Source organism: Litorilinea aerophila (assembly GCF_006569185.2).
Classification (GTDB): domain Bacteria; phylum Chloroflexota; class Anaerolineae; order Caldilineales; family Caldilineaceae; genus Litorilinea; species Litorilinea aerophila.
Genome location: NZ_VIGC02000006.1, coordinates 57,672 through 115,342, shown reverse-complemented (window position 1 = coordinate 115,342; position 57,671 = coordinate 57,672). Strand labels below are relative to the sequence as shown.

Here is a 57,671-nt window from a genome sequence, read left to right as displayed (position 1 = left end):
TTGGGCGCCTTTGGACAGGAATATCCGTGCCGCCTCAAGTCCCGTACCGCTGGTAGCGCCGGTGATGACATAGGTTTTGCCTGTCAGAGAGCCCAGGCGTTCAGGTGTCCAGCCGTTTGGCCCAAATCTGTTGTTGTTGGTCATTGCTCAACTCCTTGATTCTCATTTGCTCACGTAGAACGACTCGAAAATAGGGGGCCTTGCCGCCCAACCAGGTGCTGCCCTGTTCAGGGCTGGCCGACAGGCGGCTGACCGTTGGCCGGAGGAGCGCCGGCGAGGATGCCCAGGGCGTCCAGCAGGGTTTCTTCGCTGACGCCCAGGGCCTGGGCCGCGGCCGCAAAGTCCGGCGGGCCTTGCTGCGGATCGCCCAAGGCCGCGCGCAGGGCGTCTTCCGTCACGCCCAGCTTCTCGGCTGCGGCGGCCAGGTCGATCTGCGGCGGCCGGCCACCCTGGCCAGGACCACCGGCAGGGCCACCGGTATCGCCTGTGGAGGCGTCCACCACGCCTTTGTAACAATCCACGGAGTACGGCGCCTCGTCCTCGGTCAGGTGATAGTGGTAGATGCCCTCGGGAAACTCGGGCGTGGCGCCGAAGTGACCGCTGCACGCGTCCAGGTCCGCGTTGGTCATGGGCACGCCATCCTCGCCTTGGGGTCCGTAGACCGGGAAGCCGTCCCGCAGCACGCCGAGCATGTGGGAATGTTCGCCCGCCACGTCTATTTCTGCCGTGATGCACTTGGGCACGCCGTGGTAGTGGTAGTTGGAGCCGTCCGCCAGGGGATGGCCGTTGCACTCGTCCACAAACGAGGCGTGGTCATGGCCCGTCTCGTCGAAGGTGAAGGTGATGTTGTCGTCCAGGGCCACCACCGAGCGCTCCATGTTCTCGTAGTCGTTGAAGAGCCGCGCGCCGCTGAGGATGTAGCCAATGGTCCCTAGGCTGGTCTGCGTCACCGTCTCCGCGTAGGTGGGGTGCAGGGTCAGGGTGACATCGATGGGACTCTCCTGCAGGTACTCGGTGGTGGTGACCACGTTGAAGTCGTCCAGGGTCTTGTTGCTAAAGGGCTGGTTGGCCGGGTTCTTGGGAATGAGGAACTTTTCGGGCAGGTCGTGGTTGGGCAGCCCATTGGATTGGTAGCGGAACGTGTCCTCGCCCAGGGTGATGGTCACGTTTTCCGCCCATTGTACGGCCTGGATGCCGGCAGTGGTGTCGAAGGTCGCCGACGCCGAAGAGGCCGAGATTGTGCTCGCGGTGTCTCCCGCGGGAGTGAGGGTGGCTGCTTCCTGGTCAGGGAGGAGCGTACCCTCCTGGTCCGTTGTCACGGGCCCTGCGCCGACGTTCGGGTCGCTCATAGGGACCATGGTGGTGTTGCTACATGCGGCCAAGACAACTACCAGGGCCAGAATCGCCCCGAGCAGGGTTGTTTTCTTCAATGTTTTCTCCAACATGGGTGTAACTCCTGAATCGTTTTGAGAAAATCCACAGTTATCAAAGATGCTCGACTGTCGCAGTTGCGGCCGGAAAGCATCTGCGCCCGTCACCAGGGCTGTCCACAGGATACAGCCTTCCAGGGCCGGTGACGAGTGCCCAGGATCATGCTTCCTCCATCCCGGCCGTGCAATCTGCAGGCCCGGCCATGACAAATATCATGGGTGCAGGGAGGCCAACATGATGATATGCAGACGGCAAGCAAGCCCGGTCTGTGCTAAGATGGAGCCATGAACACCTACGACCACGATCTCGACGACCCCCGCTCGCTCTTTCGTATTGCGGGCTGGATGTGGCTGATCTACCTGGTCCTGCTCCTGACTACAGATCTGATCCTGTCTGCAGCACCCCAGGCCTTGGGACGCTACTACCTGGTCAACGGCCTGGTGGCATGCATGTTTCTGGCCTGTGCCCATTGGTCGGGGCTTCAACGCCGGTTGCAGCGCCTCTACACGCCCCTCATGCTGGTGCTGATCGCGGCTGCGCCGATGGTGGCCAACCGGTTCTGGGTAGGCCCCTTACCCCCAGGCCCCATGTCCAATGTGGAGGGCCTGACCTTGCGCCTCTTGCCCGTGCTCTTCATCGGTCTGGCGATCACCGCCTGGCACTATCCCGAGTTTGTGGTGGCCTTTTATGCCGTGGCCACAGCCCTGTTGGAGATCGGGCTCCAATGGATGCTGCCTTCAGGCAACTCCGGCACCATGTATGTGGTCACCTTTGTGGCTGTGGTGCGCTCGGTCAGCTTTCTGGCAGTGGGCCATTTCATCAGCACCTTGATCCGGCATTTGCAGGAACAGCGCGAGCGGCTGACCCAGGCCAACGCCCGTCTGGTGGACTACGCCAACACCCTGGAACAGCTCACCCTGAGCCGAGAACGCAATCGCATGGCCCGGGAGCTGCACGATACCCTGGCCCACACCCTGAGCGCCCTGAGCGTACAGCTCGAGACGGTAAAGGCCTATTGGCATGTGGATTCCGCAGCCGCCCAGGAGATGCTGGACCAATCCATCCGCGCCACCCGGTCCGGCCTGCAGGAGACCCGCCGGGCCCTCAAGGCCTTGCGGGCCAGCCCCTTGGACGACCTGGGGTTGTCCGGCGCGCTGCGCCAGATAGCCACGGAGACCGCCGCGCGCGCCAACCTGCATCTGGAGCTGTCCCTGCCCGAACACCTGCCCATCCTGCCGGCGGCGGTGGAGCAGTGCATCTACCGGGTAGCCCAGGAAGCCATCGCCAATGTGGCCCATCACGCCCAGGCCCGCACCCTGCGCCTGCGGCTTCGGTGCAACCACGACATCGTGCTGGAAGTGGAGGACGACGGCCGGGGGTTCGACCCCCAACAGGTGGCCTCCGGCAATCACTTCGGCCTGGCGGGCATGCGGGAACGGGCGGAGCTGGTGGGGGGCACGCTCCAGATTGCCGGCCAACCGGGGCAGGGAACCACCGTGCGGCTCATCCTCAAGGATTGGAGACAGAAAGGATCGAAAGCATGAAGGTGCTGATCTGCGACGACCAGGCCCTGATCCGCGACGGGTTGGAGATGCTGTTGCGGCTGGAAAGGGACATCCAGGTGGTGGGAAAGGCGGAGGACGGCGCGGAGGCCGTGGAGCTGGCCGGGCAGCTCCGGCCCGACCTGGTGCTGATGGATCTGAAGATGCCGGGCATGAACGGCATCGAGGCGACGCGCCAGATCCGCGCCCGCTATCCCGCCGTCAAGGTGCTGGTGCTCACCACCTACGACGATGACGAGTGGGTCTTCGACGCGATCCGGGCCGGCGCGTCGGGCTACTTGCTCAAGGACACCCCCCGGGAGAAGGTGGTGGAGGCCATCCGGGGGACGGTGGAAGGGAAATCCTTTGTCGATCCAGCGGTGGCGGGCCGGTTGATGCAACAGGTGGCCGGCCGACAGGAAGCGCCTGCATCACAGCTTCTGGAGGAGCTGAGCGAGCGGGAAGTGGAGGTGCTACGGCTGATCGCTCGGGGGCTGAACAACGCCGAGATCGCAGCCCAACTTCACCTTTCCGAAGGAACCGTACGTAACCACGTCAGCGCCATCCTGGCCAAGCTGAATGTGCCCGACCGCACCAACGCGGCCATCCTGGCAATTCAGTCGGGATTGTAGGGCAGACCCCAAACAGGCTTCAAATTCTGGACCAAAAAGCGACATCCACAACCGGTGCTGGTTGTGGATGTCGCCTGTCATTTCAGCGAGCCGGTGCAGTCTGGGATCACAGTCGCCCTTACTGGGCTGTACAGTCCTCCACAGGATTGGGCACAGGGGCGAAAAGCTTGTAGTTGCAGGCATTCTTGGGAGTAATCAGCACCATGTCGATAGACTGCTTCTCAGGCTTGCCGGTGCTGCCCGTCTTGAGGTATTGGTCTGCCTGGATGACCGCCTGGGTTGCCATCTCGGCCACCGGCTGCAGGGCCGTGGCATCCAGTTCACCGGCCATGATGGATTGGATGGCATCGTCGCTGCCGTCGAAGCCAACCACGATCACATCATCCCGCCCGGCAGCCAGCAGAGCCGCTTGTGCCCCCAGGGCCATGGTGTCATTGCCGGAGATAACCCCTTTGATGTCGGGGTGCGCCTGGAGGATGTTCTCCATCACCCCAAAGGCTTCATCCTGGCTCCAGTTGGCCGTCTGCTGGGCTACCATCTCCATATCCGGGAACTCGTCCAACACGTCGTGGTAACCCTGGGAGCGGATGTGGGCATTGGTATCGGTGTCGCGCCCGGTCAGCTCGGCATATTTGCCCTCTTCGCCCATCAGCTCGGCAAAGTACTCGGCGACGAGTGTGGCCCCCTGGTAGTTGTTGGAGACAATTTGCGCAACAGCGACACCTTCCTGGGTGATCTCCCGGTCCACCAGGAAACTGGGGATGCCAGCATCCTTGGCCCGCTGAACGGCGGCCACGGTGGCGTCCGCGCCGGCATTGTCCAGGATGATGGCGGCAGCGCCGCGCGCAATGCAGGTTTCGATGAGTTCAAGCTGCTTGTTGGCGTCGTCATCGTGAACCAGCTTGAGGGTTTCATAGCCCAGTTCTTCGGCTTTGGCCGCGGCAATATCCTGCATGGCCCCAAAGAAGGGATTTTCCACCGGCGGAACAATGATACACATCAGATTGGACGTTGCTGCCGGTGCCGCTTCTTCCTGGCTTGCCGGCGCAGCTTCTTCTTGAGCGGGGGCAGCTTCTTGTTGGGCCGGCGCTGCGCCCCCTTCCTGGGTCGGGGCCATTTGGCCGCTACAGGCCGCCAGCAAGGCCAGCAACGCTACGGCGAGAACCAAAACAAGCCAACGCTGAATCCGCATGACATCCTCCTATGCAATGGTGGTTGAATCTCCGAGTGGATTGACTTTCCGCATGGATTGAATCGCAAAAATGGGACCTTTCTTTAGTAGGGGCTCTTTCACTCCTTTCTGATAGCTGAGTCCTGGATCGGTAAGCAGAAAATGGTGGATAGCTGACGAAAATACTCAGGAGGCATCCGCCAGTTGCTGCTGTTTTTGTAAGGCTACGCGCTCCTGCATGCGGGCCTGAAATTGATCGATGATGACGGCCAGTACGATCACCGAGCCGGTAATCACCTGCTGCCAGAAGGATGAAATCCCCACCATCACCATGCCCGCATTCAAAGCACCGATGACAAAAGCGCCGATAATGGTGCCACCGATGGTACCCCGGCCTCCCATGAGCGATGTGCCGCCCAACACCACCACGGCGATGGCGTTCAGTTCGAAAAAGACGCCGGTAGCTGGATGGGCGGCCACCAGCCTGGACGCGATGATCAGGCCGACCATGGCAGCGCAGAAGCCAGAGATCATATAGACGATGACTTTGATCCGCTTCACCCGTACACCCGAAAGTTGGGCGGCTCGTTCATTGCCACCGATGGCATACACCTGTCGCCCAAAGGGGGTTTTGGTGGCCACAAAAGCGGCAATCAGCGCAAAGACGATCATAATCCAGACTTCATAGGGGATCGCCAGGAAACGGAGTGCGGTGGTCACAAAGTTGGGCATATCCGAAAGCTGCTGTATCCAACCCTGGACCATAGCCCGGGGCAAGAATGTGCCCGATCCCAGTATGGGAAAGCCCTGGTTGCCGAATTCTGGCCGACCTACCAGATTGGGGTAGGTATCCCCACCAGAGCGGAGCAGCGCCAGCCCCCGGGCGATGTACAGTGTCCCCAGGGTGGCAATGAATGGGGGGACGTTAAATCGGGTGATGATCAGTCCGTTGAGGGCGCCCACCAGAGCGCCCACGGTCAGGGTGATGAGGATCACCATCCACACGTTGAAGTAGACGATAACGCCAAACATGGGCAGGATCAGCCCCTCGTTGATCAGCCCGCCGGCAATCATCGCCGCCAGCCCGGCCACAGATCCCACTGACAGATCGATGCCGCCGGTGAGAATCACGAACGTCATGCCGATACCCAGGATAGCGTTAATCGCCACCTGCTTCGCCACGATGATGATGTTGTCTGCTGTCATGAAGGTGGGAGACAGAAACGAAAACGTCGTCACCACCAGGATCAAGGCAATGAACGCCCGTGCCCGCAACAGAAATTCTTGCAGGCTGAGGCTGGCAAATCTGCCAGTTTTTTTAGGCGTGGCTATCGAGCTGACGTGATCCATTGGTTCGTGCCTCCAATTCTTTTTCTTTCATGCCATGTCCCACGGCCGAAGCAGCAACCAGCCCTTCCTCCGTGGCTGTTTCTCTGCTGAATTCGCCGGTGATGCGCCCTTTGGACATCACCAAAATACGATCGGACATTCCCAATATCTCTTTCAATTCCGATGAAACCAGGATGATGCCTAACCCCTGGGCTGCCAGACGGCTGATAATGTCAAACATTTCGGCCTTCGCGCCGACATCGATGCCCCGGGTAGGCTCATCCAGCAACAACACCTTGGGCGTGGTCAACAATCCTTTGGCCACGATCACCTTTTGTTGGTTTCCGCCGCTGAGCGATGTAATGATCTGACCGGGATCCGCCACCTTGAGCAACAGCTCCCGGATCATGGTGTTGACGGCATGCTCCTCTTTTTTACGCGAGAGGAAGAAGGCGGATACGTATCGCTTCAGGCTGGCCAGGAGCATGTTATCGGCCACGGACATGGTCTGCACCAGGCCTTCGCGCTGGCGATCTTCAGGGATCAATATCAGGCCCAGGCCGATACGGTCTGCCACCGTATTCTTTTTGATCTCCTGCCCGCCCAGCCAATAGCGGCCACTGGCCTCCGGGTGCAGGCCCATCAGGCATTCCAACAGCTCAGAACGGCCGGCGCCCATCAGGCCATAAATACCTAAAATTTCACCTCGCCGCAGGGAAAAGGAGACGTGGTCCAGGGTGTAGCCGCCCCCCACCCGGGGCAGGGTCACATCTTCCACCCGCAGGATTTCATCCCCGACCTGTCGGCTGTGCAGGTGGAACTGCGCGGCCCGTTTACCAATCATCTGCTCGACGATCCAGGCCATATCCACCTCTTTGATGGGGCGCTCCGCCCGTACCCGGCCATCCCGCAGCACGGTCACATAGTCACCAATGCGCAGGAGTTCGTCCATTTTGTGGGAAATGTAGACGATAGAGACCCCGTGGGCCTTGAGGTCGTTGATGACCCCAAATAGAATCTCCACTTCAGCTGTACTCAGGGCCGAAGTGGGTTCATCCATGATCAGGATGCGCCGCTCCTGGGCCAGGGCCCTGGCAATTTCCACAATCTGCTGCTGGCCAATCCGCAGGTTGCCCACAATGTCATCCGGATCGATCCGCTGCTGTAACCCCTCGATCAGCCGGCGCGCCCGTTCCCGCTGGGTGGCCTCGTCGATCAGCAGGCCATTTTTCTTGATCTCCCGCCCCATGAAAATATTTTCAGCCACACTCAGATTGGGAAAGAGGCTCAACTCCTGGTGAATAATGCCAATCCCATGCCGCTCGGCGTCCGCAACCGAGTTAATCTGGATTTCCCGGCCATCCAGTAACAGACGCCCCTCGGTGGCCTGTTCCACGCCGGCGATGATTTTCATCAACGTGGACTTGCCCGCGCCATTTTCGCCCACCAACACGTTCACCTTGCCCCGGTAAACGTTGAAATTCACCTTGTCGAGGGCGACAGTGCCAGGAAAGAGCTTGGTGATATTTTCGGCACGCAAGATGACATCGTCCTGGGCGGGCTGGGCTTCTGGCAAGTGCGCTTCTTGGACCTGCTCCCGGATGCCTTCAGTCATCATGCCCCCTCGACTTCCAGTTGAATCGGCACGATAAAGATCTCGCTGACGTCGATATCGCCGGGTATGTTTTGGGTGCGGATGGTGAACGCGCCATAAAAGGTAACGTGCTTTCCCATCAGGGTTTCCCTGTCCAGCCCGCCGAGCACATCCCGAATGATCCGGCTGTTCAGCTCCCTGGCCACCTTGCCGAACTCGGTCTGATCCCGAAAATCCCCAAACTGGATAAAACCAACAGCATCGCGGACCGACGTCTCGTCGCTGGGGAGGCGAGGGCCGATCAGGATTTTCACCTTCAGGGGGCCCTCATAGCCCTGGAGAGCCACTTCCATCATCCCCCGGCTGGACTCTGTATCCACCGCCGTAACCACGCCCTGACCTTTGACCATAAACACATGGGCCTGGCCCTCAGTGGTGAGCCCATACTGGGAGGCCACCTGCTGCAGGTTTTCTTTGGTTGCCTGCCCATTGGCATTGACCTCGATGGCCGACAACACCGTGGAAAGGTCCGCACTTCGCTCTAGAATAGTCGAAACAACCTCTGGCCACCTGGATTCCACGAACGAATTCGCATCAAAAGCCTCACCCTCTGCAATCCGGGTGGCTTCGGCAAAGGTCACCACGGTGTAGGGCCGGCAGGCTGAGAAGGCCACAACGCTCCACAAGAAGCCCACCAGGCAAAAAAGGCGAGTGGCCACGCCTGTCTTCGAGCTCTGTATGTTAGACATCACACCGATCTCCCTATTGTTATCGTTGTGCGTGTGGACATGTGGATGTGGTGGCGAATGCCATCGAAATAGCAGCCTCCTGGCGCATCTCATGTGCCAGAAGAACCTGGGCCTGGCATTCCTGCTCAGGGACTCAAGCCGGCCACAAGAACAGGACAGTGCAACCGCCTATCCCGTTGGCTACAAGCCGATAGTCGATCCGCCTGAACGAGTTATCCTCCAAAGAGGATCTCATGCTATTTGTCTGGAACAGGTGATAGATTCAAAGGCAGGGCAGATTCCAAAAGGCTGGCAATGGGGATACCGCGCAGCACGCACCAATTGCCTCGCACAAATTTTACCGGCGAAATGGATGCCACCCCAGCCGGTTGAAGTTCAGACACTGAGGAGAGTTCCGCATTCGAGGGACGGCCCTGCCAGGCGGATCTCCAAATTCAGCCCCTGGAATCTGCATAAAAAATTATGCATGAATATGTATTCATACGCATGATACAACAAGAAAACGATTCCGTCAAGGGGGGAAATTGGCCAAATGGGAGGGAAGAGAACTTTATATACCGGCCAGTAGAAACGTCCCGGCTGCGCGCTTCTACTCGATCCAGCGCACCACCACCAGGGAGAGCGCCGCCAGCACCCCCAACCCCAGCACCAGAGGCAACACCGTGCCGTTATAGCTCTGGCCGATGAAGGTCCCCAGGACGGCAGAGAGCAGGGTGGAGAGGGCGCCCACCACCGCCGCGCCGATGCCGGCGATGTGGCCCAGGGGCTCCATGGCCAGGGCGTTCATGTTGCCGAACAAAATCCCAATGCAAAAAAAGGAGAGCATCAGGTAGGCCAGGAAGAGAGGCAGGGGCAGCCAGCCATCCTGGAGGAAGGCCAGGGCCAGCGCGAGGCCAGCCAGAATCACAATGGCCAACAGGGAGACGTTCACCAGCAGGCGCATGCCATAGCGCATCACCAGCCGGGCGTTCAGGAAAGAGGCCAGCCCCACGGCAGAGGCCACCACGGCGAAGATGAGGGGGAAAAGCTCCCCCAGGGCATATTGCTCCTGGAAGATCTGCTGGGCCGAGTTCAGATAGCCGATGAAGGCGCCACTCACCAGGCCCGACGTCACCGTGTACCCCAGAGCCACCCGGTTGCGCACCACCTCCCGGATCGCAGCCCCGATGCGCCGCACGGTGAAGGCGGCCCGCCGCTCCTGGGGCAGGGTCTCCGGCTGGCGCAGGGCCAGCCAGACCAGCAGGATCAGGCTGAGCAGAATAAAGAGGGCAAAGATGCTTCGCCAGCCAGCGAAGAGGAGGACGGCCTGCCCCAGGGTAGGCGCAATCATGGGCACGAAGATGAAGACCGTCATCACAAAGGACATGACCCGGGCCATGGCCCGGCCCGAATATTGATCCCGCACCAGGGCCAGGGTCACGGCCCGGGAGGAAGAGGCGCCGATCCCCTGGAGCAGACGCCCCACCAGCAAGACGGAAAAGCCTGGCGCCAGCAGGGCCATCAGGGCGCCTACCATGTACAGGCCAAAGCCGGCGTAGAGGGCCGGCTTCCGACCCACGCTGTCGGAAAGGGGGCCAAAGAAAAGCTGCCCCACCCCCAGGCCCAGAAAGATCACCGAGACCACCAGCTGGCGGTCGTTGGGATTCGATACCTGAAAATCCCCGGCGATGTGGGGCAGGGCGGGCAGCATGGCGTCGATGGACAGGGCGGTCAGGGCCATCATCATGGAGACGAGGGCCACGAACTCAGCAAAGGAGGGCCTGGTGAGGGTACGGGTCTGGATCATGATCACACCGGATAAGGATCAATTGGGTGAAATGGACGATAACAAAGATAACAGATGAAAATTGTAGAGCATGAAGGCCGGTTTTAAAATTGTGCGGAGCGCTGAAATCCCATCTCCATCCGGGCCGCCCGTCGAGCGGCCAGCAGGAAAGGAACAGCCATGTCCCAGCAGCAAGGAGCCCGGCCTGGCCCCGTCCAGGTGGAAGTCTGTGTGGAATCGGTCGAAAGTGCGCTGGCCGCGCAGGCGGGCGGCGCCCATCGGGTGGAGCTGTGCGCCAACCTCTTCGAAGGCGGCACCACCCCCAGCGCCGGCATGATCCGGCTCACCCGGGCCCAGATCCAGATCGGCCTCTTCGTCATGATCCGCCCCCGCGGGGGCGACTTCTGCTACACGCCCCTGGAGTTCGAGGTCATGCGCCAGGACATCGCCCTGGCCAAAGAGCTGGGCGCGGACGGCATCGTCCTGGGCATCCTCCACCCCGACGGCACCATCGATGAAGACCGCACTGCCGCCCTGATGGAAGAAGCCGCCCCCCTCCCGGTCACCTTCCACCGGGCCTTCGACCTCACGCCGGACGCCTCCGCAGCCCTGGAGACCCTGATCCGCCTGGGTGTGCCCCGGGTGCTCACCTCCGGCCAGGAGAGCAGCGCGCTGGAGGGGAGCGAACTCCTGGCCCAACTGGTGCAACAGGCCGCCGGCCGCATCGGCATCATGGCCGGCGGCGGCATCACCGAGCGCAACGTCCGCCGTATCGTCAGCCTGACCGGCGTGCAGGAGATCCACCTGAGTGGTCGCAGCGCCGTGGCCGCGCCAGTCCAGGTGACCAACAGCCGCGTCCACATGGGCGGCGCCCTGCACCCGCCGGAGACCATCCGGCTGGTCACCGACCGGGCCCGCATCCAGGCATGCGTGGCGCAACTGACCGACCCCGCCACCCCGTAAGGGCAGGGTAAGTGCAGGCGCCTCGCCCCCGCTGTTTCGCCAGGAATCCCCGCCAGGCGTATAATGGATGAAGGCCGGTGATCGACCGGCCCGGACGGCTGTACCGAAAGCCAGGCCTTCAGGAGGTTGCAGCCAACACTCCCCGGATGCCTGCCGTTCGGCCGTCCCCGTGGACCCAAACCGCACCCGAATGTGACCGCCATGACCCATCCGTTTGACTCCATCTATTCCCACGGCTTCATCCGGGCGGCCGTCTGCATCCCCCATGTGCGGGTGGCCGACCCGGCCTTCAACGTGGAACGCACCATCGCCCTGGCCCGCCGGGCTTCCGAGCAGCAGGCCGCGGTGGCCCTCTTCCCAGAGCTAGGCCTCTCCGCCTACTCCAACGACGACCTGTTCCACCAGGACGCGCTGCTGGACGCCAGCCGCAGCGCCCTGATCCAGCTCATCGACGCCAGCCGGGATCTGACGCCGGTGCTGCTGGTGGGCGCGCCCCTGCGCTTCGAGAACAAACTCTTCAACTGCGCGGTGGTCGTCTACCGGGGACAGGTGTTGGGTATCGTGCCCAAGACCTACATCCCCAACTACCGGGAATTCTACGAGAAGCGCCAGTTCGCCTCGGCCCGGGATGCCGTGGCCCGGGAAGTCCCCTTCCTGGACACCACTGTGCCCTTCGGCAACGACCTGATCTTCGAGGCCACCAACGTGGCCGGGTTCGCCCTCCACGCGGAAATCTGCGAGGACGTCTGGACGCCCATCCCGCCCAGTACCTACGCCGCCCTGGCCGGCGCCACAGTGCTGGCCAACCTCTCGGCCAGCAACATCACCGTGGGCAAGGCCGATTACCGCCGGGACCTGTGCGCCTCCCAGTCCGGCAAGTGCATCGCCGCCTACCTCTACTCCGCAGCCGGGCCCGGGGAATCCACCACGGACCTGGCCTGGGATGGCCACGCGCTCATCTACGAGAACAACACCCTGCTGGCCGAATCCCAGCGCTTCGCCGCGGACGAGCAGGTGATCACCGCGGACATCGACCTGGAGCGGCTGATCCAGGACCGCATGCGCATGACCAGCTTCCAGGATAGCGTGGCCGACCACCGGGAACGCCTCCGCACCCTGCGCCGGGTCCCCTTTCACTTCCAGGTGCCCGCGGGCCCGGTACCCCTGCAGCGGACCATCTACCGCTTCCCCTACGTACCCAGCGATCCCACCAGCCTGGACGAGCGCTGCTACGAGGTCTACAACATCCAGGTCCACGGCCTGATGAAGCGGCTCCAGGCCACCGGCATCCAAAAGGTGGTCATCGGCGTCTCCGGCGGACTGGATTCCACCCAGGCCCTGATCGTGGCGGCCCGCACCATGGACCGGCTGGGCTTGCCCCGGGAGAACATCCTGGCCTACACCATGCCCGGCTTCGCCACCAGCCGCACCACCCGCAACAACGCCCACGCCCTCATGAAAGCCCTGGGCGTCAGCGCCCATGAGATCGACATCCGCCCTTCCGCGCTGCAGATGCTGCGGGACATCGGCCACCCCTTCGCCAACGAGGAGGAAGTCTACGACGTCACCTTCGAGAACGTCCAGGCCGGCGAGCGCACCTCCCACCTCTTCCGGCTGGCCAACTTCCACGGTGGGCTGGTCCTGGGCACGGGCGACCTGAGCGAGCTGGCCCTGGGCTGGGCCACCTACGGCGTGGGCGACCACATGTCCCACTACAACGTCAACGCCTCCGTCCCCAAGACCCTGATTCAGTACCTGATCCGCTGGGTAGCCAACACCCACCAGTTCGGCGAAGAGGCCAGCCGCATCCTCCATGCCATCCTGGAGACCGAGATTTCGCCCGAGCTCATCCCCCACCGCAACGGCGACCAGGAGCGGCCGGCCCAGAGCACCGAGGCCAAAATCGGCCCCTACGAGCTGCAGGACTTCAACCTCTACTACATCACCCGCTTCGGCTTCCGGCCCAGCAAGGTCGCCTACCTGGCCTACCACGCCTGGCGGGACAAAAACCAGGGGCCCTGGCCGGACCTGCTCCCCCTGGATAAACGCCACGAATACGACCTGGCCACCATCAAAAAGTGGCTGGAGGTCTTCCTCTATCGCTTCTTCCAGATCAGCCAGTTCAAGCGCTCCGCCCTGCCCAACGGTCCCAAGGTCGGCTCGGGCGGTTCCCTCTCGCCCCGGGGCGACTGGCGCGCGCCCAGCGATTCCGAGTCCGTGGTCTGGCTGGAGGAACTGCGCCGCAACGTACCTGCCTGACCCAACACCCAGGAGGAACCAAATGCTGACCCGCTACAACGCCATCGATATCGAGGATGCGCTTCGGGCCGCGACGCCGCCGCCCCCCTTCCCCCCTGTCCGGGACCGGGCCGCCTGGTCGGCCATCCGCCGGCAACTGGGCGAAGAGGAGGTCCAGGCCATCCTGCGCCAGGCCGAAGAAGACGCCCGCACGCCCATCCCCGCCCTCCCCGCCAGCCTCTACCTGGAGTTCAAACGGGAAGGCCGACGGGAGGGCTATCAGCAGCCCCGCTCCCAACGCCGGGAGCTGCTGCGCAACCTGGCCCTGGCCGAGTGCCTGGCAGGGGAAGGCCGCTTCCTGGATCCCATCCTGGACCTGGCCTGGGCCATCTGCGAGGAGAGTAGCTGGGCGCTGCCGGCCCACCAGGTGGAGCTGGCCGACATGCAGCGGCCCGTCATCGACCTGGGGGCCGCCATGACCGCGCTGGAGCTGGCTGAGTTGGATCTGCTCCTGGGCGACCAGCTGGACCCCCGCCTGGGCAAGCGCATCCGGGATGAGGTAGATCGCCGCTGCCTCACCCCCTACCTGACCCGCCACGACTTCTGGTGGCTCCACAACTCCAACCGGCGCAGCGTCAACAACTGGACCGCCGTCTGCAACGGGGGCGTGGCCGGCGCGGCCCTCTACCTGGAGCCCGACCCGGCCCGGCTGGCCGAAATCCTGGCCCGGGCTGCCCGCTCCCTGGATGACTACCTGGACACCTTCGATCCCGACGGCGGCTCCAGCGAAGGACCCGGCTACTGGGACTACGGCTTCGGCTACTACACGGTGCTGGCCCACCTGGTGGAGCAGCGTACCGAAGGCCGCATCGATTTCTTGCGGGGCGAGCGGATGCGCCAGATCGCCAGCTACCCCATGCGCACCGTCCTCAGCCGGGGCGCCTACGTCAACTTCTCCGACTGCCGGAGCAACATCACCTACTCCCGGGCCCACCTGGCCTTCCTGGCCCAACGACTGGAGCTGCCGGAGCTGGCCTCCCTGGCCTGGGAGCAGCCCAGCCAACACCGCCGGGCCAACCTCACCTGGGGCCTGCGCTCCCTCTTCTGGCAGCCGCCGGCGGACGTGCCGCACGCGTTTACGCCCAGCCGCCACGACTGGTTCAGCGGCATGATGTGGATGATCGCCCGCTACGACCCGGCCGATCCCCAGGCCCTGGTCCTGGCGGCCAAGGGCGGCCACAACCAGGAGATGCACAACCAGAACGATGTGGGCAACATCATCGTCCACGTGGGGGGTGAATCGGTCATCGCGGACATCGGCCAGGGGCGCTACACCCGGGCCTACTTCGGCCCGGAACGCTACGAGCATCTGGTCAACTCCTCCCTGGGCCACTCGGTGCCGGTGGTCAACGGCCAGCTCCAGGCCCCAGGCCGCCAGCACGCGGCCCAACTCCTGGAGCACGTGGCGTCCGACCGGCAGGACACCCTGGCCCTGGAGCTCAAGGACGCCTACCCGGAGGCCGCGGGCCTGGCCTCCCTGCGCCGGCGGGTCACCCTGCACCGGGAGGCGCCCCGAGGCTGGGTGGAGCTGGAGGACGCGGTGGAGTTCGCCGAAGCGCCGGGCGACTTCGAAACCGCGCTCACCACCTTCGGGCGGGTGGAGCTGGGGGAAGATGCCCTCATCCTCTACGGCCTGCGGGGCAAGCTGCGGGTCGCCTTCGACGCCAACCTGGTGACGGCCCGCATGGACCTGTTCGAGGGGGTGGAACTCTCCACCGGCCCGGCGGACGTGCGCCGGGTGGCCTTTGCCCTCAAGGAGCCCGCCTACGCCGCCACCATCCGGCTGGAAATCGTCCCCATCTGAGCGGCCCATGGCTCTGCAAGCGCCTGCCGGCCCGCTACCCGGGCACTTCTCCCAGGACACAGCTACTTATGACTACACGAAAAGGCCAGGTTCACCTGGCCCTGCCCACCCGACATTTGATGCGCCGGGTCGGGGCCAGCTATCTGGTGATGTGGCCCGCCAGCTGTGGCGCATCCGCCAGCCCCTGGACACGGGGGCCTGGCTCACCCACCCAGGTTGCAAGTTCCTGGAGCATCTGGCAATGATGGTATAGTAAATCCCGGCAGACTGGAATAGTAGAACCAAACCCATGGCATAGGGTCATTGTGACAACAACAGGAGGAAGCATTCATCATGTACACCCGAATCCTGGGGCGAAGCGGTATCGAAATCAGCGGCCTGGGCCTGGGCTGCTGGGCCATCGGCGGCCCCTTCTGGCGCGGCGACCGCCCCGTGGGCTGGGGCGAGGTGGACGACAAGGAGTCCATCCGGGCGCTGGAGCGGGCCCTGGAGCTGGGCGTCACCTTCTTCGACACCGCCGACGTCTACGGTTGCGGCCATAGCGAGCGCATCCTGGGCCAGGTGCTCAGCCCACGGCGGGAGCAGGTCATCATCGCCACCAAGTTTGGCAACATCTTTGATGAGCAGAGCCGCTACATCACCGGCGCCAGCGGCGAGCCGGCCTACATCCGCCAGGCCTGCGAGGCCAGCCTGCGCCGCCTGCGCACCGACTACATCGACCTCTACCAGTTCCACATCGGCAATTACGATCTGAACCGGGCGGAGGAAGTCCTGGAAACCCTGGAACAGCTGGTGGACGAGGGCAAAATCCGCTGGTACGGCTGGAGTACCGACGACCCTGAGCGAGCGGCCTTCTTTGCCCAGGGCGAACACTGCGCCGCCATCCAACAGCGCTTTAACCTCTTCGAGGGCAACGTCGATATCCTGGCCATCTGCGAAGAACAGAACCTGGCCAGCATCAATCGCGGCCCCCTGGCCCAGGGCTTGCTCACAGGCAAGTTTACCCCCGACTCCCGCCTGCCGGAGAACGACGTACGCCGGGACTGGGACTTCCGCACCGGGGAGCAGGCCCGGCGTCTGAGGGTGCTCAACGAAGTGCGGGAAGTGCTCACCGCGGGCGGCCGCACCCTGGCCCAGGGGGCCATCGGCTGGCTGTGGGCCCGCAGCCCGGTGACGGTGCCCATCCCCGGCTTCAAAACCGTGGCCCAGGTGGAAGAAAACGCCAACGCCCTGGAACTCGGCCCCCTGAGCCCCGACCAGATGGCAGAAATCGACGAACTTTTGGCACGATATGCAACGGCATAACGAACGCAACGGTATGACTGAAACCAACGAAATCTTTCTCCTCAACATCACCGGCCGCGACCGGCCGGGACTGGTGGCCCGAATCACGAGCGCGCTGGCCGCCTTTGGTATCAACGTGCTGGACATCGGCCAGGCGGTCATCCACGACCACCTGGCCCTGGGCCTGCTGGTGGAGATCCCCCGGCAGCTGGAGTCAGCGGCCGTCTTCAAGGAGCTGCTCTACGTGGCCCACGAGCTGAACGTCCAGGTCCGCTTTACACCGGTGGACCTGGAGACCTACGAGCGCTGGGTGGACGAGCAGGGCAAGGAGCGGCGCATCATCACCATGATGGGCCGCAAGCTCACCGCCGGCCAGATCGCAGCCGTGGCCGCCATCTGCGCCCGCTATGGCTTGAACATCGACGTCATCACCCGCCTCTCCGGCCGGGTCTCCCTCACCCGGCCCAGCCGGGAGCCCAAGGCCTGCGTCCAGTTCTCGGTGACGGGCAAGCTCCACGACGAACACGGCATGCGTCGGGAGCTCCTGCAGATCTCCCAGGAGATGGGCATGGATGTCTCCTTCCACGTGGACGACATCTACCGCCGCAACCGCCGCCTGGTGGTCTTTGACATGGACTCCACCCTGATCCAGATCGAGGTCATCGACGAGCTGGCCAGACGGGCCGGCGTGGGGGAAGAGGTGGCGGCCATCACCGCGGCGGCCATGCGGGGCGAGCTGGACTTCAAGGAAAGCCTGCGCCGCCGGGTGGCCCTACTCAAGGGGCTGGATGAGTCCGTCCTCCAGGAGGTGGCGGAGAACCTGCCCCTCATGGAGGGCGCGGAGCGGGTCACCTGCACCCTGAAGCGGCTGGGCTACAAGATCGGCATCCTCTCGGGCGGCTTCGACTACTTCGGCAAAAAACTCCAGGAGCGGCTGGGCTTCGACTACGTCTACGCCAACCGGCTGGAGATCGTGGACGGCAAGCTCACCGGCCGGGTGGTGGGGGAGATCATCGACGGCCCCAAGAAGGCGGAGCTCCTCCAGCAGATTGCCCAGCGGGAAAACCTCTCCCTGGAGCAGACCATCGCCGTGGGCGACGGCGCCAACGACCTGCCCATGCTCAGCGTGGCCGGGCTGGGCGTCGCCTTCCACGCCAAGCCCATCGTGCGGGAAAAGGCCCAGCGTTCCATCTCCAACCTGGGCCTGGACGGGCTGCTCTTCCTCATCGGCATCCGGGAACGGGAGATCCAACAGTAAACCAACAACACGGAGGCGCTATCCCATGGACACCACCCCAGCAACCGGCCCCCGCCTGAGCGACCAGGAGTTCTTCAGCCAACATGTGGACACCAGCCGCCCCGGCCTGGCGGAGATCCCGGCGCTGGTGGCCCGGGGAGACCTGGCGGCCGCGCGCCGGGTCTTCGCCGCCGAGGCCCGGGCCAGCCTCCAGCCGGAGCGCTTCCTCTCCATCCGCCGGACCTTCCGGGGCAGCAACTTCATGTACCCGGGTGAAAGTGTGGCCGAAGCGGCGGAACGGATCCTGCGCCTGGAGCTCATCTCCTGCGGCACGCCCCACCGCTTCCAGGGGGAGGTGGACTGGCACGCCAACCCCACCTACAATCAGTACAAGGAGTGGCCCTTCCAGCTCAACCGCCACCCGGAATGGGCCATCCTGGCCGAACGGTACCGGGAGACCGGCGACGAGCGCTACGCGGCCGGCTTCGTCCAACTCTTCCGCAGCTGGGTGCGCCAGGTGTTGGTGCCGCCCGACGCGCCCGGCAACGCCACCCTGGGCTGGCGCACCATCGAGGCGGGCATCCGCATGGGCGGTGCCTGGCAGTGGGCCCTCCACTCCTTCTACCGCTCCCCCCACTTCGACGACGACGTGCTGGTGGACTGGTACAAGTCGGTCTGGGAGCATGGCTGGCGGCTGCGCCACTTCCATTGGACCCACAACTGGCTCATCATGGAGATGAACGGCCTGGCCCAGATCGGCCTCCTCTACCCCCAGTTCCGGGAGGCAGAGGCCTGGCGGACCTACGCCCTGGAGCGGCTGGTGGAGGAGCTGGATAAGCAGGTCTACCCGGACGGCTTCCAGTATGAGCTCACCACCAACTACCACCAGGTGAACATCCGCAACTACCAGTGGCTGTGGGATGTCTACGCGGCCTACGACCAGCCGGTGCCCGATGCCTTTGCCCCGGTCTTGGAGCGCATGCACGAGGCCAACCTGCGCCTGGTGATGCCCGACGGCCGCCTGCCCGACGTGAATGACGGAAGCTGGATGCAGGCCGCCCCCCTCTTCGACCGGGCGGTGGAGCTCTATCCCCACCGGGCCGACTTCCGCTGGGTGCACAGCGGCGGTCCCCGGGCGCCCAAGGAGGGTGAGCCGCCGGCGGAATGCTCCTGGGCCTTCCCCTACGCCGGTTACGTGGTGCTGCGGGAAAGCTGGCAGCCGGACGCCATCTGGGCGCTCTTCGACGGCGGCCCCTTTGGCTGGGCCCACCAGCACGAGGACAAGCTCAACCTGCTGCTCCACGCCTACGGCCGGCTGCTCCTGACCGAGGGTGGCAACTACGCCTACGACACCTCGCCCATGCGGCGCTACGTCCTCTCCACCCGAGCCCACAACACCGTGCGGGTGGACGGCTGGGACCAGAACCGGCGGGCCCACTACGTGCATCGGGAGGAGGCCATCCAGGAGCCGGCGGGGGTACGCTGGCACTTTGGCAAAGCCCGGGATTGGGTGGAGGCCGCCTACGAAGAAGGTTACGGGCCGGATGCGGGCATCCCCGTGGTCCATCGCCGCCGGGTGATCTTCCTGAAGCGCCCCCAGGGGGCGCTGGGACCCTGCCTGCTGGTCATCGACCGCCTGCTTCCGGAGGACGACGGGGTCCACAGCTACCAGGCCCTGTGGCACTTCGACACCGAAGAGGCGGCGGTCATCTCCCTGCCGGAAGGCGGCGTGGCGATTGCCAGCCAGGACCCCGAGACGGCCAACCTGACCATCGTCCCGGCCCGGCTGGCCGGCCTCACCGCCAGGGTGGTGGCCGGCCAGGAGGAGCCCGAGTGGCAGGGCTGGAAAGCGATCCTCAACCACCAACAGGGGCAGTACGCGCCCGCGCCCACTGCGCTCGTCGAGTGGCAGGCCCAGGGCCCGGTGCGGCTGGTCACCCTGCTCTACCCCACCCGCGCGGGAGAGGAGTGCCCGGTGGTGGGCGTGGAGGCAGATGGGGACGTGGCCGCCACCCAGGTGCGCGTTCACCTGGCGGATGGGGAAGTGGTGGCGTTGGACGAAGAGGGATGATGGCGGGAGGCAGCCTCACCCCCATCCCCTCTCCCCCGGCCTTGGCCCGTCTATAAACGGCCAGGCTGGCATGGAGAAAGGAGCGGCCCGGACCATGAAAATTCTAAAACCCCCTTTGGCCGGTTGTTTGCGCACCCTGTTCCAGGATGCCAGTGACCTGGTGATGGTCAGCCCGTGGTTGAAGATCCAAGCACTGAAATGGATCATCGACACCCCTCGAAGACAGCCTGCGTGCAAGCTCCGGGTTCTGATGGGCGGTAACCTTCGGGACTTTCTAAGCAAGGCAAGCGATATCGAAGCGGTGGAATGGTTACTTGAAAGGGGTGCTGAGGTACGACTGGCATCTAATCTCCACGCCAAGATCTATATGGCAGATCGATCACGGGCGATCGTCACATCTGCGAATCTGACACAGCCGGGACTTGGCCTGGATCACGGCAACGTGGAAGTCGGTATTCTCGTGGAGGAACCTGAGGCCATCCTCGAGCTAGACCAGCTCGTAACAAGCTGGTTTGCAAAGAGCCCAAGTGTTGGCTTCAACTGGCTACGCGACATCAAGGCGCAGATAAAAACGATGGCGGCCGAGAAGAAAACGCTCTCGGCCGCACAGAAAGTTGAAGAGAGGTTGAAAAAGCTCGACGAACAATCGGGAAACAGCCGGGTTCAGATTCCCAAACCCGAGCGCGGCCCAGTCCATGACGATGTCGACGTCGAAACAATTCTACATGCAATGTTCTCCTCGCGTGCAGAATGCGAAGCAGGCCTGGCGCTTTTTACACAGGCCCTGGCCCAGCTCCCTTCGATGCAAGATCTTCGGCACATCATCTCGATCACCTTTCGGCCGGATGTCCACAAGTTGACCCTCAACATGGGCATGTGGGAGATCGTCAGCCTGTACCGCAAGCAACGGCAGACCGAAGCGACATTCTGTGTCAATTTCCAGCGGCTGAGAGATACCAGGCGATTAACCGGACTTATCCGTACTTCGAGATTGCAAAAACGGTGGGCAGGGGATGGTGACTATGGATTTGTGCGGCTGAAATGGGAGCATCCCTTTGAACAGCCCTCCATCCTTTTTGAATCCTGGCGTATGGCCATCCTGCACGCGGCCGAGGTATTTAGGAGCTGGAAAGGTACCAGCTTCATGAGATATCACAGGGAAAATCTATTGCAACTATTCATGGATGCTGAATTGCGTGCTCACATGCTCCATAGGGCCTTCCCTGCGCTCAAGAAGATCGCCCAACAAGAGCGCGAGCAAAGCTGGTTCCGTTAGAACGCCCCATCCTCCTAACAAGACCCTCTTCCCGACCCGATCCCAAACACAAAGAAACCCCTACACGGCTCTCCCAGGCCGTGCAGGGGCCGTGATGGGCATGGACGCCCCCTCAAGAGGCCGGCAGCCGCCCGAAGGTGACCTGCCGGGTGTGGGTGTCCAGGATGGCATAGTGCCCATCCCGCAGGGGACCCGGGTTGATCACCAGGGTGGAGCCGATCTCCGCAGTGCCCTGGCCGTCCAACGCGCTGCCACAGAAGGCAAAGCGAGGCCGATAGGTCTTGATGATGGATTCCACCACGTGGCGGCCGATGTGTTTGCCATTCTCCAGGTCCAGGTTGCCCCGTCGGGGCGGCGTGTTGAAGACCATCAGCAAATTCTGGTCGATGTGGCGGACAAATTCAAAGGCGAAGGAGGCTTCCCACTCCGGGTAGACCAGCAGGAACCGGTTTTCCCGCAGGTCGTCGCTGATGCCGCCACCGAAACCCACCACGGTCAGGTCCTCCCCGCTCACCGGGGCAAAAGAACGGTGGACCACCTCCACATTGGGCTCCACCACCTCGTGGTTGAGGGCCGCCTGCATGTAGAGGCGCTCCGGCGCGTCCAGGTAGCCCGGCACCACGTAAACCGGGATGTCGTACTTGCCCATCTCATCGAAGAAGGCCTCATAGGCGCGGACCGCGGTCTCTTCCAGCCGCTCCAGGACTGCCTTTTCCATCTCGGGCTTCTCGCCGACATCTGCAGCCTTGCGGAACGCCTCGGATCGGGCATCTTCCGGGATGATGTTGCCACAGAAGACGATGGCGTCGATCCGTTCCCTGGAGACCAGCTCAGACAGCTGAGACAACCGCTCGGTCGCACCTCGCAGATCGGTAATGCCAAGAATGCGCATAACGTTCACCTCCGTTTCGCCACAATCTCAGCATTTCCAGTCTCACCAGAAATCACAGGAGCAGAGGTTTCCCCCTGCTCCCAGTGTAATCCTGTCGTGTTAGAGAGACACAAGCGAGAGATTAACGATCTGTTTGCATCATCCTCCACCGGATCGCCACATGGGCAGCCCCCTCCGGACCCGGGGTGGATGTCGGCAAACCGATGCCGCGCGGTAGGGGCGGGCACGGGGGCCCGCCCCAATGTCACCAGCCGCGAAAGGGCACCGGTTTGCCGTAGGGGCGGCTCCCAGCCGCCCGCTGTCGCCACATCCCGACAGGTGCAGGAGCGGCGACGGATGCGCCGCTACGAGCGGCGCCTACGACGGGATACCCATTTCCGTAGGCCGGAATGGAAGCGCGAAACATTTTCCGCCCCACAATACAATCCACGACCCGTCAACCCATCCGAATCCCACAGAGCTGGAACCGGAACCGATATTCCCCGGGTGTCAGCATGTACTGGGGCAGGACGCCTGGCCCGCAGCTCCCGTTCCCCAGCCCACACTGGGCGTAGTCCAGGTTCAGGGTGATCTCATCCCGCCGCTTCAGCTCGTAGGTGTGGGTGGCCCGGGTCAGGTCCTCGGTGGTGAAGTGGTGGGCGCTCACGTTGAGCAACGGCTGCCCCACCACCAGCAGCCCCCCACCGTCGCCGGTCAGGGAGACCCAGCGCACATCGGTCTTGTTGCCGTTCTCCTGGGGCATGATGTAGGGCGTGTACTGCTCGTCCACGCTGCCGGAGAAGACGCCCACCCAGGCCCCCTCCTTGCGGTCCACGTAGCTTTCATGGGGGCCCCGGCCATACCAGGTGAAGGTGTTGAAGCGGCCGGGCAGGGTCATCTGCAGGCCCAGGCGAGGCAGGGAAGGCGGCATTTCCCCGGCGCAGAGGGCGTGGAGATCCACCGTGACCACGCCAGTTGCTGCCACGGTGTACACCAGCTCGCAGGTGATCTCGGCCCGGTCATGGGGCCGCAGGAGCGCCTTGAGCTCCTGATTGGTGTGGCCGGCGTAGTGGGCCAGCCGCTCCTTCACCTCGGCGGGCGCCTGCACGGCAAAGGGACCGTTGACCAGCTGGTGCATCCGGTCCAACAGCTCGGCGATGCGATCTTGCCGGTCCAGGTGGGTCACAAAGGCCCGGGCCCGCTCCGCCCCATCGGCGCCAGGCAGCTCGTCCACGTTGACCCCCATCAGCAGGCCCAGGTTGCGCAGCTGGCCCGGGTCCACAAAGTGGGCAAAGAGCCCCTGGAGCTGGGCCAACATGGACTGCCAGCGGCTGGCCTGAACTGCCTCCACGTCGATGGCGGCGCTGTGGCGGGAGCGGACGGTCACCTGCACCTGGTCGGGTCCCGGCTGCTCCACGCAGACCGCCAGCACCTCTTCCTGGAGCCGATCCAGGCCCGACTCTCGCCAGCGGATGGCCATGCGCTGCTCGCCCCAGGTGTTGGCGTCGTTGTCCGTGGGCGCCCGCCAGACATTGAAGACGGGGCCGCTCACCAGCAACTCCTGCCCTCCCTGTTGCCAGCTCATCAACCGGCCCGTCCGTCGGTCGAAGGTCAGGGAAAAATCCCGTCCGGCCACGGCAATGTGGCCATCTTCCTCCTGCACACGCAAGGACCCGCCAGCAGAAACGTCCACCAGGTGGGGCATCTCCGGCTGGGGCTCCAGGGCGAACTGGGCCCAGGCCAACTCGTGGCCCTGGGGCGCCCAGGGCGTCTCCTGGGCCAGGGTGAAGTGCAGGGTGAGCCAGTACGCGGCGCCGACCACCGGGGAGATGGCCGGCAAGGGGATCTCCACGATCTCCCGCTCCCCTGGCCGGGTGTGGAGGGGCTCCAGCCGGCCCGCAGCCAGCTCTCGCACCGACGCCGTTCCCGTGCGGGCCGACACCGGCCCCACCTCGGTCACCGTCCAGCGGATCTCCAGGTCGCTCAGGTCCTGGAAGAGGCGCCGGTTGGTCACCTCCAGCCGGCCCCGGGCCAGGTCCAGGGGAGTGACCCGCACCGGCTCCAGCACCTTCTTGTACTCCCACAGGGCCGGATGGGGAATGCGGTCGGGCCAGACCAGGCCGTTGATGCAGAAGTTGCCATCGTTGGGATGGTCGTCAAAATCCCCGCCGTAGGCGAACCACTCCTCCCCATCCTCGGTGCGGCGTCGAATGCCCTGGTCCACCCAATCCCAGATGAAGCCGCCCTGCAGCCGGAGATGGGCCTCGATGGCCTCCCAGTACTCTTTGAGGTTGCCGGTGCTGTTGCCCATGGAGTGGGCGTACTCGCACATGATGATGGGCCGGGTCTCATGGGGGTCCTGGGCCATCTGGATGATGCGGGCCACGCTGGGGTACATGGGCGCCAGGATGTCGACGATGGGCGCGTCCTCCGCCGGGTGATAGTGGATGGGCCGGGTGGGATCCTGGCCCCGGATCCACTCGGCCATGGCGTCGTGGTTGGGGCCATAGCCCGACTCGTTGCCCAGGGACCAGATGATGACCGACGGATGGTTGCGGTCCCGGGCCACCATGGCCGCGGCCCGGGCCAGGAAGGCCTGCTCCCACGCAGGGTCCTTGGCCAGGCGGTCCCACACCCCGTGGGACTCCAGGTTGGCCTCGTCGATGAGGTAGATGCCGTAGTAGTCGCACAGCTCGTACCAGCGGGGGTCGTTGGGATAGTGGGAGGTGCGCACCGCGTTGAGGTTGAACTGCTTCATCAGCCGAATGTCCTGGACCATGGAGGCCACGGTCACCGTGTGGCCGGTGTCCGGGTCATGCTCGTGGCGGTTCACCCCCCGGATGACCAGCGGGACGCCGTTGAGGCAGAGCTGGCCATCCCGGATCTCCACCTGGCGGAAGCCCACCCGGCAGCCCACCACCTCCAGCACCTGCTCGTCCGGGTCCAACAGCTCCAGCAGCAGGGTGTACAGGTGGGGATGCTCATCGGTCCACTTGCGGGGGTTGGCCACCGGCCGGGCCAGATCCACCGTCAATTCGCCGCCGGGCTGCAGGCGCAGCGGCTGTTCCGGCTCCCCACGGACCACGACCTGACCGTCGTGATCGTAGAGGGTGGCCCGCAGGCGCACCGTGGGCTGGCCGGTGCGGGCCGGCGCCTTGCCATAATGCCGTACGAACGCCCGCACCCGCAGGGTCGCATCCCGGTAGGCCGGGTCCAGCTCCGTCTGGACCTGGAAATCCCGCACATGGACCGAAGGGGCCGACCAGAGGTAGACGCTGCGGAAGATGCCGCTCAGCCGCCAGAAGTCCTGGTCCTCCAGGTAGCTGCCGTCGGACCAGCGGTAGACCCGCACGGCCAGGGTATTTTCGCCCCGCCGCAGGAAGGGCGTGATGTTGAACTCGGCCGGGACCCGGCTGTCCTGGCTGTATCCGGCTGGCTGGCCGTTGATCCAGAGGTGGAAGGCCGAGTCCACCCCCTCGAAGTGGAGGAAAATCTGGCGCCCCATCCACTCGGATGGCACCTGGAAGGTCCGCCGGTAGCAGCCGGTGGGATTGTCGTCCGCGGGTACGCCGGGCAGGTTGTCGATGGGGAACGGGTACTGGACGTTGGTGTACATGGGCTTGTCGTAGCGGAGGATACCCCGCTGGATGTCCCCACCCTGGAGCTGCCAGTTCCCTGGGACGGCAATCAGGTCCCAGTCCGAATCGTCGAAGTCTGGCTCGTGGAAGTCGGCCGGCGCCGCGGCCGGGTTGGGCGCCAGGTGAAAACGCCACTGGCCGTCCAGGAAGCGCACGAAGGGGGAGGCGCTGCGGTCCAGGGTCGGCGCAGCGAAGGCTGCCAGCGCGGTGGCCGTATCGCCGAAGGGGATCAGGGTGGCGTGGCCCGGCTCCTTGTTACGCGCCACCAGTTGCGGATTTTCCCAATCATTCAGATACACTTGTGTCGTCATCGTTGTGCTCCGCTCGAGTCAGTGGTCGAGTCCATGGGTGACCCCACGGTCAAAGGGACCTGAAAAATGTAGAGGCGCAAGGAACACAGAGATTCTCGCCAGAAAAGCTCTGCGTTCCCTGCGCCTCTACGAAACAAACAATCCTGTTGCGGCCCAGTCATCTGCGGTCTCATGGAGAGCGACCGAAGGCCAGGAACGGGCAGGAAAGGCGACGAAATCAGGCCGATGTCTCCGTCTCTGCCGCCGGGGCCAGGGAAGGCCTTCGGGCCTGCTCCGCACCGGCCAGGAGTTGTGGCCAGAGGGAGAAGCTCACCACGCCGATGAGCACCCCCATCCACAGGGTGCAGAAGCGGACCAGCAGGGCCGCCGCCGTGGCCGGGGCAGTGGACATCCCCAGGGTCTGGACGCTGAGGGCCACCAGGCTGCCTTCCACACCGCCCAGCCCGCCGGGCATGGCGATCACCGCGCCGATGACGGCGCTGATGGAGAAGATGAAGATGGCGATCAGCAGGGTCTGCGGGCCAGGAGGGGCGCCGAAGCCAGTCAACACCACGTAGTAGGCCACCCCTTCCGCGGCCCAGCTCACCACGCCGATCAGGAGCGAGATGAGCAGGTTGCGGGGCCGAAAGATCAGGTAGCTGCTTTCGTAAAAGGCATGCAGGTGGCCCGCAAAACGGCGGATCAGGGGAAGGCGCTCCCCCAGGGACAGGAACCAGAGGGCCAGCGGCCGGATCTGGATGACGGCAATGGTGGTCAGGAAGGCCGCGAAGACCAGCGCAGCCACCAGCCGGGCGGTGGGGTTGGGAAAGGCGAACAGCCCCACGCTGGCCAGGATCAACATGGCCGTGCCGTCAGTCATGCGCTCGGCCAGGATCACCGGTGCGGTCACGCTCATGGGCGTGCCCGTGACGTTCTTCACCATGTAGCTCTTGAGGAACTCGCCGGCCTTGCCCGGGGTCATGACCATGAGCATGCCGACGCCGAAGATGCGGGCGCTGTCCCGCCGGGGGATCTCCACCCCCAGCAGGCTCAGATACCACTGCCACTTGATCAACCGCCCCACGTAGTTCACCAGGGTAAGGCCCACCGCCACCGGCAGCCAGATCCAGGGAAAATCGGTCAGGGCGGCGGTCAACTGGTGCCAGTCGCTGTAGAGGGCCAGGGCCACGTAGACCAGCAGCCCGAATACCAGGGAAAGGAGAAGTTTGCGTCGCAGGTCGTTGCTCATGCCAGGCATGATAGCACAGCCCCCGGCTACGGATAAAACCCGCGCACCCGCACCGCTTCGGAAATCCGTTCGATGGCCGTCACGTAGGCCGCGGTGCGCAGGTTGCAGCCCCGACGCACGGTGACACCGATCACCGCCTCCAGGTTGTCCAGCAGGGTCTGCTCCATGCGCCGCCGGATCTCGCTCTCGTTCCAGAAGTAGGACTGGAGGCCCTGGACCCACTCAAAGTAGCTCACCACCACGCCGCCCGCGTTGCAGATGATGTCCGGAATCACCAGGATACCCCGCTCTTCCAGGATGCGGTCGGCCTCGGGGGTGGTGGGGCCGTTGGCGCCCTCGGCCACCAGGGACGCCTGGATCCGCGGGGCGTTCTCCCGGGTGATCTGCCCTTCCAGCGCGGCCGGCACCAGCACATCCACGGGCAGCTCCAGCAGCTCCCGGTTGCTCAGGGGCTCCCCGCCGGCAAAGCCCGTGACGCTGCCCGTCTCCTGCACGTGGCGCATCAGGTGGCGGATGTCCAGCCCCTTCTCATTGAAGACGCCGCCGAAACGGTCGCTGACGGCCACCACCCGCGCGCCCCGTTCGTGCATGCTGAGGGCCGTCCAGCTTCCCACGTTGCCAAAGCCCTGGATGGCCACCCGAATGTCCTCCAGCCCCCGGCCAAAGCGCTGTTTGAGCACGGCCCGGGTCACGTAGGTGATGCCCAGGCCCGTGGCATACTCCCGGCCCACGGTGCCACCGATGCTGACCGGCTTGCCGGTGATGACCGCCGGGATGGAATAGCCCCGGTGCATGGAGTAGGTGTCCATGATCCAGGCCATGATCTGGGCGTTGGTGCCCACGTCCGGCGCGGGGATGTCCCGCTCCGGGCCAATGAAGAAGCTGATCTCGGTGGCATAGCGCCGGGTCAGCCGCTCCAGCTCCCCCCGGCTCAGGTCGTGGGGATCCACGATGACGCCCCCTTTGGCGCCGCCGTAGGGGAGGTTCATCAGCGCGCATTTCCAGGTCATCCACATGGCCAGGGCGCGGCATTCGTCCAGGGTAACGTCCGGGTGATAGCGGATGCCCCCCTTGGTGGGGCCTTTGGCGGTGTTGTGATGGACCCGGAAGCCGGTGAAAATGCGCATCTCGCCGCTGTCCATGCGCACGGGGAAGTGGACAATGAGCTCCCGTTGGGGGCGGGAGAGGTAAGCCCGCAGATCCGGGTCCAGATCCATGAAATCGGCCACCATGTTGAACTGGGCCTGGGCGACCTCGTAGGCGGTGGCCCGGGGAAGCTCGGCGGATCGATCGCCGGGGGGCGGCGTGGTGACCACCCTGGGTTGCGCCTGGCGGTCAATGACCTGAGCCGCATCGCCAGCGGACGCGTCGCTGCGTCCTTCCATCGTTTCGTTTTTCGCCATTGAAAAACTCCTCTCGCTTCAACCATGCCCCACCAGGCATGGATCCTGAATTACGTCAACGACAAGAGAACCTTGAGGACGCCCCGCTGCCCGGCCCGTTCCAGGGCGGCCAGCCCCTCCGCCAGGGGGAAGTGGTCGTGAATCAGGGGGGCCACCTGCACCGTTCGCCGGGCCAGGTGGCGCAGGGCCGGTGGGAACGGGCCACAGCGGCTGCCCACCAGGCGGATTTCGTTCACCACCAGGTCGCTCAGATCCACCGCGGGCGGCGCGCCCGGGAAGGTGCTCTTCAGCACCACGGTCCCCCGGGGCCGCACCAGGTGCCGGGCCAGGGCAAAGCCCCGGGCCGAGCCCACCGCTTCCACCACCACGTGGGCAGAGCGGGGTTGGAGGAAGGAATCCACCTGGTCGCCCTGGATGCAGCAGGTCTGGATGCCCATGGCCGCCACCACCGCCAGCTTTTGCGGGTGATGGCCCACCACGGTGAGGTCACATCCTGTGAGGGCCAGAACCTGGGCCACCAGCAGCCCCAGGCGGCCGTCCCCCAGCACGTACACCCGGCTGTTGGGCGTCACTTGAATCTGCTCCAGGATTTCGCAGGCCGCGGCCAGGGGTTCGGTGAAAACAGCTTCCTGATCGGGGAGGTCATCGGGGACGGGGTGCAGGTTGGCCAGGGGCAGGGCCAGGTAGTCGGCGAAGGCGCCGTCCCGCCCCAGGATCCCGATGCTCTGCCGGTTGGGGCAGTGGCGCTCCAGGCCGTGGCGGCACCAGGAGCAGCGGCCACAGCCCACGTTGATCTCCCCGACCACCCGGCGACCCACCCAGGTGGGATCGTCGGGGGCAGCGACCACTTCGCCCACAAACTCGTGGCCCAACACGCCCCGGAAGCCGCCCTTGTAGTTGGCCAGCAGGGCCAGGTCGGTGCCACAGATGCCGGCCAGGCGCACCCGGATGAGGGCCTCGCCCGGCTGCAGCGTGGGCACCGGATAATCGGTGCGCAAAACGGGGCCACCGTCTGTCAACGTCAGGGCGCGCATGGCGGTGGGCAGGCTGGAGGCGGTTTCCCGCCGGATCTCTTCAGATTGAAGGTGCATATCAGAGGTTGTCGATCAATTCTAGCCGACACCAGGGCCGGCCTCAGGGCGCCCGATGTGGTCGTCTTCGGCCGGGGGCGCCAATCAAAAACGGCGAAGCCACACGCTCCGCCGTTTCCACGGTCAATTTACGCCAGCACCTGCCGTCCGTCCGCCAGGGGAGCCGTATCGTTCCCCTTGTGGAGCAGGGAGCCTTCCTCCCAGGCCACCAGCAGCGCGGTGGCGTTGAAGATGGAGCTGTAGGTTCCCGAGATCATGCCCACCATCATGGTGGCCATGAACTGGCGCAGGCTGGCCCCGCCCAGGACCAGGATGGCCACCAGCACCAGCAGGACCGTCACCTGGGTGGCGATGGAACGCTGCAGGGTTTCGATCAGGCTGCGGTTGGTGACGGTGGCGAAGCGCTCGTTGCGATAGCGGCGCAGATTCTCCCGGATGCGGTCGAAGACCACGATGGTGTCGTTGACGCTGAACCCGATCACCGTCAGGATCGCGGTGAGGAAGAGGGCGTCCACCTCCCAGCCGGCGATCAGGTTCATGACACCGATGAAGGAGATGGTCACCAGGACGTCGTGGACCAGCGCGATGACGGCACAGGTGCCGTAGCGCAGGGGGTGGGAGACCTGGCGAAAGGCCCCGGCGATGTAGATCAGGATCAGGACCGACGCCACCACCACCGCGATGAGCGCGGCCCGGCTCACTTCGCTGCCCATGGTGGGGCCGATGCTGCGGTACAGCCGCTCCTCGAAGGGGCCGAAGCGCGCGGTCAGGGCCTCCGCCAGCTGGGTCTTGGTCTCGATGTCGATGCTCTTCAGCTTAACCTGGACGGTGCGGTCATCCTCCACGTTGAAGGCGGCCGTGTCGGTGAAGCCGGCATCCACAAAGATCTTGCGCACATCGGCAGGGGCAACCGGCTCCGAGAAACGGATCTCCCACAGGGTTCCGCCGGTAAAGTCGATGCTGAGGGGCAAGGGGGTGCCGTGGGTCGCCATGGACCAGATCATGAAGATGATCCCGGGCAGGATGAACAGGGCAGAGATGGTAAACCACAGCCCCCGTCGTTCCACGATGGCATACATACGCTCGGTCTCCCGAATCTGAATGCTAAGGCTCATCTCCCAAATGTGTGCCAACTTGCCTGGTTCCCTGTGAAGTCGGGGTGGGTAGCGCACATTTGGGGTAGAGGAACCAATGTTAATAGTTCAGCAACGTGCGCGATTCCAGCAACTTCTGACCGCCACCGGACAGGAAGGCCCGCATGAAGGTCCGGGTGATGAAGACCGCGGTGAACATGGAGAGCACCACACCGATGCTCAGGGTGACCGCGAAGCCCTTGACCACGCTGGCGCCGAAGGTATTGCCGAACCAGTAGAGGACGGCACAGCTGATCAGGGTGGAAAGGTTCCCATCCCGGATGGCCGGCCACGCCCGGCTGAAGCCCGCCTCCACGGCCAGGCGCACCGTGCGGCCCGACCGCAGCTCCTCCTTCATCCGCTCAAAGATGAGGATGTTGGCGTCCACCGCCATGCCCACCGAGAGGATGAAGCCGGCGATCCCGGCCAGGGTCAGGGTGACGGGGATCAGCTTGAAGAGGGCCAGGTTCAGAATCACATAGATCACCAGGGCCACGTCGGCCAGGAGGCCAGGCAGGCGGTAGAGCAGCAACATGAACAGAAGCACGGAGACGATGCCGAGGATGCCGGCCTGCAGGCTGCGGGCCACCGAATCTTGCCCCAGGCTGGCGCCGATGGTGCGGATGTCGATCACCTTGAGGGGTACCGGCAGGGCACCGTAGCGCATCTGGACCGCCAGGGATTCGGCTTCTTCCCGGGTGAACTGGCCGGTGATCACGCCGCTGTCTCGGATGGCGGCCTGGATGGTGGGCGCGGAGAGCACCCGGCCGTCCAGGACGATGGCCAGGGGCTGGCCGATGTGCTGACGGGTGTACTCGTAGAACTGCTCGCTGCCCTGGCCCGTCAACTCGAAGTTGATCTGCCACTGGTTGAACTGATCCTGGGTGGCCACGGCGTTACGCAGGATCTCACCCGTCATGACCGTCTGAAAGACCTGGTCCGGGTAGGGGATATCGGCGGGCGGGGCGTTGCCGGCGTCGATCTCCGCTTTGAGGTCCTTGGCCAGGGTGGGGTGGTTGGTGGTGTTGATGATCATCCCCTGGCGCAACAGCGCGCCGCCGGGATCCACGAACTCCAGCTGGCCGGTGGAACGCAGGGTCTCCACTGCCTGGTCCGGGTTATCCACGCCGGGCAGCTCCACGATGATCCGGCTCTCCCCCTGCTTCTGCACCACGGCTTCGGCCACGCCCAGGCCGTTCACCCGGTTCTCCACAATGATCTTGGCCGTGTCCATGGTGCCCTCCGGGGGCGTCTGGCCCTCCGGCAGGTCGGCCTCCAGCAGAACCTGGGTACCGCCTTGCAGGTCCAGGCCCAGCTTCAACCCCAGGGGGCTGTCGGACTGACCCGCCGCGCCTGTGCGCTCCAGCCAGGACGGATGGGGCACGGGAAGCACGATGTACAGGGCGAAGAGGGAGAGGAGAATCACCAGTACCAGGACTATCGTGTTATTCCGCATAATCTATTTTGCTCCAGCTTGGCTGTGCGGACGGTACTTTTCCATAAACCAGCTCATTATAGGTTGCCCCCCCAGGAGTGTCAAATTGGGTGGACAAATTCCCAGGCCACCGCAGTTGACCGGCTCTCCCTTTGGCGCTAGACTGGCAGAAGAATCCAATCCATCCGGGCAAGCGCCTGCCCGGACAGTGGAAGGCTCATCCACCATGAACTGCGCCCAATTTGCCGAGATAGTCCAGTCGAATATCGCCCGGGTGATGGTGGGCAAAGAGGCCGTGGTGGAGCTGCTGCTGGTGGCCCTCCTCTGCGACGGCCATGTGCTGTTGGAAGATGTGCCCGGCATCGGCAAGACCACCCTGGCCAAGGCCCTGGCCCGCAGCCTGGACGGCAGCTTCGCGCGCATCCAGTTCACGCCGGACCTGCTGCCCAGCGATGTGACGGGCATCAACTACTACAACCAGAAGACCCAGGAATTTGAGTTCCGGCCCGGCCCGGTCTTCAGCCAGATCCTGCTGGCCGACGAGATCAACCGGGCCACGCCCCGCACCCAGTCCAGCCTGCTGGAGGCCATGCAGGAGCGCCAGGTCACCGTGGACGGCCAGACCTATCGCCTCTCCCCGCCCTTCATGGTCATCGCCACCCAGAACCCCATCGAGCTGGAGGGAACCTTCCCCCTGCCCGAGGCACAGCTGGACCGCTTCATGCTCCAGATCGCCCTGGGCTACCCCTCTCTGGAAGAAGAGCGGGAGATCCTGTTGCGCCACGGCCGCCAGGATCCCATGGCCGGGCTGGAGCCGGTGGCCACCATGGAGCAGGTGCGACAGCTGCAGGAGGAGGTGCGCGGGGTCCACGTGGCTGAAGATCTGTTACACTATATTTTACAGGTAGTGCGCCGCACCCGCGAACACGAAGCCGTCCGCCTGGGAGTTTCCCCCCGGGGCAGCCTGGCCCTCTTCCGGGCCAGCCAGGCCCTGGCCGCGCTCCGGGGTCGCCCCTACGTGATCCCCAGCGACGTGCAACACCTCTGCCGCCCCCTGCTGACCCATCGCATCCACATCAGCCCCCAGATCCGGCTCCGGGGGCGGACACCCGCCCAGATCGTGGACGAGATCGCCGAGACTGTGCCCGTGCCGGTGGTGCAATAGCGTGCTGCGTGGAGCGTACCGTGTTTCACGCACCACGCCCCCAATAGGAAAGATCATGTCAACCTGGCCGTTTCTTCCCAAGGGACGCCGGCTGGACACCGGCAAGGATACCCAGTTCAGCGACGCCTGGATCGTCCTGGGCCTGCTCCTCACCCTGCTGGGCCTGGCCCTGGACCACACCTTCCTGACCATGGCCGCGGTGTTCCTCTTTGTGGTGGTGGGCAGCAGCTGGCTCTGGGCTGCGGCCAGCCTGAACGGCCTGCACTACCGGCGCCGCTTCAGCGAAGAGCGGGCCTTCCAGGGCGAAACGGTGACCCTGACCCTGGAACTCCACAACCGCCACTGGCTGCCCCTCCCCTGGATCGCAGTCCGGGATCGCTTCCCGCCCGAGCTGCCCGTGGCCCAGGTGGAGCTGGACTACAACCCCACCACCCATCAGGCCGACTTCAACACCTTCTGGAGCCTGGGCCCCTACCGCCAGGCGGTGCGCCAATTCACCGTGCAGTGCAGCCGCCGGGGATTTCACCGCTACGGCCCGGCCGTGGCCACCACCGGCGACGGCTTCGGCTTCTTCAACCGCCGGGGGCTGGTGGCAGGCGAGCAACGGCTCATCGTCTACCCCCGCCTTTACCCGGCCCAGGCCCTGCGCCTGCCCACCAAAAACCCCTTCGGCGCGGTGCGCACGGCCAACCCCCTCTTCGAAGATCCCCTGCGCACCGCAGGCACCCGGGAATGGCAGTCCGGCGACAGCCTGCGCCGGGTCCACTGGAAGGCCACCGCCCGCCTCCAGCAGATGCAGAGCCGGGTCTACGAGCCGGCCGAGGAACCCCTGGTGATCTTCTTCCTGAACGTGACCACCCTGCCCCGCCATTGGCATGGCTACATCCCCGAGCTGCAGGAGCGCACCATCAGCGTAGCGGCCAGCCTGGCCGCCCTGGCCGACCAGGAACGGCTGGCCACGGGCCTGGTGGCCAACGGCGCCCTGCCGGGCAGCGACCAGCCCATCCGGGTACCGGCCAGCCGCAACCCGAACCAGCTCACCCTGCTGCTGGAGATGCTGGCCGCCGTCACGCCCTTTGCCACCCAGCCCATAGAGCAACTCCTGATGGAGCAGGCGCGGCAGCTGCCCTGGGGTGCCATCCTGGCCGTGGTAACGGCCGTGGTCCACGACGAACTGCTGATCACCCTCCAGGAGCTGGCCGCGGCGGGCCGCCGGCTGGTGCTCTTCACCCTGGCGGCAGAACCCCCCCGGACACTGCTCCCCGGCGTGGACATCTACCACCTGCCCCACCTGGTGGAGGATTGGGTGGCGCCGGTGCGGGTAGATCTGGCGACGGAGTCCCGACCATGATCCTGGGCCATCCCCGCCATCGGCTCATCTTCATCGCGCTGGCCGGCATGGACGCGGCCTGGTTTGCCCCCTTCTGGCTGCTCCTCTGGCAACAGGCGGCCAGCGGGCCTCCCTTCCCTGGCCTGCCCGAACCGGCCCGCCACGCAGCGCTCTTCCTGGGCCTCTGGGGCGGCCTCCTGGCCTACATGCTGGCCGCGGACCTCCTCAACCGGTCCAGTCTGCCGTCGCCCTGGCGGGACCTGGTCCTGCTGGGCGGCATGGGGCTGGCCACCCTGGCCAGCATTCGCCTGCTGCTCTATCCCCTGGCCCCGCCCCTGGACTTCGCGTGGCTGCGCCACACCGGGGTGGCGATCTTCGGCTTCGCCCGCCGGCTGCGGCCGGAGCTGGCCCTGGTGGTGGCCAACTTTTTCCTCTGGTTGCGGGTGGCCATGGCCAGCGGCCGGGAGCTCAGCTTCTTCAGCGTGGGCGTCAGCTTCCGCCTGGGCATGCTTCTGGCCATCCTGGGCAACGGCCTGCTGACCGCCTGGACGCCCACCTCCACCGGGGTAGCCCTGCAGGGCTTCGTCCTCTTCTGGGCCTTGGGCCTGGCCGCGGTGGCCCTGGCCCGCATGGAAGAGAAGGCCCTGGCCGCTGGCCAGAGCCGGGGGAGCGGACCTTCGTGGAGCCAGCTCTGGCCCCTGCCGGTGGCCATCGCCCTGGTGTTGGCCACCGCCCTGGCCCTGACCCGGCTCTACACGCCGGCCCGGCTGGGCGCCTTCTTGGGCTGGTTTGCGCCGGTGTGGGAAGCCCTTCGCTGGATCCTGCTGCGGCTGTTGTGGCTGCTTTTCGTGCTGCTATCGCCGGCGCTGGAGGGGCTGGTGGCCTACCTGCGAGGCCTGATGGGGGAACTGCCGGCACTGGAACCCGTGGGGGAGACGACCTTCGGCCCGGAGAACGCCCCCACCCTGGGGCAGCTGGTGGAGGCGTGGAACTGGCTGGGCTACTGCCTGGCCGCGGGCATCCTGCTCCTGGCCTTTGCCCTGGTCTGGCTCTTTTTCATGCGCATCCAGCGGGAGGCCCCGGCGGAGGACGAGGAAGAGATGGCCGCCGAAGAGCTCTCCTTCAGCCCGGGCCGGCTGGGCGAGGGCCTGGCCCGACTCCAGGCCTGGTGGCGGCTGCTGCGCCGTTTCGGCCTGGGTTCCGGCCTGCTGGCGGCCCTTTCCGTGCAGAACATCTACGCGAACCTGACCCGCCTGGCCCGGCGCCGGGGCTACCCCCGCCGGCCCGCCCAATCGCCGGACGACTACCTGCCCACCCTCTGCCAGGCCTTCCCCGGCCACCAGGAACGGCTGGCCCGCATCACCGCCGCCTACATGCAGGTCCACTACGGCGACATCCCCATCGACCCCGACCACCTGGCCCAACTCCGCCATGACTACACGCAAATCACCACCCCATCCCCCCAAGCTCCCAATCACCAGGCCCCCTAATCACCCAATCCCCTCATCCCCCACAACGGATCCCGCGCCCGCACATACCCGTCCCGCCCCGTGGCCGCCACATAGGCCGCGAACGTGCTGTCGATGTCTTCGTCCGGCTCCATGCCCCGCTCCCGGGCCCACCGGTAAAAGAGAATGATCTCCGGCTCCGCCGTCACCAGCTCCCAGTAGAAGAGCCGGGTGATGACGCCGCCCGCCTCCATCATGCCGCTCTCCTCGTAGGCAGCCAGGGCCGGCCGACGGTCGTACGGCACCCGGTGATGGGTCACCCGCCAGCCGCCCGGCTCCACTGCTTCGGGCACACTCTCCAGGATGGCAAACTGGGCCGCGGGGTCACCGTTGAGGGGCAACCCCACGCTCCCCGGGTTGATCACATGCCAGTGTCGCGGCCCGTTGGGACAGGTGAACCGGTTGGGGTGGGGATCGGCCAGGAAATCCTGGACCATGTCCGCGTGGAGGTAGACGTGGCGATCCACCTGGACGTGGGTGTGGGCCGAGATGAGGGTCTCCTCGGCCACGTGGGCCACCGCGGCCACGATCTCGGCCGCGGGCTGCTGGCTGTGGAAGCCGACCCGATTCTGACCGGGGACGCCGTGGGCCACCCGAACCGGCGCGGTGTCGGGCAGATAGAGGGTGCGCTCATCGGGCAGCATGGCCAGGTAGGCCCCCTGCTCCGGGGTCAGCTGGGCCGCCAGCCAGTGGAGCTGCCCCCAGCGGGCCGGGTCCTGGTACTCCACCCCGGCCTGGGGCGAGACATAGTCCAGGTAGTAAAACTCGTGGTTGCCCCGCACCACCACCCAACCCAACTCCCGGACCCGGTCAATCACGGCTGCGCTGAAGGGCACGGCATTGATCAGGTCCCCGTTCAGGAGGATATGGTCAGGCTGGAGCCGTTCCAGCTCGGCGATGACCGCCTCCAGGGCGGGCAGGTTGCCGTGGATGTCCGCGAGCACGCCCAGTCGCATAGTCCAACTGCTCCTTCAGGGCCCCATCACGAACGGGGGCGGAGATAGACGGTAATTTCGCTGCGGTTGTGGAAGAGCTGCCGGGCCCCGGCCACGGTGTACGCCCGGCGCAGAATCTTCAGCGCGTGGTCCAGGACCTGGCGCCGCCCCCGGGCCGGGAGCTTCAGGGTCATCAGCGCCCACCCATCCGGGTAGAGCTGGCGGGCATAGGCCACCATCAGTCGGGCCGAATCCCGGGCGTCCATGCGCATGTCGTTGACGATGATGTCGAACCGATCCGGATCGTCGGCCAGGTAGGCCTGGGCGGTCATGCGCTTGTGGCGCACCGCGGGATCTGCCGCCAGCCGGGGGTCCAGCTCGCCGGGATCCACCGCCGTCACGTACTGCTGATGCTGGCGCAGCACCCGGGTCCACCCCCCTGGCGCCGCGCCCAGATCCAGGGCCACGCCCCGGGGCGTCAAAGGGATCTGGAAGACTTCCAGCGCCTCCAGCAGCTTGAACTCGGAGCGGCTGATCTGGTCCGGTTCTCGGCTGAAGCGGCGCATCCCTCCGGCCCAGTCGGAGAGGTTCTCCGCGGCCAGGGAGAGGCCCAGGTAGGCCCGGGGCGCGACCCCGCCTTCCCCTGCCACACAGACCACCGACAGCACCTGGACCGGCGCGCGCACATCCAGCGGCGCGCCGGCCACCTCCTGGACGGTCTCGGCCAGGCGGCTGTTGACGTCGAAGGGCTTGTAGGGCAGCGGGCCCAGCACCCGGGTCTGCACCGAGAAGGGCAGGGCCGGATCCATCCACGGCGCCAGCTCACCCGCCACGTAGAGGGCCAGGGTCTCCAGGTCCCCGGTGTCGCCCTGGAGGGGCAGGCTGACGTGGACCGGGCAGATGTGGCGGACGAAGATGGGGGGTGCGGCTTGCCAGGCCGCGGCCAGCTCCTGGAAAGGGCGCCCGGTGTGGACGAGCAGCACGCCGGGCGCCAGGGCATCCGTCACCTGGGCCTGGGGGTCCGCCTGCTGCAGCTCCTCCTGGGCCAGGTCCACGAAGTCCGGGTCCGCGGTCAGGATCAGTTGGGTGGTCTCGGGCGTGGCGTGCATGGTCACGGCAGGGGCTCAGCCGGCCCGCTGGGGGAGGGGCTCGGCCAGGGCGGCGCGGATGGCTTCGGCCATCTGGCGGGCCCGCTCCGGTGCGTCGCCCACATGGCCGGAGGCATCCATCAGGGCCGGGATCTGGGTGGCCGGCACGTAGCGGGTGATGCGGGGGTCCGTGGCCAGAAGGGAGACCAGGGGATTCTCCTGGCCTGCCTGGAGGGCCTGCCAGGCGGCCAGGCTATGCTCCCGGATCACCTCGTGGAGCTCCTGGCGGTCGCCGCCGGCCCGCACCGCGGCCATGAGCACCCGCTCGGTGGCGGCGAAGACGCCGTAGTTTTGCAGGTTGCGGGCCGTGGGGCCGGGCCAGATGTTGAGGCCTTCCACCAGGCGGCGGGCCCGGCGCACCACTTCGTCGGTCAGCAGGAAGGCCTCGGGCAGCACCAGCCGCCGGTTGCCGGAGTCGTCCAGGGTGCGTTCCAGCAGGCTGAGCGCGGCGTTGTCCCAGGTCACCCGGGGCAGCGCGGCCACCAGGCGGGTCAGGCTGTCGATGTTCTCGGCGTGGATGGGGTTGCGCTTGAAGGGCATGGCGCTGGAGCCCACCTGCCGGGCGCCGAAGGGCTCGCTCCACTCGCCGAAGGGTGGGCTCTGGAGGATGCGCAGGTCGAAGGCGAATTTGTGCAGGCTGGCGCAGAGGCCGGCCAGGGCGTTGAGGACCAGCCAGTCCTGCTTGCGGGGGTAGGTCTGGGTGGCCACGGGGAAGGCCTCCAGCCCCAGCTCGGCCATCACCCGCTCCTCCAGCTGCCGGGCGGTCCACCCGGTGCCTTCCAGGAGCTGGGCGTAGCTGGCGCTGGTGCCCACCGCGCCCTTGAGCCCCTTGCCCCGCAGGTTGGCCCGCACCCGGCGCAGCTCCTGGAGGTCGGCGAGGAGGTCCTGGCCATACTGGGCCAGGCGGTAGCCCACGGTGGTGGGTTCTGCAGGCTGGATGTGGGTGAAGGCCATGGCGGGGGTCTCCGCCTCCTGGTCGATGCGCTGGGCCAGAAGGTCCAAGAGGACTTCCAGCTCCACCAGGATGAGGTCCAGCGCCTGGCGCAGGCGCAGGGCATCCACGTTGTCCTCCACATCCATGGAGGTGGCGCCCAGGTGGATGATGGACCCGCCGATGGGGCATTGTTCCGCGTAGGTGCGGATTTCGGCCATGAGGTCGTGGTGGATTTCCCGTTCGATCTCGGCGGCCCGCTGGATGTCGATGTCGTCCTGGTGGGCCCGCAGGTCGGCGAGCTGTTCGGCGGAGACCAGGCCGGCCTCATGTTGGGCTGTGGCCAGCGCGACCCAGAAGCGGCGCAGGAGGCGGCGCTTTTCGGCCTCGCTCCAGATCCGGCGCATGGCCTCGCTGCCGTAGCGCCAGGTCACCGGTGAGAGATAGGTTTCGTGGTCGAAGGTGTTCATGCGCCTCAGTTCCAGGTTGGACGGCGATCTTGCCGCCGGTTTGCATGGGATGCAGCATGTCCCCTCCATTGTACACGAAGCCTGGGCTGATCCCCACATCGCCGGCCCGTCCAGGTGGGCGTACCGGTCGCCCCGGCCCTGGCGGCGGGCGGGCACGGCGGCCCGCCCCGACGGGAACCAGCGCCATTTCTTCACCCGCCTGGGTGTGGCGACAACGGGCGGGGCAAGCCCCGCCCCTACAGGAATCGGTGTCCTGTCGCGGCTGGCACCATCGGGCGGGCACGGGGGCCCGCCCCTACGGGAACCGGCACCACGTGGTAGGCGGCAGGGCGAATCATGATTCGCCCCTACATACGGCGCATCCGTCGTCCTCCCTTCACGTGCCTGGGTGTGGCGACAGCGGGCGGCTGGGGGCCGCCCCTACGGGTATGGGTGTCCTGTCGCGGCTGGCACCATCGGGCGGGCACGGGGGCCCGCCCCTACGGGAACCAGCGCCGTCCCTTCGCCCGCACGGGTTTGGCGCCACCGTGCGGCCGGAGACCGCACCTACGGAAGCCCGATCCCCTTCGGATCAGGCGGATGCGGAGGTGGAGCCTACGATGCTCGTTGCCACGAAGCCAGCAGAGCTGGCAGATCATCGGGGTGTGGCGAGAGGCCAGCCCGGACCGCGGCCTGCCAGAGGCGAAGATCGAAGGCGCTCAGCGTCACTGGCTCTCCCACCATCTCCTGCCAGATCAATGCTGAAGCCAGATGAACGGCATCATAACCCCGCAAACCGTATTCCCAGGCTAAACTATCAGCGCGGGCCACCACCGTTTCTGTAATGGGCACTCGCACCAGGTGAGGCCATTCCCGGCGAAAGATCTGCAAGGCTGTACGGGTTTCCTCCATCTCCAGCATTCCCATGCGCATGGCCTTGGCCAGGGCAGCCGCAACTTCAGCGCGACTGATCATGGCCGTACCTACCAGCTCTGCCTGTGCAATGGCCTCGCCGACCTGTTCAGAGCCTGCCTCGGCTACGTACCGCTTAACAAAGGCGCTGGCGTCCAGGTAGAGGATCACCGACGATCCTCCAGGAGCAAGTCGGCCACAGTGGGGTGGCGGCGCAGGCGGGCCGGCGGCGTGAGGGCTTGCAGATGATGGCCATCCCAGGCGAGCATACCCAGGTGGGTGAGTGTCCGGGTGCGTTCCTCCGCCCCGGGCTGGACGGGCACCACACGGCCGACCGGCTTCCCCCGTTCGGTGATGAGAACCGTTTCGCCAGCCTTGACCCGCCGCAAATAGCGGCTAAGCCGTGCTTTGAATTCGCGAATTCCAACGGTTGCTTCTTCCATGGCATCAGTCTCCCCAGTCCATCTCTATTCAGATGGGGTCATATTGTACAGCGATGAGACCTCACGAGACAAGCGACAACGGGCGGGCACAGAGGCCCGCCCCGACGGGACATGGCCGCTATCCGCGCGGATTGGACGCCATGGGTACGTAGGGCGGGTCTCTGGCCCGCCGGTGGTGGCCACCCGGCCCCGACATCACCGTGCGGCCGGAGACCGCACCTGCGGTAGGGGCGAATAATTATTCGCCCCTACATATAGCGCAGCCGTCGCCATTCCTTCGTCTGCCCGGGTGTGGGGACATCGGGCGGGGCAAGCCCCGCCCCTACAGGAATCGGTGTCCCGTCGCGGCTGGGGACAGCGGGCGGGCACAGGGGCCCGCCCCCTCGCGTCCGGCGCCATCCCGTTGAGTGGGCGGCCAATCAAGGTAGAAAACCGCGGCCCAGGTAGTTGGTGAGCTGCCGGCCCCACTTTCGCTCCTGATCCAGAGGCGGTGGACGCAAGCCCAGGGCATCGTAGAGGGAGAAGCGGTGCACGTTGAAGGCGGCGCGCAAGAGCTCGCCGTAGACGCCACCGGCCTGGAGGGCCTGCCCATAGGCCCACCAGGCGCCTGCCACCGCCACCACCAGCGCCCACCAGACCCACACTGTCCACACCAAAAACAGCAGGCTCCACAACCAGAGGCCGATAGCCCGGTCCAGCCGTAGGCGGGCCGCGACGAGTTCGCTCCGGGTCGCTTCTGGCAGCAAGAGCCACAAGGAGGGCCAGACCGCACGGGTGGCCAGGCCATAGCGCTCCCAGGCATGATCTTCCGCGGCCCGCAGGAGGTTGCCCAGCCGGGTGGGCAGCAGCCGGCGGTCGCCCGGGTAGGTGCGCAGCTCCTCATCCAATCGGCCATACTCCGCCAGCTCCTCCGGCGAGAGCTGGGCGAAGCGCTGGCCCAAAGCCGCATGGCGTAGCCGCATCTCCTTGAGGCGACCCCTGCGAAGCTGGCGCCGGCGCCGCCGGAGCAGCCAGGCTGGCCAGCCGTACCCTTCCAGCAGGCGCAGCACGGGCTTCTGCAACTGCTCGACCGCGGCCGCAGACCCGGCCACGATTATGATACCCCCCACGGCCAGCAGGATCTGCTCCACATCGGTGGCGGCGCGCAGGCGACCCACCGCGGCGGCCCAGTCGTGGGCCTGGGCCCAGGCCAGCAGACCACCTGCCCAAAAGAGCAACGCCGGGCTGAAGAGGCGGTCCACCCAACGCTGGGCCACGCCCGTAGCCACCTGGTCCCAAAACTTGCTGCCGAACATGGGCTAGCCTTTGCCGGTAGGGTCCGGCACCAGCGCCACCTCGTGCTCCGGGCAGATGAGCTCCAGGCCGGCGCTCGTCAGGTAGACCGCGTAGTGGGCCGGATCCTGGGGGCAGACGTAGCGGGGACCGGGCTCCTGGGGTGGATCCTCCCCCAGGGGCGGCGCATAGCCCGCCACGCGCATCAGTTCCCGCGCCTTGATGCGGGCCAGTTCATCGCCCTCCTCCGCCTGTGCCAACAGCGCCTCCGCCTCCTCCCGCTGTTCTGGGGTGAGGTCCGCTTCCTGCATTACTTCCCGCAACCGTTTCACATCCTGGTCGGTCATGGTGGATTTCTCCTGGTTTTGCACAATCTTATGCCGATTGTCTTGCACCGGACCTACAATGCTTACACCCCCGTGTAGGTGAAGGCGGCCCAGAAAAAGGGGTGGGCATAGCCGTCCTCATCCCGCAGGCGCATCTGCGCCCGGCGCAGGGCCTGGGGTAGGGAAAGCCCCTCGCGCTGCCAGGCTTGATAGAAGTGGGCCATGAGCCGGGCCGTGCTGACAGCCAGCACGCTCCAGAGGGAGGTCACCACCCCGGCGCAGCCGGCCTGGAGCAGGGCCGCGGGGAGCCCGATCACCTCATCCGGAAGTTCCAGGCCGGGTACGCCCGTCTCGCAGGCAGAGAGGACCGCCAGCCGCATCTGCACCGCCAGTTCCTGCCAATCGGCCACGCTCAGGACCCGGTCGTGGGCCAGCAGGAGGCCGCCAGCCAGGGGTTCTTGCCACCCGGCAAAGGCATGGCCGTTGAAGTGGAAAACCGTGTGCTCCAGCAGCCGGGCCCGCACTTCCGTCCAGGTGGCGGCGGCATGCCAGCGGGATGTGTACCCGCCGGGCCAGGCAGCGCGCACGGCCCTGGCTTCTTCACGGGCGGCCGGCAGGGGAGAGGCACTGGTGGGCTGGGGCTCCACCACTTGAAGCAGCCGGTCGGCGGGGGCGCGGGCAGCCATTTCCCGCGCGGCCAGCAGGGCCAGGGCGGAGGGCGTGTAGCGGAGGGGGAGCTCATCCAGCGCGTACCGCCGGCCGGTGGCTGCATTGTCGTCGGGCGTCCAGGCTGCGTGGAGGGGAAGCAGCCCCAGCAGGCCGGTGGGCACCAATACAGCTTCCCTGGCCCCTGCTGCGTGCAGGCGGGCGATCAGCGGGCCCATGGCCACGTCCCAAAGCCAGCGGGTGGTGGTGTTCAAGGTTTCCAACCAGTCGTCAAGGGCATTTTGGCGCTCCTGGGGCGACGTTTCGCCGTGCAGGCTACGCTGCCAGCGCCAGTAGGCACCCAGATAGCCACCATAGTGGCGGCTGCTGGGACCTTCCACATGATGCCGCACCTGCTCCCCGGTCAAATCGGGCAGCCAGACGGGGAGGACGCCGTCGGCGTTCCCACCTTCAGGGAGCACGACGAGGGCCAGGCCGCCGGCAGAGGTGGCGAGGAGGTAGGCCAGGGGGGCGTCCTGGGCGGCCTGCTGAACGGCGGCGAAGGTGGGTTCGGGCATGAAGTCGGGCGCATATCTCCGGACCTGCTCGATGGCTGCATCAAGTTCGTCTCGGGCTGCGCGCAGCAGCTCACTTAAGATCAGAAAGTCGCGCTTTCCCGGCGTTCCATCGGGCAATTGCGCCTCGGTCACCAGCTCACGAACTCGGCTCCGCCGGCCATCAAAGACATTCCACACCGCCTGGGGCACGGTGGGTGGTTGTTCCGTGCGCAGAGCCAGGGCTTCGGCCAACCAGCGGGCGCGATGACGTTCCAAAGCCAACACGGCTTCTTTCAGTCTGGATGGGTCGTTTTCAGCGATGCGAGCAAGGGCGAAGGCCAGCAAAGCCGGCATGGACTGGGTTTCGGCCAGTTGCGCCTGGCGGGCTTCGGGCGTGGGCGCCGCGCGGTAGAGCAGGTCGGTCACCTCCAACGCTGCGCGAGCCGAAGTCACTGCCTCTTCCCACGCATGACGCTCGACGTGGAGGCGAGCCAGGCTGCGCTGCACGCGACGATGGTCATCCGGCATCGCCTCCCGGGTCCTCACCTCCAGCGCCGCCCGGTAGTGCCCTATGGCCTGCTCGATGTTCTCCGCCCGCTCCCCACGGATGCGGGAATAGTAGGCGGTCGCCAGGTTGTTCACGGTCTGCGCCCACTCCACCGGCATCGCCTCCCGGGTCATCACCTCCAGCGCCGCCCGGTAGTGCCCTATGGCCTGCTCGATGTTCTCCGCCCGCTCCCCACGGATGCGGGAATAGTAGGCGTTCGCCAGGTTCATCATCGTCGTCGCCCACTCCACCGGCATCGCCTCCCGGGTCCTCACCTCCAGCGCCGCCCGGTAGTGCCCTATGGCCTGCTCGATGTTCTCCGCCCGCTCCCCACGGATGCGGTTACGGTAGGCGTTCGCCAGGTTCATCATCGTCGTCGCCCACTCCACCGGCATCGCCTCCCGGGTCATCACCTCCAGCGCCGCCCGGTAGTGCCCTATGGCCTGCTCGATGTTCTCCGCCCGATTGCCGAGCGGGTTCTGAGCCAGGCTGTTGCCCAGTTTACCCTGGAGTGCGGCCCATAGTTCCGGCAATGTAGTTCGATCGGTCAGGGTAAGGCCGCGACGGCACAGCTCCACCCGGCGGGGCATATCGAGGATCCCGGCCGGCCGGGCCAGTTCCTGCAGGATGGCCCCAAGCTCGGGGGGTAAAGACGCACGGCCCTGCGCCCCTACCTTTTCGGCGAACGCTTGCTCCACCCCCACCTCCCGGCAACGGCGCAGCAGGGCGCGGTGTTCTTCGAAGATGCCCACGGCGCGGTCGTCCCCCTGGATACGGGCGGCGTCCAGCAGTTGGCCCAGCAGGGCGTCGGCCTCGTCGCTCAGCAGTTCGGGGTGCTGCTCGACGATGCGCCGGGACTCGGCCCAGGTGTCGGCGTTGATAAAGGCCTGGAGGAGAGAGGCCAGGTCCGGCGCCCCTGCCGGCTCCTCTGCAAGCTCGCGGGCGGACTCTTCCAACCGGCGGTGGGCGTCGGGATTCTCCTCCTGCAGCCGCTCGATTTCCCGCTGCATCTGCTCCGCCAGCCGGCGCAGGGCCGCTTCGGGGTCATCGTCCAGGGCCAGGGGTAGCAGCGGCCGGGGAACGGCTGACAAGCCGTCCGCCACCCACTCGTCCTGCCAGGCGTCGCCCAGGCGCTCCCGCAGGCGGGCCAGCAGCCCGGCGGCCTGCTCCCGGTCCTGTTCGGCGGTGGTGCTTTGCGCAGGGGAAAAGAGCAGGGGCGGGATCCCGCGCGCCGTGGGGTGAGGCGATGCCTCGCCCTCACCCGCGGTGGGTGGGGTAAAAATCAGCAGGGGCGCGTCCTCTTCCCATGCGTGACCGCATTGGGGGCAGGTCACACGGTGCAGGGCGCCCTCTCGGGCCTGTTCCAGCAGGTCGGGCCGCGCGGCCCCATCCACGATGAGCCAGAGCTGGAAGTGGAAGGCGTGGCCGCAGGCAGGGCAGGTCAGGGGGACGGGCTCGGCGTGGGAGCTGTCCGGGAGATGGGTCGGGGACATGGACTTTCTCCTCTGGCAGGGGACCACCTGGGCCAGCAAGCCCAGGCGCCATCGAGTTTTCAAATCGAGCCGGCAAAGAGGTCGATGCCAATATAGCACGCAACCGGTGGTCCAGCAAGGGAAATTCCAGGGGCAGAGGCCCGCCCCGCCGCCCTGTTTGACAGCCGGGGGGAGTTGGGGTATCTTGCCTGGAAACGGTGACGTGAATCAACCCATCTGACCACCACCCTACATCCAGACCCCATGCTCGAGATAACCTATCTGGCCGACCACCCCCACCTGGTCCCCACCCTGGCCCACTGGCACCACGAGCAGTGGGGACGCATCAACAGCCACAAGACCCTGGCCGATCGCCTGGCCCGTCTCCAGGGTCATTTGCAGCGGCGGGCCATCCCCACCACCTTCGTGGCCCTGGCAAATGGGGAGCCGGTGGGCTGCGCCAGCCTGGTCCTGCACGACCTGCCCGACCGCGTGGACCTGACGCCGTGGCTGGCCAGCGTCTACGTGCTGCCCCAACGACGCCACCAGGGGATCGGCCGGGCGCTGGTGCGCCGGGTGGAGGATGAAGCCCGGGCGCTGGGTGTGCCCACCCTCTACCTCTATACGCCGGACCGCCAGCAGTTCTACGCCCATCTGGGCTGGAGCGTGGTGGAGGAGCGGGTGTATCGGGGGGAGGTGATTACGTTGATGGAGTTGAAGATTAAAGATTGAAGAAGATTGGGATTGGAGGAGGGAGGTATGGTTCTGGAAACGGCCTTCACCATGGATACGTCCAGCATCAAGTTCGGGCCGGGGGTGACCCGGGAGGTGGGCTACGACATGGCGGCCCTGGGCGCGAAGCGGGTGATGGTGGTCACCGACCCCCACCTGGCCCAGAGCGAGCCGGTGGCCATCACCCTGGAGGCGCTGCGCCGGGAAGGCATGGACCCGGTGCTCTTCGACCAGGTGCGGGTGGAGCCCACCGACGCCTCCTTCCAGGAGGCCATCCGCTTTGCCACGGAAGGCCGCTTCGACGGCTACGTGGCCGTGGGGGGCGGCTCCAGCATGGATACGGCCAAGGCGGCCAACCTCTACGCCACCTACCCGGCGGACTTCCTGGCCTACGTGAACCCGCCCATCGGCGAGGGGCGGCCGGTGCCGGGCAAGTTGAAGCCCCTCATCGCCATCCCCACCACCGCGGGCACGGGCAGCGAGACCACGGGGGTGGCCATCTTCGACTACGTGGCCATGCGGGCCAAGACCGGCATCGCCCACCGGGCCCTGCGGCCGGCCCTGGGCATCATCGACCCGGAGAACACCCGCACCCTGCCCCGCATGGTGACGGCCTGCACCGGGCTGGACGTCCTCAGCCACGCGCTGGAGTCCCTGACCGCGCTGCCCTACAACCAGCGCCCCGCGCCAGAGTCGCCCGCCCTGCGGCCGGCCTACCAGGGGGCCAACCCCATCAGCCACATCTGGGCCTCCCGGGCCATCGAGATGGTGGCCCAGAACCTGGTGCGGGCCGTGCAGGACCCGGAGGACGACGAGGCCCGCAGCCAGATGCTCCTGGCCGCGGCCATCGCCGGCATCGGTTTCGGCAACGCGGGGGTGCACCTGCCCCACGGCATGTCCTACCCGGTGGCCGGCATGGTGCGGGAGTACCGGCCGCCGGGTTACCCGGTGGACCATCCCATGGTGCCCCACGGGATGGCGGTGATCGTCAACGCGCCGGCGGTCTTCCGCTTCACCGCAGCGGCCAACCCGGAGCTGCACCTCTACGCGGCGGGCCTCATGGGCGTGGATATCCGGGGCGCGGACCCCGGCGACGCGGGGGAGCTGGTGGCCGGCGCGTTGATCGACCTCATGCGCCGGACGGGCATGCCCAACGGCCTGGCCGCGCTGGGTTACACCGCCGACGACGTGGACGACCTGGTGGCCGGCACCCTGCCCCAGCACCGGGTCACCAAGTTGACGCCCCGGCCCTTCACGCCCGAAGATCTGAAACAGTTGTTCCTGGATTCCATGGTGCTGTGGTGAGGTTCAGAGGCCGGTTCCGCCCCTGTTCCCCTGGTTGAAAAGGTGGGAGCCTTGCGCTATACTTGCGCTGTGATGTCTGGCCCGGGCCAGCCTGGGGCAGATATGGCACCCCCTTCCGGTCGCAAGACGCCCGTCGACGGGTGATCCCGGCGGAGAGCGGGCAGCCGAATTTCCGCCGTGACAGTTACGCCAGCCAGTCCGAGTCTACGCCCCGGCCCTCCACCTGCCACCGGCGGTGGTGTGGCCCAGTCCTTCATCGGCTTCGTTCAACGACAAAAGGAGAAAGGTATGAAACCACACAAACTCCTCACGTTCCTGGTCATCGGCCTTCTGTTTGGGCTCCTGGCGGCCTGTGCACCGGCCACCCCGGCGGCACCGGGCGGCGAGGCCCAGGCGCCAGAGGAACATCCCACCGCCGAGGCCACCGCGGAAGAGGCCCACGAGGAATTTGTCCCCACTTCGGTATCGGCGGAGAGCTGCGACTACGGCGGCAAGATCCTCTCCATCGAGGCGGTAGACCCGCTGACCGTACAGTTCAACCTCTGCAGCCCGGACCCGGCCTTCCTGGCCAAGGTGGCGTTTATCCCCTTCGGCATTCAGCCGGCCGAGTGGATCGCGCAGACGGGCGGCACCGGCGAGCTGCTGGAGCACCCCATCGGCACCGGGCCCTACATGATCGAGCAGTGGGACCGGGGCAACCAGATCACCTTCAAGCGCTTTGACGACTACTGGGGTGAGCCGGCCTTCGCCGAGACTGCGGTCCTGCGCTGGAACCAGGAGGGCGCGGCCCGGCTGCTGGAGCTGCAGGCCGGCACCGTGGACATGATCACCAACGTCAGCCCGGACGACTACGAGCGGGTCCAGGAAGACCCCAACCTGCAGCTCATCACCTCGGAAAATCCCAACATCTTCTACCTGGGCATGACCAACACCTTCGAGCCCTTCAACGACGTCCGGGTGCGCCAGGCAGTGGCCATGGGCATCGACCGCCAGCGCATCGTGGACAACTTCTACCCCGCGGGCTCGGAAGTGGCCAGCCACTTCACCCCCTGCTCCATCCCCAACGGCTGTGAAGGGGAGGCGTGGTACGATTTCAACCCCGAGCGGGCCCGGGAGCTGCTGGCCGAGGCCGGCTATCCGGACGGCTTCTCCACCTCCATCTACTACCGGGATGTCTTCCGGGTCTACCTGCCGGAGCCTTCCCTGGTGGCGGTGGAGATCCAGAACCAGCTGCGGGAGAACCTGGGCATCGAGGCCGAGGTGGTGGTGATGGAGTCCGGCGAGTTCATCGCCGAATCCACCGATGGGCGGCTGGATGGCTTCTACCTGTTGGGCTGGGGGGCGGACTATCCCCACGTGACCAACTTCCTGGACTTCCACTTCGGGCGCAACAACCCTCAGTTTGGCGAGCCGTACCCGGAGATCTATGAGCCCCTGGAACAGGCGGCCCAGATTGCCGACCCGGCGGAAGCGGCGCCCCTCTATGAGCAGGCCAACAACGCCATCAAGGAGCTGGTGCCCATGGTGCCCATCGCCCACGGGGCTTCCGCGGATGCGGCCCGGGCCGATGTGGAGAACGCCTATGTGCCCCCCTTCGGCGCCACCAAGTTCGCCCGCCTCAACCCCGGCGGCCGGGACATCCTGGTCTACATGCAGAATGCGGAGCCCATCAGCCTCTACTGCGCCGACGAGACCGACGGCGAATCCCTGCGGCCCTGCCAGCAGGTGGTGGAGGCCCTGCTCCAGTACAAGATGGACTCGGGTGAAACCGAGCCGGCCCTGGCCACCTCCTGTGATCCCAACGAGGATCTGACCGTGTGGGTGTGCCACCTGCGGGAGGGCGTGAAGTTCCACGATGGCTCCACCCTGGACGCCAACGACGTGGTGGCCTCCTGGGCGGCTGGCATCGACGCCTCCAACCCGTACCACACCGGCAATACCGGCGGCTTTGACTACTACGCTTACCTGTGGGGTGGTCTGATGAACGCCCCCGAGGGAGGCCAGTAAGGTTTCAGAGACGGGCCTTCCCGGTGGGTCGGGAAGGCCCGTCTCTTGTTCAAGAGCCCCTTTTGCCGGGGAATCATAGAAGGCAATAAAAAAAGGCCATGTTCCGCTACATTATTCGCCGTATCCTTTATGCCATCCCGGTGTTGTTCGCCATTTTGTTGGTGACCTTCACCCTGGCGCGCCTGATTCCTGGGGACCCCTGCAAGGCCATGTTGGGCGAAAAGGCCACCCAGGAATCCTGCGAGCGTTTCAACCGTAAATTTGGCCTGGATCAGCCCATCCCCACCCAGTTTGCCCTGTACATGGGCAATATCCTGCGGGGCGATCTGGGCGACTCCATCCGCTTTGGCCGCCCCATCGCGGTCATGCTGGCCGAGCGCCTGCCCATGACCATCGAGCTGGGGCTGACGGCCATGTTCATTGCCGTGCTGATCGGGATCCCAGCGGGTTTGCTTTCCGCCCTGCGCCGAAATTCGGCCATTGATGTGGTCACCATGGTGGGCGCCAACTTTGGCGTTTCCATCCCGGTCTTCGTCCTGGGGCTGTTGCTCATCTACGGCTTCGCCGTGTTGCTGCGGGATACGCCTCTGGCCCTGCCCCCGTCCGGCCGGCTTTCCCCCGGCGTCTCCTCCCGGCCCTTCTACGACCAGTTCGGCTGGAACGTGGATCAGAGCACGCCGGGCTTTTTGTTGTTGAAATTTGTCGCCAACATGTACGTCTTCAACGCGCTGATCACCGCGGACTGGCGGGTCCTGGGCGATGCCTTGAAGCACCTGCTGCTGCCAGCCCTGGCCCTCAGCACCATCCCCCTCTCCATCATCGCCCGCATGACCCGCTCCAGCGTGCTGGAGGTGCTGGGCCAGGACTACATCCGCACGGCCCGGGCCAAGGGTCTGCACAACCGGCTGGTGGTCTTTCGCCATGCCCTGCGCAGCGCGCTGCTGCCCGTGGTGACCATCATCGGCCTGCAGACAGGGGCGATCTTGAGTGGCGCAGTGCTGACGGAGACCATCTTCGGCCTTTCGGGGGTGGGGCGCAGCCTGTACGAGGCGATCACCTCCCGGGATTTTCCGGTGATCCAGGGCTTCACCATCGTCATCGCCTCCATCTACGTGCTGTTCAACCTGTTGGTGGATATCTCCTACGCCTTCCTCGACCCCCGGGTTCGACTGCGATGAGGTATTGGTAGCGCAAATGGCAAATTTGGATACGACGCCTGTGGAAAGCCAGAGGGTGGGCCGCCCGACCAGGGGCGTGCCCGGGCGAACCGGAGAGACGGGCTCGGAAGCTCGCCAGCTAGATCTGGGCCGCCGCCGGGAACCGTGGCGGATGGTCCTGCGCCGCCTGATGCGGGAGCGATCCGCCATTGCGGGGCTGGCGATCTTGACCCTGATCGTGCTGGCGGCCACCTTCGCGCCGGTGTTGACGGAGTATGGCCCCAACCAGGTCCTCATCGGGGCGGAGGGGCACGAGAATGTGCGTAAGCGGCAGCCCCCCTGCATCCATGTCCTGGGCTGCCCGGCGGATCAGCCCCAGCACCTGATGGGGCTGGACGGCAACGTGCGGGATCTCTTCAGCCGGGTCCTGTACGCGGCCCGGGTCTCCCTGATGGTGGGCTTTGTGGTGGTAGGGGTGGCCTCGGCCACGGGCACCCTGCTGGGGGCGCTCTCGGGCTATGTGGGCGGCTGGGTGGACAACGTGATCATGCGGCTGATGGACATCCTGCTGGCTTTTCCCGCCCTGCTGCTGGCCATCGCCATCACCTTTGTGCTGGGGCCGGGGCTGACCAACGCCATGCTCTCGGTGGCCATTGTGAGCGTCCCGGCCTACGCCCGGGTGGTGCGCTCTACGGTGCTCTCAGCCCGGGAGATGGAGTATGTACAGGCGTCCCGGGCCATCGGCGCCAGCCACAGCCGGATCCTCTTCCGCCAGATCCTGCCCAACGTGATCTCCCCGTTGATCGTACTGGGGACCCTGGGCGTGGGCACGGCCATCATCGACGCGGCGGCGCTCTCCTTCCTGGGCCTGGGCATGCAGCCACCGGACCCGGAGTGGGGGGCCATGTTGGGGAGCGAGTTCAACCAGCTCTTCAGCGCGCCCCACCTGGTGCTCTTCCCCGGCGCGGCCATCACCATCACGGTGCTGGCCTTCAACCTGCTGGGGGACGGCCTGCGGGATGTACTGGATCCGCGGTTGGCGAATTCGTAAGAACAGTGCACAAACTTGGAATTCCAAAGATTTGGCGGTTTTCGATTTGACCCGTACACTATTTGTGCATACAATCCCCCATGCATGGCTATCAATGGGATCCCGACAAGGCTCGTATTAACTGGGAAAAACACCACGTCGACTTTGCAGATGCCGTCGGCGTATTCGAGGATGAATGGGCCTTGACCATCAAGGAGGAATACGTCGATAATGAGCAACGCTTTGCGACCCTTGGTATGGATTTTCTCGGCCGTGTTTTGGTAGTCGTCTACACCTACCGCGGCGACGATATTCGTTTAATTTCAGCACGCCCGGCTACGAGACGGGAACGGAGGGTTTATGAGCGAAAACGAATATGATTTCGACAACGCCAAACAGGGAGCCGTGGCGTCAACTCCTCCGGGGAAGACCCGCATTACGATTCGAATTGACACGGACGTGTTGAACTGGTTTCGACGCCAGGTCCATGAGGCGGGTGGCGGCAACTATCAGACCCTGATCAATGAAGCTTTGCGGGAATATATTCGCGCCCGGGACGGAATCCTGGAGGATACCCTCCGCAAGGTGATTCGCGAAGAACTGAAGGCCAATATCAAGTAACACATCGTTCTGCTGCATACGAACAATGGCATCCGCTGAATCAGCGGATGCCATATCCTAACTCCCGCAGACGGTTGCGGAAACGGGTCTCCTGGCTGGCGGGAATCACCAGGGTGCGGGCGTCTACCCGCCTGGCGAATTTGCCCAAAACCGGATCGGCCAGCGCCATCTCCACCTCTTCTGCCCCTGCTCGAATCAACAGGGCGCGAGATCGAATGGAAAACGCCCGGCTGTTGGCGTAGAGCTGGTGCAGCCACTCCTCCACTTCAGCCGGCAACGGACCCTGATGGCGTTGCCGCAACAGATCCTGCAACAGGGAAAACGCCATCCCCCCTTCCAGTGCCAGCAGGATTTTTTGCTCGTCCAATCGATAGACACCCTCCTGAACTGGCTCCCCGATCTGCTCCAGTTGAGCCGCCAACACCGGGGTCAGTTGTCCCGGCTGAAGCAGACGCAGGCAACGGTCGGCCCCAATTATGAAGAGAGGTTCATCGGCCGGTCGCCGGGGCTGATACTCGCTGGCCTGGCCAAAGAGATAGGCCCCCAGGGGGGTGATGCGGAAGTAGCACAGACCGTCGTAGCGGCTGTAGTTCCTTTCATCGTAATAGTAAGCATCTCCAGGCAACGAAGCCTTCTCTGGAGGCAGGTAGAGAAGATCCAGGGCCCCAATGCTGCCCAGGTATTCCCACAGGACTGCCATGATGTACAGGCCGGTAGTCAACAGCCAGGGATCGTCGGCCCACTCCGTGTAGCCATACTGGCTCGCATAGTAGCCCTGGCCTATATAAATCTTCCTGAGCCCTCCTTCCTCGATATCAAAATTGAACTGCCAGATCTTGATAGCCCGCAGGAAATCTGTCACAGAGATCCAGACGCCCTGGGGACACCAGGAGAGGGCCTCCACGATCCGTTCCCGGCGCATGCTCGGCGGAGTCAGGGTCACCCCTCGGGCCCGGGTCCCGCGCAGGGCAGAGATGCGGCTCACCTCGTCGAAGGAGCTGCGCTCGACCCACGTCTCAAACGCTTCCAGCAGCAGCTCTGGCTCCTGGTACACCAGAAAAGTCCGCCCCCGATCGGTGAGCACCCCGTTCTTGGCCGTGCTGATCAGGCCGGCGCCGATGGCAAATTGGGTCAAACCAAAAGGTCGGATGGTTTCATCGAACTTGCAGGGATTCTCCGGCGGGAAAAAATCGCCCTGGAGCAACTTCCCCAGCAGCAGCTCGGTGCAGCCCGGGGTCAAGCGGTTGGAGGTCTTGCTCAGCCGAACATCCCCCTGCTCCACCAGTTGCAGCAAGAGAAGCAGATCATGCCACCCGGCTTCCTCGGTGTCGGCCCGGATGAGTTCGGCGGTCTCGCCATCGACCCGGTCGTGTCGGGGGGCTTCGACCAGCCCCTGGAGCTGAAAGCGCTCCGGCGGTGGCACCAGATCCGCCAACAGGGGCATCAGCTCGGGGTGTAGGCGCCCATTTTGCAGAAATAGATCGAAGAGGATGAGCGGTCGATACCACTGCCAGCGGCCAGAGCTGGGACGCTGGGGCAGCGAGCCATATTGGGCCACGAAGGCCTCGGCATCGAAGATCCCATCGTTGTGATAAGCCGCGGCCACAGCCTTGCGGGAGAGTCCATCCATCTGCTTCCAGATCTGGCGAAGGCTCTCCGGATCCAGCAAATGCTGGACGATGAACTGAACCCGGTCCGCTTTGCGCAGGATCTGGCTGGAGCCCCCCAATAACTTGATGAACTCTTTCAGCCTCTCGCTGGTGTAATGTTCAGAAAAATAGTCAGACAGACCCATAACCCTCATTGCTCCATATCTGGCTGCTCCACATCGGGCTGTTCTATCTTTAACTGCCCCGCCCTTGTCGCTTCCCCATCTTCCTGGCCGCCGGGCTCCTGGCTGCCAAAAGCCAGCTGCAGGGCGGCCTGGGCCATGGCCTGGTAGGCCGGTGCCAGCAGATCGACCGGATCCCGATCCAGGAAGGGGGCCGGGCCCAGCCGGCGCAGACCGGCCATGGGGGTGGTGGCCTTCCGCACGTAGGTGGGGAAGTTGTCCAGAGGCTCCCCCAGCTGCCAGAAGCGCTCCAGGGACTCCTCCAGGGGCGGGACGGCCTCCTCCACGGTATAGGCCAGGGGCTCTTCGGCCAGGGCCGGGGCATCGGTGGTCTGCCGTCGGCGCAGGCCTTCCAGGATCTCCTCCTGGCTGCGCCCCCGCAGCCGGAACAGGAGGAAAGGATCCTCGTCGAACTGCTCGCCCAGGATGTAGTGGGTGGCCGCCACATGTTTGCAGGGGTTTGCCCAGTCCGGGCAGGAGCAGTCGGTGTGGAGCTCCTGGCTGCGGGAAGGGAAGAGGGAGACCCCGGCCGCCTGGAAGGCTTCCTCGATCTCCTGGGGCATTTCCCCGGCCAGAAGCTGGGCGGCGAAGAGGGCCCGCTCGGCCAGGGCGTCCAGGACGGCCTCCCACTGGCGGTCGGTCAGCGGATCCAGGCGGATGGTCACCCGGTACGGGGTGGGCCGGGAGCCCTGAACCCGGGCCTGGATCTGGCCTTCCCGCTCGTCCAGGCTGAGGACCTGTCCCCGGCGGGCGTAGCTGCGGCCCCGGCGCAGGCGGCCGGCATCGGTGAGCCGCTCCAGGGCCTGGATCCAGCGTTGGGCCCACCAGTTCTGGGCAAAGTCGCCCCGACGGCTGCGGGCCCGGATGCCCTCGTCCGTTGCGATGGGCCTTGTCTGTTTGAAATAACGGTAAGCGCTCACCCTTTCCTCCTCGTCACTCTTTCCGGCTCATCACCCTTGCCTGCTCATTCGAGACTCGGCTTTCGCTTCATGCGAGCATCTCCCGGCGCAGGGTCACCAGCTCCTTCAGCTCGTCGGTGGAGAGCTCGGTGAGCCAGTTTTCACCGCTGCCCACGATGGACTCGGCCAGGGCTTTTTTGGCCTCGATCATCTCGTCGATCTTCTCCTCTAACGTGCCCACGCAGACAAACTTGTAGACCTGGACGTTCTGCCGCTGGCCGATACGGAAAGCCCGGTCGGTGGCCTGGTCCTCCACCGCCGGGTTCCACCAGCGGTCGAAGTGGAAAACCCGGCTGGCCCGGGTCAGGTTGAGGCCTGTGCCGCCGGCCTTGAGGGAAAGGACAAAGATGGGCGGGCCGTCGGGATCGTCCTGGAAACGCTCTACCATCTCGTGGCGCTGGCGGGGCGGGGTGCCCCCGTGGAGGAAGAGCACGGGCACCCCCAGGCGCTGCTGGAAGTACGCCCGCAACAGGTTGCCCATCTCCGCGAACTGGGTGAAGACCAGGGCCCGATCCCCTTCGGCCAGCAGCTCCTCCATCAGCTCCGCCGTGCGGGCCAGCTTGCCGCTCCGCCTTTCCTCGCCATCGACCCGGTAGCCGTCGCCGAGCTGGTGCAGGAACTGGGCGGGATGGTTGCAGATCTGCTTGAGCTTCATCAACATGGAGAGCACCTGCCCCCGACGATCCATGCCCTCCGCCTCCTCGATGACCCGAAGGGACTCCTGTACCACGGCCTCGTACAGGGTGGCCTGCTCCTCGGTCAGGGTGCAGTAGGCCTTGATCTCCTGCTTCTCCGGCAGGTCCTGGATGACGGTGGGATCGGTCTTGACCCGGCGCAGGATGAAAGGGGAGACCAGGCGACGCAGCTTGCCGGCCGCCTCCGGGTCGCCGTAGCGCTCAATGGGGATGGCGAAGCGCTGCCGGAAGGCCCGCTGGGAGCCCAGAAAACCGGGGTTGAGGAACTGCATGATGGACCAGAGCTCCGAGAGCCGGTTCTCCACCGGGGTGCCGGTGAGGGCCAGGCGAAAGCCCGCGGGAAGGCTGCGGGCGATGCGAGCCTGGCGGGTCTCCGGGTTCTTGATGTTCTGGGCTTCATCCAGCACCACGCCAAACCACTCCACCTGCTTCAGCAATTCGGCATCCCGGCGCACCAGGGCGTAGCTGGTAGCCACCAGGTCTACCTTGCGGACTTCTTCCAGAAAGTCCTGACCCTGGAGCCGGTTGGGCCCCTGGTGGACCAGGAAGGAGAGCTCGGGGGTGAAGCGGGCCGCCTCCTTGGCCCAGTTGATCACCACCGAGGTGGGGCAGATCAGGAGGACCGGGCCGGGCAGCCGGCCGGCCTGCTCCTTCACCCCCTGCAACATGGCCAGGGTCTGGATGGTCTTGCCCAGCCCCATGTCGTCGGCCAGGATGGCGCCGATGCCCCACCGGCGCTGGAAGTCCAGCCAGGAGTAGCCGTAGCGCTGGTAGGGGCGGAGTTGCGCGCGCAGGCCCTGGGGCTCCAGCAGGAGTTCCAGGCGCTCCTGCTGGGTGAAATGGGCCATCCAGTCCCGGAACCAGCCCTCGGTCTCCACCCCTTCCACGGGCAGGCCATCCACCTGCTCCGCGGCCAGGCCCATCTGCAGGGCATCCAGCAGGCGAAGATCCCCTTCCCGCTGGCTCTTTTGCCAGAAGCGGATGGCGGCCTCGATCTGCTCCGGGTCCAGCTGGACCCACTGGCCCCGAATCTGCACCAGGGGCGTCTTGAGGCGGACCAGGGCCTCGAACTCCTCCCGGCTGAGGGGCTCGCCCCCCAGGGCCAACTCCCACTGGAAGTGGACCAGGTTTTCCATGGTGAGCAGGCCGGATGCCACGCCCTCGCCGGGGGTGCTGCCCTGGCCCTTCAGGCGCAGGCGGACGCCCAGGCGGGCGCTCCGCTGGTTCCACCAGGGCGGCACCAGCACGCCAAAGCCGCTCTCTTCCAGCAGGGGGGCCACCTCCCGCAGGAAGGTGTATGCTTCGTGGCCGGAAAGCCAGGCGCCGGTGGGCCGTTTGGCGTCCAGGCTCCGGCGCAGGGGCTCGAAGAGCCGGGCTGCATAGCCCAGGCCGGTCAGCAGCAGCGACTGGGGATCCGCGGGGCGATGGGGGAGGGCCTC

45 protein-coding genes (2 of these 45 cut by a window edge) are annotated in these 57,671 nt (G+C 65.5%); 20 read left to right on the top strand and 25 right to left on the bottom strand.

The window, feature by feature from the left end; translation table 11 throughout:
* Positions 1-144, bottom strand: the beginning of a protein-coding gene (locus FKZ61_RS05920; protein ID WP_141609155.1) for an SDR family oxidoreductase. Its footprint begins 810 nt before the window's first position; only the first 144 of its 954 coding nucleotides appear in the window; the start codon lies at positions 142-144; its stop codon lies beyond the left edge, outside the window.
* A gap of 83 nt (positions 145-227) precedes the next feature.
* Positions 228-1,319 carry a YHYH protein gene (locus FKZ61_RS05915; protein ID WP_229964164.1) on the bottom strand — a complete coding sequence of 364 codons (1,092 nt, stop codon included), beginning with the start codon at positions 1,317-1,319 and terminating at the stop codon, positions 228-230.
* A gap of 396 nt (positions 1,320-1,715) precedes the next feature.
* Here FKZ61_RS05915 and FKZ61_RS05910 point away from each other — a divergent pair, with 396 nt between their 5' ends.
* A complete protein-coding gene (locus FKZ61_RS05910; RefSeq protein ID WP_141609154.1) occupies positions 1,716-2,975 on the top strand; it encodes a sensor histidine kinase in 1,260 nt (419 codons plus the stop codon).
* Complete coding sequence (locus FKZ61_RS05905; RefSeq protein ID WP_141609153.1) at positions 2,972-3,604, top strand: response regulator; 633 nt, start codon at positions 2,972-2,974, stop codon at positions 3,602-3,604. Before FKZ61_RS05910 ends, FKZ61_RS05905 begins: the two co-directional genes overlap by 4 nt.
* A gap of 118 nt (positions 3,605-3,722) precedes the next feature.
* Here FKZ61_RS05905 and FKZ61_RS05900 read toward each other — a convergent pair whose 3' ends face one another.
* The 5 genes from FKZ61_RS05900 to FKZ61_RS05880 form a co-directional block, all read right to left on the bottom strand.
* Complete coding sequence (locus FKZ61_RS05900) at positions 3,723-4,796, bottom strand: D-ribose ABC transporter substrate-binding protein (protein ID WP_170199327.1); 1,074 nt, start codon at positions 4,794-4,796, stop codon at positions 3,723-3,725.
* 165 nt (positions 4,797-4,961) lie between these two features.
* Positions 4,962-6,125: an ABC transporter permease gene (locus FKZ61_RS05895; RefSeq protein ID WP_141609152.1), complete on the bottom strand. Its 1,164-nt coding sequence runs from the start codon at positions 6,123-6,125 to the stop codon at positions 4,962-4,964.
* Positions 6,094-7,719 carry a sugar ABC transporter ATP-binding protein gene (locus tag FKZ61_RS05890; protein ID WP_141609244.1) on the bottom strand — a complete coding sequence of 542 codons (1,626 nt, stop codon included), beginning with the start codon at positions 7,717-7,719 and terminating at the stop codon, positions 6,094-6,096. Before FKZ61_RS05890 ends, FKZ61_RS05895 begins: the two co-directional genes overlap by 32 nt.
* Positions 7,719-8,447 (bottom strand): DUF2291 family protein, encoded by a 729-nt coding sequence (locus tag FKZ61_RS05885; protein WP_229964163.1) that lies wholly within the window; start codon positions 8,445-8,447, stop codon positions 7,719-7,721. Before FKZ61_RS05885 ends, FKZ61_RS05890 begins: the two co-directional genes overlap by 1 nt.
* A 589-nt stretch (positions 8,448-9,036) precedes the next feature.
* Positions 9,037-10,233: a multidrug effflux MFS transporter gene (locus FKZ61_RS05880; RefSeq protein ID WP_141609150.1), complete on the bottom strand. Its 1,197-nt coding sequence runs from the start codon at positions 10,231-10,233 to the stop codon at positions 9,037-9,039.
* 159 nt (positions 10,234-10,392) lie between these two features.
* On the opposite strand from FKZ61_RS05880, the gene FKZ61_RS05875 reads away from it, so the two are divergent.
* The 8 genes from FKZ61_RS05875 to FKZ61_RS05840 all read left to right on the top strand — a co-directional run bounded on the left by FKZ61_RS05875 (position 10,393) and on the right by FKZ61_RS05840 (position 21,145).
* Positions 10,393-11,175 (top strand): copper homeostasis protein CutC, encoded by a 783-nt coding sequence (locus FKZ61_RS05875; RefSeq protein ID WP_141609149.1) that lies wholly within the window; start codon positions 10,393-10,395, stop codon positions 11,173-11,175.
* Between the two features lie 201 nt (positions 11,176-11,376).
* Entirely contained in the window at positions 11,377-13,434 is a 2,058-nt protein-coding gene (locus FKZ61_RS05870; RefSeq protein WP_141609148.1) for an NAD(+) synthase, read from the top strand.
* A 22-nt stretch (positions 13,435-13,456) separates the two neighbouring features.
* The gene (locus FKZ61_RS05865; RefSeq protein WP_141609147.1) at positions 13,457-15,277 is read left to right on the top strand and encodes a heparinase II/III family protein; all 1,821 of its coding nucleotides are present in this window, start codon (positions 13,457-13,459) and stop codon (positions 15,275-15,277) included.
* Positions 15,278-15,345: 68 nt separating this feature from the next.
* Positions 15,346-15,522: a hypothetical protein gene (locus tag FKZ61_RS05860; protein WP_170199323.1), complete on the top strand. Its 177-nt coding sequence runs from the start codon at positions 15,346-15,348 to the stop codon at positions 15,520-15,522.
* Positions 15,523-15,610: 88 nt separating this feature from the next.
* Positions 15,611-16,582, top strand: a complete 972-nt coding sequence (locus FKZ61_RS05855; protein WP_141609146.1) for an aldo/keto reductase — start codon at positions 15,611-15,613, stop codon at positions 16,580-16,582.
* A 13-nt stretch (positions 16,583-16,595) separates the two neighbouring features.
* Entirely contained in the window at positions 16,596-17,819 is a 1,224-nt protein-coding gene (serB, locus tag FKZ61_RS05850) for a phosphoserine phosphatase SerB (protein ID WP_141609145.1), read from the top strand.
* 25 nt (positions 17,820-17,844) lie between these two features.
* Positions 17,845-19,869 carry an alginate lyase family protein gene (locus tag FKZ61_RS05845; protein WP_141609144.1) on the top strand — a complete coding sequence of 675 codons (2,025 nt, stop codon included), beginning with the start codon at positions 17,845-17,847 and terminating at the stop codon, positions 19,867-19,869.
* 94 nt (positions 19,870-19,963) lie between these two features.
* The gene (locus FKZ61_RS05840) at positions 19,964-21,145 is read left to right on the top strand and encodes a phospholipase D family protein (RefSeq protein WP_170199321.1); all 1,182 of its coding nucleotides are present in this window, start codon (positions 19,964-19,966) and stop codon (positions 21,143-21,145) included.
* A gap of 112 nt (positions 21,146-21,257) precedes the next feature.
* On the opposite strand, the gene FKZ61_RS05835 is transcribed toward FKZ61_RS05840, so the two are convergent.
* The 7 genes from FKZ61_RS05835 to secD form a co-directional block, all read right to left on the bottom strand.
* Positions 21,258-22,037, bottom strand: a complete 780-nt coding sequence (locus FKZ61_RS05835) for a metallophosphoesterase (protein ID WP_141609142.1) — start codon at positions 22,035-22,037, stop codon at positions 21,258-21,260.
* A gap of 436 nt (positions 22,038-22,473) precedes the next feature.
* The gene (locus FKZ61_RS05830; protein WP_141609141.1) at positions 22,474-25,965 is read right to left on the bottom strand and encodes a glycoside hydrolase family 2 TIM barrel-domain containing protein; all 3,492 of its coding nucleotides are present in this window, start codon (positions 25,963-25,965) and stop codon (positions 22,474-22,476) included.
* 217 nt (positions 25,966-26,182) lie between these two features.
* Positions 26,183-27,193: a lysylphosphatidylglycerol synthase transmembrane domain-containing protein gene (locus tag FKZ61_RS05825; RefSeq protein WP_229964162.1), complete on the bottom strand. Its 1,011-nt coding sequence runs from the start codon at positions 27,191-27,193 to the stop codon at positions 26,183-26,185.
* Positions 27,194-27,219: 26 nt separating this feature from the next.
* Complete coding sequence (locus FKZ61_RS05820) at positions 27,220-28,425, bottom strand: Glu/Leu/Phe/Val family dehydrogenase (protein WP_407659865.1); 1,206 nt, start codon at positions 28,423-28,425, stop codon at positions 27,220-27,222.
* 221 nt (positions 28,426-28,646) lie between these two features.
* Positions 28,647-29,687: an MDR/zinc-dependent alcohol dehydrogenase-like family protein gene (locus FKZ61_RS05815; protein ID WP_229964160.1), complete on the bottom strand. Its 1,041-nt coding sequence runs from the start codon at positions 29,685-29,687 to the stop codon at positions 28,647-28,649.
* A gap of 128 nt (positions 29,688-29,815) precedes the next feature.
* Entirely contained in the window at positions 29,816-30,766 is a 951-nt protein-coding gene (gene secF / locus FKZ61_RS05810) for a protein translocase subunit SecF (RefSeq protein WP_229964159.1), read from the bottom strand.
* A gap of 115 nt (positions 30,767-30,881) precedes the next feature.
* Positions 30,882-32,276 carry a protein translocase subunit SecD gene (gene secD, locus FKZ61_RS05805; RefSeq protein WP_141609138.1) on the bottom strand — a complete coding sequence of 465 codons (1,395 nt, stop codon included), beginning with the start codon at positions 32,274-32,276 and terminating at the stop codon, positions 30,882-30,884.
* 205 nt (positions 32,277-32,481) lie between these two features.
* Between secD and FKZ61_RS05800 the strand changes: the two genes are divergently transcribed.
* Genes FKZ61_RS05800 through FKZ61_RS05790 form a run of 3 tightly spaced genes read left to right on the top strand, consistent with a single transcriptional unit; the run spans position 32,482 to position 36,240 of the window.
* A complete protein-coding gene (locus tag FKZ61_RS05800; RefSeq protein ID WP_141609137.1) occupies positions 32,482-33,420 on the top strand; it encodes an AAA family ATPase in 939 nt (312 codons plus the stop codon).
* A 55-nt stretch (positions 33,421-33,475) separates the two neighbouring features.
* Positions 33,476-34,771, top strand: coding sequence for a DUF58 domain-containing protein (locus FKZ61_RS05795; RefSeq protein WP_141609136.1), 1,296 nt, complete (start codon positions 33,476-33,478; stop codon positions 34,769-34,771).
* Positions 34,768-36,240 carry a DUF4129 domain-containing protein gene (locus tag FKZ61_RS05790; RefSeq protein ID WP_141609135.1) on the top strand — a complete coding sequence of 491 codons (1,473 nt, stop codon included), beginning with the start codon at positions 34,768-34,770 and terminating at the stop codon, positions 36,238-36,240. Before FKZ61_RS05795 ends, FKZ61_RS05790 begins: the two co-directional genes overlap by 4 nt.
* Here FKZ61_RS05790 and FKZ61_RS05785 read toward each other — a convergent pair.
* From FKZ61_RS05785 to FKZ61_RS05750, 8 genes are all read right to left on the bottom strand, one after another.
* Positions 36,237-37,214, bottom strand: a complete 978-nt coding sequence (locus FKZ61_RS05785; protein ID WP_141609134.1) for a metallophosphoesterase family protein — start codon at positions 37,212-37,214, stop codon at positions 36,237-36,239. The two genes, FKZ61_RS05790 and FKZ61_RS05785, sit on opposite strands and share 4 nt — an antisense overlap.
* A 26-nt stretch (positions 37,215-37,240) precedes the next feature.
* Positions 37,241-38,302, bottom strand: a complete 1,062-nt coding sequence (locus FKZ61_RS05780; protein ID WP_141609241.1) for an SAM-dependent methyltransferase — start codon at positions 38,300-38,302, stop codon at positions 37,241-37,243.
* A 15-nt stretch (positions 38,303-38,317) separates the two neighbouring features.
* A complete protein-coding gene (purB, locus tag FKZ61_RS05775; RefSeq protein ID WP_141609133.1) occupies positions 38,318-39,742 on the bottom strand; it encodes an adenylosuccinate lyase in 1,425 nt (474 codons plus the stop codon).
* Between the two features lie 594 nt (positions 39,743-40,336).
* On the bottom strand, positions 40,337-40,804 hold the full coding sequence (locus FKZ61_RS05770; RefSeq protein WP_141609132.1) for a type II toxin-antitoxin system VapC family toxin: 468 nt from the start codon (positions 40,802-40,804) through the stop codon (positions 40,337-40,339).
* The gene (locus FKZ61_RS05765) at positions 40,801-41,076 is read right to left on the bottom strand and encodes a type II toxin-antitoxin system Phd/YefM family antitoxin (protein WP_141609131.1); all 276 of its coding nucleotides are present in this window, start codon (positions 41,074-41,076) and stop codon (positions 40,801-40,803) included. Before FKZ61_RS05765 ends, FKZ61_RS05770 begins: the two co-directional genes overlap by 4 nt.
* 419 nt (positions 41,077-41,495) lie before the next feature.
* Entirely contained in the window at positions 41,496-42,371 is an 876-nt protein-coding gene (locus FKZ61_RS05760; RefSeq protein ID WP_141609130.1) for a hypothetical protein, read from the bottom strand.
* A 3-nt stretch (positions 42,372-42,374) separates the two neighbouring features.
* Positions 42,375-42,695: a hypothetical protein gene (locus FKZ61_RS05755; protein WP_141609129.1), complete on the bottom strand. Its 321-nt coding sequence runs from the start codon at positions 42,693-42,695 to the stop codon at positions 42,375-42,377.
* Positions 42,696-42,757: 62 nt separating this feature from the next.
* On the bottom strand, positions 42,758-45,916 hold the full coding sequence (locus FKZ61_RS05750; protein ID WP_141609128.1) for a CHAT domain-containing protein: 3,159 nt from the start codon (positions 45,914-45,916) through the stop codon (positions 42,758-42,760).
* Positions 45,917-46,159: 243 nt separating this feature from the next.
* Between FKZ61_RS05750 and FKZ61_RS05745 the strand changes: the two genes are divergently transcribed.
* From FKZ61_RS05745 to FKZ61_RS05715, 7 genes are all read left to right on the top strand, one after another.
* Positions 46,160-46,627, top strand: coding sequence for a GNAT family N-acetyltransferase (locus FKZ61_RS05745; protein ID WP_141609127.1), 468 nt, complete (start codon positions 46,160-46,162; stop codon positions 46,625-46,627).
* 27 nt (positions 46,628-46,654) lie between these two features.
* Positions 46,655-47,932: a hydroxyacid-oxoacid transhydrogenase gene (locus tag FKZ61_RS05740; RefSeq protein ID WP_141609126.1), complete on the top strand. Its 1,278-nt coding sequence runs from the start codon at positions 46,655-46,657 to the stop codon at positions 47,930-47,932.
* 288 nt (positions 47,933-48,220) lie between these two features.
* Positions 48,221-49,939, top strand: coding sequence for an ABC transporter substrate-binding protein (locus FKZ61_RS05735; protein ID WP_141609125.1), 1,719 nt, complete (start codon positions 48,221-48,223; stop codon positions 49,937-49,939).
* Positions 49,940-50,037: 98 nt separating this feature from the next.
* Positions 50,038-51,117: an ABC transporter permease gene (locus FKZ61_RS05730; protein WP_141609124.1), complete on the top strand. Its 1,080-nt coding sequence runs from the start codon at positions 50,038-50,040 to the stop codon at positions 51,115-51,117.
* Between the two features lie 16 nt (positions 51,118-51,133).
* On the top strand, positions 51,134-52,147 hold the full coding sequence (locus FKZ61_RS05725; protein WP_141609123.1) for an ABC transporter permease: 1,014 nt from the start codon (positions 51,134-51,136) through the stop codon (positions 52,145-52,147).
* 80 nt (positions 52,148-52,227) lie between these two features.
* Entirely contained in the window at positions 52,228-52,506 is a 279-nt protein-coding gene (locus FKZ61_RS05720) for a BrnT family toxin (protein ID WP_141609122.1), read from the top strand.
* Positions 52,487-52,747, top strand: a complete 261-nt coding sequence (locus FKZ61_RS05715) for a BrnA antitoxin family protein (protein WP_141609121.1) — start codon at positions 52,487-52,489, stop codon at positions 52,745-52,747. The genes FKZ61_RS05720 and FKZ61_RS05715 overlap by 20 nt, the downstream gene beginning before the upstream one ends.
* 40 nt (positions 52,748-52,787) lie before the next feature.
* Here FKZ61_RS05715 and FKZ61_RS05710 read toward each other — a convergent pair whose 3' ends face one another.
* The 3 genes from FKZ61_RS05710 to FKZ61_RS05700 all read right to left on the bottom strand — a co-directional run.
* Positions 52,788-54,542 (bottom strand): hypothetical protein, encoded by a 1,755-nt coding sequence (locus tag FKZ61_RS05710; protein ID WP_141609120.1) that lies wholly within the window; start codon positions 54,540-54,542, stop codon positions 52,788-52,790.
* A gap of 5 nt (positions 54,543-54,547) precedes the next feature.
* The gene (locus FKZ61_RS24235) at positions 54,548-55,498 is read right to left on the bottom strand and encodes an SWIM zinc finger family protein (RefSeq protein ID WP_141609119.1); all 951 of its coding nucleotides are present in this window, start codon (positions 55,496-55,498) and stop codon (positions 54,548-54,550) included.
* Between the two features lie 67 nt (positions 55,499-55,565).
* On the bottom strand, positions 55,566-57,671 hold the 3' portion of the coding sequence (locus FKZ61_RS05700) for a DEAD/DEAH box helicase (RefSeq protein WP_141609118.1). 1,038 nt of this gene lie beyond the right edge of the window; only the last 2,106 of its 3,144 coding nucleotides appear in the window; its start codon lies beyond the right edge, outside the window — the gene reads right to left on this strand; it ends in the stop codon at positions 55,566-55,568.

What these genes read in the sequence shown, in the direction of transcription:
- FKZ61_RS05725 (WP_141609123.1), top strand. Translation starts at nt 51,134, where the DNA reads ATGGCAAATTTGGATACGACGCCTGTGGAAAGCCAGAGGGTGGGCCGC.
- secD (WP_141609138.1), bottom strand. Translation starts at nt 32,276, where the DNA reads ATGCGGAATAACACGATAGTCCTGGTACTGGTGATTCTCCTCTCCCTC.
- FKZ61_RS05910 (WP_141609154.1), top strand. Translation starts at nt 1,716, where the DNA reads ATGAACACCTACGACCACGATCTCGACGACCCCCGCTCGCTCTTTCGT.
- FKZ61_RS05790 (WP_141609135.1), top strand. Translation starts at nt 34,768, where the DNA reads ATGATCCTGGGCCATCCCCGCCATCGGCTCATCTTCATCGCGCTGGCC.
- FKZ61_RS05900 (WP_170199327.1), bottom strand. Translation starts at nt 4,796, where the DNA reads ATGCGGATTCAGCGTTGGCTTGTTTTGGTTCTCGCCGTAGCGTTGCTG.
- FKZ61_RS05795 (WP_141609136.1), top strand. Translation starts at nt 33,476, where the DNA reads ATGTCAACCTGGCCGTTTCTTCCCAAGGGACGCCGGCTGGACACCGGC.
- FKZ61_RS05840 (WP_170199321.1), top strand. Translation starts at nt 19,964, where the DNA reads ATGAAAATTCTAAAACCCCCTTTGGCCGGTTGTTTGCGCACCCTGTTC.
- FKZ61_RS05865 (WP_141609147.1), top strand. Translation starts at nt 13,457, where the DNA reads ATGCTGACCCGCTACAACGCCATCGATATCGAGGATGCGCTTCGGGCC.
- FKZ61_RS05765 (WP_141609131.1), bottom strand. Translation starts at nt 41,076, where the DNA reads ATGGAAGAAGCAACCGTTGGAATTCGCGAATTCAAAGCACGGCTTAGC.
- FKZ61_RS05745 (WP_141609127.1), top strand. Translation starts at nt 46,160, where the DNA reads ATGCTCGAGATAACCTATCTGGCCGACCACCCCCACCTGGTCCCCACC.
- FKZ61_RS05735 (WP_141609125.1), top strand. Translation starts at nt 48,221, where the DNA reads ATGAAACCACACAAACTCCTCACGTTCCTGGTCATCGGCCTTCTGTTT.
- FKZ61_RS05885 (WP_229964163.1), bottom strand. Translation starts at nt 8,447, where the DNA reads ATGTCTAACATACAGAGCTCGAAGACAGGCGTGGCCACTCGCCTTTTT.
- purB (WP_141609133.1), bottom strand. Translation starts at nt 39,742, where the DNA reads ATGAACACCTTCGACCACGAAACCTATCTCTCACCGGTGACCTGGCGC.
- FKZ61_RS05815 (WP_229964160.1), bottom strand. Translation starts at nt 29,687, where the DNA reads ATGCACCTTCAATCTGAAGAGATCCGGCGGGAAACCGCCTCCAGCCTG.
- FKZ61_RS05820 (WP_407659865.1), bottom strand. Translation starts at nt 28,425, where the DNA reads ATGGTGGCCGATTTCATGGATCTGGACCCGGATCTGCGGGCTTACCTC.
- FKZ61_RS05740 (WP_141609126.1), top strand. Translation starts at nt 46,655, where the DNA reads ATGGTTCTGGAAACGGCCTTCACCATGGATACGTCCAGCATCAAGTTC.
- FKZ61_RS05730 (WP_141609124.1), top strand. Translation starts at nt 50,038, where the DNA reads ATGTTCCGCTACATTATTCGCCGTATCCTTTATGCCATCCCGGTGTTG.
- FKZ61_RS05710 (WP_141609120.1), bottom strand. Translation starts at nt 54,542, where the DNA reads ATGGGTCTGTCTGACTATTTTTCTGAACATTACACCAGCGAGAGGCTG.
- FKZ61_RS05895 (WP_141609152.1), bottom strand. Translation starts at nt 6,125, where the DNA reads ATGGATCACGTCAGCTCGATAGCCACGCCTAAAAAAACTGGCAGATTT.
- secF (WP_229964159.1), bottom strand. Translation starts at nt 30,766, where the DNA reads ATGTATGCCATCGTGGAACGACGGGGGCTGTGGTTTACCATCTCTGCC.
- FKZ61_RS05860 (WP_170199323.1), top strand. Translation starts at nt 15,346, where the DNA reads ATGACTACACGAAAAGGCCAGGTTCACCTGGCCCTGCCCACCCGACAT.
- FKZ61_RS05875 (WP_141609149.1), top strand. Translation starts at nt 10,393, where the DNA reads ATGTCCCAGCAGCAAGGAGCCCGGCCTGGCCCCGTCCAGGTGGAAGTC.
- FKZ61_RS05890 (WP_141609244.1), bottom strand. Translation starts at nt 7,719, where the DNA reads ATGACTGAAGGCATCCGGGAGCAGGTCCAAGAAGCGCACTTGCCAGAA.
- FKZ61_RS05835 (WP_141609142.1), bottom strand. Translation starts at nt 22,037, where the DNA reads ATGCGCATTCTTGGCATTACCGATCTGCGAGGTGCGACCGAGCGGTTG.
- FKZ61_RS05720 (WP_141609122.1), top strand. Translation starts at nt 52,228, where the DNA reads ATGCATGGCTATCAATGGGATCCCGACAAGGCTCGTATTAACTGGGAA.
- FKZ61_RS05780 (WP_141609241.1), bottom strand. Translation starts at nt 38,302, where the DNA reads ATGCACGCCACGCCCGAGACCACCCAACTGATCCTGACCGCGGACCCG.
- FKZ61_RS05855 (WP_141609146.1), top strand. Translation starts at nt 15,611, where the DNA reads ATGTACACCCGAATCCTGGGGCGAAGCGGTATCGAAATCAGCGGCCTG.
- serB (WP_141609145.1), top strand. Translation starts at nt 16,596, where the DNA reads ATGACTGAAACCAACGAAATCTTTCTCCTCAACATCACCGGCCGCGAC.
- FKZ61_RS05785 (WP_141609134.1), bottom strand. Translation starts at nt 37,214, where the DNA reads ATGCGACTGGGCGTGCTCGCGGACATCCACGGCAACCTGCCCGCCCTG.
- FKZ61_RS05845 (WP_141609144.1), top strand. Translation starts at nt 17,845, where the DNA reads ATGGACACCACCCCAGCAACCGGCCCCCGCCTGAGCGACCAGGAGTTC.
- FKZ61_RS05825 (WP_229964162.1), bottom strand. Translation starts at nt 27,193, where the DNA reads ATGAGCAACGACCTGCGACGCAAACTTCTCCTTTCCCTGGTATTCGGG.
- FKZ61_RS05800 (WP_141609137.1), top strand. Translation starts at nt 32,482, where the DNA reads ATGAACTGCGCCCAATTTGCCGAGATAGTCCAGTCGAATATCGCCCGG.
- FKZ61_RS05750 (WP_141609128.1), bottom strand. Translation starts at nt 45,916, where the DNA reads ATGTCCCCGACCCATCTCCCGGACAGCTCCCACGCCGAGCCCGTCCCC.
- FKZ61_RS05830 (WP_141609141.1), bottom strand. Translation starts at nt 25,965, where the DNA reads ATGACGACACAAGTGTATCTGAATGATTGGGAAAATCCGCAACTGGTG.
- FKZ61_RS05905 (WP_141609153.1), top strand. Translation starts at nt 2,972, where the DNA reads ATGAAGGTGCTGATCTGCGACGACCAGGCCCTGATCCGCGACGGGTTG.
- FKZ61_RS05880 (WP_141609150.1), bottom strand. Translation starts at nt 10,233, where the DNA reads ATGATCCAGACCCGTACCCTCACCAGGCCCTCCTTTGCTGAGTTCGTG.
- FKZ61_RS05760 (WP_141609130.1), bottom strand. Translation starts at nt 42,371, where the DNA reads ATGTTCGGCAGCAAGTTTTGGGACCAGGTGGCTACGGGCGTGGCCCAG.
- FKZ61_RS05755 (WP_141609129.1), bottom strand. Translation starts at nt 42,695, where the DNA reads ATGACCGACCAGGATGTGAAACGGTTGCGGGAAGTAATGCAGGAAGCG.
- FKZ61_RS05715 (WP_141609121.1), top strand. Translation starts at nt 52,487, where the DNA reads ATGAGCGAAAACGAATATGATTTCGACAACGCCAAACAGGGAGCCGTG.
- FKZ61_RS05870 (WP_141609148.1), top strand. Translation starts at nt 11,377, where the DNA reads ATGACCCATCCGTTTGACTCCATCTATTCCCACGGCTTCATCCGGGCG.